Origin of the sequence: Neorhizobium petrolearium (assembly GCF_029854435.1) — a bacterium.
Taxonomy (GTDB): domain Bacteria; phylum Pseudomonadota; class Alphaproteobacteria; order Rhizobiales; family Rhizobiaceae; genus Neorhizobium; species Neorhizobium petrolearium.
The window spans coordinates 224,099-279,848 of sequence record NZ_CP123000.1 but is presented as its reverse complement, the minus strand read 5'-3'; the positions used below and the strand labels follow the sequence as shown (position 1 = coordinate 279,848).

Annotated in this window: 63 protein-coding genes and 2 tRNA genes (2 of these 65 cut by a window edge); 18 read left to right on the top strand and 47 right to left on the bottom strand. The window is 60.2% G+C overall.

What is annotated here, in order from left to right:
- A protein-coding gene (locus QEO92_RS01485; RefSeq protein ID WP_227701921.1) for an O-linked N-acetylglucosamine transferase, SPINDLY family protein crosses the window boundary here: on the top strand, positions 1-291 show its 3' portion. It extends 1,650 nt beyond the left edge of the window; the window shows 291 of its 1,941 coding nt (coding positions 1,651-1,941); its start codon lies off the left edge, out of view; its stop codon occupies positions 289-291.
- 57 nt (positions 292-348) lie between these two features.
- Here the strand turns inward: QEO92_RS01485 and fliP are convergent, their stop codons facing one another.
- Positions 349-1,086: a flagellar type III secretion system pore protein FliP gene (gene fliP, locus QEO92_RS01480; RefSeq protein WP_210048731.1), complete on the bottom strand. Its 738-nt coding sequence runs from the start codon at positions 1,084-1,086 to the stop codon at positions 349-351.
- 377 nt (positions 1,087-1,463) lie between these two features.
- Between fliP and QEO92_RS01475 the strand changes: the two genes are divergently transcribed.
- The 5 genes from QEO92_RS01475 (at position 1,464) to QEO92_RS01455 (ending at position 6,407) form a co-directional block, all read left to right on the top strand.
- Positions 1,464-2,705 (top strand): glycosyltransferase family 2 protein, encoded by a 1,242-nt coding sequence (locus QEO92_RS01475; protein WP_037158742.1) that lies wholly within the window; start codon positions 1,464-1,466, stop codon positions 2,703-2,705.
- A gap of 87 nt (positions 2,706-2,792) precedes the next feature.
- The gene (rfbF, locus tag QEO92_RS01470) at positions 2,793-3,566 is read left to right on the top strand and encodes a glucose-1-phosphate cytidylyltransferase (protein WP_227701920.1); all 774 of its coding nucleotides are present in this window, start codon (positions 2,793-2,795) and stop codon (positions 3,564-3,566) included.
- Positions 3,548-4,630, top strand: a complete 1,083-nt coding sequence (rfbG, locus tag QEO92_RS01465) for a CDP-glucose 4,6-dehydratase (protein WP_227701919.1) — start codon at positions 3,548-3,550, stop codon at positions 4,628-4,630. The genes rfbF and rfbG overlap by 19 nt, the downstream gene beginning before the upstream one ends.
- Positions 4,627-5,187, top strand: coding sequence for a dTDP-4-dehydrorhamnose 3,5-epimerase family protein (locus QEO92_RS01460; protein WP_407720692.1), 561 nt, complete (start codon positions 4,627-4,629; stop codon positions 5,185-5,187). Before rfbG ends, QEO92_RS01460 begins: the two co-directional genes overlap by 4 nt.
- Positions 5,184-6,407: a class I SAM-dependent methyltransferase gene (locus tag QEO92_RS01455; protein WP_227701917.1), complete on the top strand. Its 1,224-nt coding sequence runs from the start codon at positions 5,184-5,186 to the stop codon at positions 6,405-6,407. Before QEO92_RS01460 ends, QEO92_RS01455 begins: the two co-directional genes overlap by 4 nt.
- Before the next feature lie 85 nt (positions 6,408-6,492).
- On the opposite strand, the gene QEO92_RS01450 is transcribed toward QEO92_RS01455, so the two are convergent.
- The 16 genes from QEO92_RS01450 to QEO92_RS01375 all read right to left on the bottom strand — a co-directional run bounded on the left by QEO92_RS01450 (position 6,493) and on the right by QEO92_RS01375 (position 18,252).
- Positions 6,493-7,167 (bottom strand): GNAT family N-acetyltransferase, encoded by a 675-nt coding sequence (locus QEO92_RS01450; RefSeq protein ID WP_227701916.1) that lies wholly within the window; start codon positions 7,165-7,167, stop codon positions 6,493-6,495.
- Between the two features lie 38 nt (positions 7,168-7,205).
- A complete protein-coding gene (locus QEO92_RS01445; RefSeq protein WP_227701915.1) occupies positions 7,206-7,967 on the bottom strand; it encodes a cephalosporin hydroxylase family protein in 762 nt (253 codons plus the stop codon).
- 33 nt (positions 7,968-8,000) lie between these two features.
- Positions 8,001-9,161, bottom strand: coding sequence for a DegT/DnrJ/EryC1/StrS family aminotransferase (locus tag QEO92_RS01440; protein WP_227701914.1), 1,161 nt, complete (start codon positions 9,159-9,161; stop codon positions 8,001-8,003).
- 148 nt (positions 9,162-9,309) lie between these two features.
- A complete protein-coding gene (locus QEO92_RS01435) occupies positions 9,310-9,822 on the bottom strand; it encodes a flagellar basal body-associated FliL family protein (RefSeq protein ID WP_037158759.1) in 513 nt (170 codons plus the stop codon).
- 41 nt (positions 9,823-9,863) lie between these two features.
- The gene (gene flgH, locus QEO92_RS01430; protein WP_037158762.1) at positions 9,864-10,583 is read right to left on the bottom strand and encodes a flagellar basal body L-ring protein FlgH; all 720 of its coding nucleotides are present in this window, start codon (positions 10,581-10,583) and stop codon (positions 9,864-9,866) included.
- Entirely contained in the window at positions 10,580-11,137 is a 558-nt protein-coding gene (locus QEO92_RS01425; RefSeq protein WP_052183160.1) for a MotE family protein, read from the bottom strand. The genes flgH and QEO92_RS01425 overlap by 4 nt, the downstream gene beginning before the upstream one ends.
- Complete coding sequence (locus tag QEO92_RS01420; protein ID WP_037158765.1) at positions 11,134-12,261, bottom strand: flagellar basal body P-ring protein FlgI; 1,128 nt, start codon at positions 12,259-12,261, stop codon at positions 11,134-11,136. The genes QEO92_RS01425 and QEO92_RS01420 overlap by 4 nt, the downstream gene beginning before the upstream one ends.
- A complete protein-coding gene (flgA, locus tag QEO92_RS01415) occupies positions 12,258-12,740 on the bottom strand; it encodes a flagellar basal body P-ring formation chaperone FlgA (protein WP_227701913.1) in 483 nt (160 codons plus the stop codon). Before flgA ends, QEO92_RS01420 begins: the two co-directional genes overlap by 4 nt.
- Before the next feature lie 18 nt (positions 12,741-12,758).
- Entirely contained in the window at positions 12,759-13,547 is a 789-nt protein-coding gene (gene flgG, locus QEO92_RS01410) for a flagellar basal-body rod protein FlgG (RefSeq protein WP_037158771.1), read from the bottom strand.
- Positions 13,548-13,565: 18 nt separating this feature from the next.
- A complete protein-coding gene (fliE, locus tag QEO92_RS01405; RefSeq protein WP_037158774.1) occupies positions 13,566-13,901 on the bottom strand; it encodes a flagellar hook-basal body complex protein FliE in 336 nt (111 codons plus the stop codon).
- Positions 13,898-14,317 (bottom strand): flagellar basal body rod protein FlgC, encoded by a 420-nt coding sequence (gene flgC, locus QEO92_RS01400; protein WP_037158777.1) that lies wholly within the window; start codon positions 14,315-14,317, stop codon positions 13,898-13,900. Before flgC ends, fliE begins: the two co-directional genes overlap by 4 nt.
- A 4-nt stretch (positions 14,318-14,321) precedes the next feature.
- Positions 14,322-14,708: a flagellar basal body rod protein FlgB gene (gene flgB, locus QEO92_RS01395; RefSeq protein ID WP_227701912.1), complete on the bottom strand. Its 387-nt coding sequence runs from the start codon at positions 14,706-14,708 to the stop codon at positions 14,322-14,324.
- 53 nt (positions 14,709-14,761) lie between these two features.
- Positions 14,762-15,316, bottom strand: coding sequence for a flagellar protein (locus tag QEO92_RS01390; RefSeq protein ID WP_152601295.1), 555 nt, complete (start codon positions 15,314-15,316; stop codon positions 14,762-14,764).
- 1 nt (position 15,317) lies between these two features.
- On the bottom strand, positions 15,318-16,715 hold the full coding sequence (fliI, locus tag QEO92_RS01385) for a flagellar protein export ATPase FliI (protein WP_152601296.1): 1,398 nt from the start codon (positions 16,713-16,715) through the stop codon (positions 15,318-15,320).
- Between the two features lie 21 nt (positions 16,716-16,736).
- Positions 16,737-17,474 (bottom strand): flagellar basal-body rod protein FlgF, encoded by a 738-nt coding sequence (gene flgF, locus QEO92_RS01380; RefSeq protein ID WP_037158783.1) that lies wholly within the window; start codon positions 17,472-17,474, stop codon positions 16,737-16,739.
- A 1-nt stretch (position 17,475) separates the two neighbouring features.
- Positions 17,476-18,252 (bottom strand): DUF1217 domain-containing protein, encoded by a 777-nt coding sequence (locus QEO92_RS01375; protein ID WP_227701911.1) that lies wholly within the window; start codon positions 18,250-18,252, stop codon positions 17,476-17,478.
- 202 nt (positions 18,253-18,454) lie between these two features.
- Here QEO92_RS01375 and motA point away from each other — a divergent pair, with 202 nt between their 5' ends.
- The 6 genes from motA to QEO92_RS01345 all read left to right on the top strand — a co-directional run bounded on the left by motA (position 18,455) and on the right by QEO92_RS01345 (position 23,722).
- The gene (motA, locus tag QEO92_RS01370) at positions 18,455-19,324 is read left to right on the top strand and encodes a flagellar motor stator protein MotA (RefSeq protein ID WP_037158790.1); all 870 of its coding nucleotides are present in this window, start codon (positions 18,455-18,457) and stop codon (positions 19,322-19,324) included.
- Positions 19,324-20,277: a FliM/FliN family flagellar motor switch protein gene (locus tag QEO92_RS01365; RefSeq protein ID WP_037159960.1), complete on the top strand. Its 954-nt coding sequence runs from the start codon at positions 19,324-19,326 to the stop codon at positions 20,275-20,277. The genes motA and QEO92_RS01365 overlap by 1 nt, the downstream gene beginning before the upstream one ends.
- 64 nt (positions 20,278-20,341) lie before the next feature.
- On the top strand, positions 20,342-20,914 hold the full coding sequence (fliN, locus tag QEO92_RS01360) for a flagellar motor switch protein FliN (RefSeq protein ID WP_227701909.1): 573 nt from the start codon (positions 20,342-20,344) through the stop codon (positions 20,912-20,914).
- A gap of 28 nt (positions 20,915-20,942) precedes the next feature.
- Entirely contained in the window at positions 20,943-21,995 is a 1,053-nt protein-coding gene (gene fliG, locus QEO92_RS01355; RefSeq protein WP_227701908.1) for a flagellar motor switch protein FliG, read from the top strand.
- A 207-nt stretch (positions 21,996-22,202) separates the two neighbouring features.
- Entirely contained in the window at positions 22,203-23,282 is a 1,080-nt protein-coding gene (gene flhB, locus QEO92_RS01350; RefSeq protein WP_037158799.1) for a flagellar biosynthesis protein FlhB, read from the top strand.
- 5 nt (positions 23,283-23,287) lie between these two features.
- Positions 23,288-23,722 carry a hypothetical protein gene (locus tag QEO92_RS01345; RefSeq protein ID WP_037158801.1) on the top strand — a complete coding sequence of 145 codons (435 nt, stop codon included), beginning with the start codon at positions 23,288-23,290 and terminating at the stop codon, positions 23,720-23,722.
- 62 nt (positions 23,723-23,784) lie between these two features.
- On the opposite strand, the gene visR is transcribed toward QEO92_RS01345, so the two are convergent.
- From visR to QEO92_RS01220, 25 genes are all read right to left on the bottom strand, one after another.
- On the bottom strand, positions 23,785-24,531 hold the full coding sequence (visR, locus tag QEO92_RS01340) for a transcriptional regulator VisR (protein WP_037158804.1): 747 nt from the start codon (positions 24,529-24,531) through the stop codon (positions 23,785-23,787).
- Between the two features lie 13 nt (positions 24,532-24,544).
- On the bottom strand, positions 24,545-25,282 hold the full coding sequence (gene visN / locus QEO92_RS01335) for a transcriptional regulator VisN (protein ID WP_227701907.1): 738 nt from the start codon (positions 25,280-25,282) through the stop codon (positions 24,545-24,547).
- Positions 25,283-25,677: 395 nt separating this feature from the next.
- Positions 25,678-27,348 (bottom strand): flagellar basal-body MS-ring/collar protein FliF, encoded by a 1,671-nt coding sequence (gene fliF, locus QEO92_RS01330; RefSeq protein ID WP_037158810.1) that lies wholly within the window; start codon positions 27,346-27,348, stop codon positions 25,678-25,680.
- A gap of 157 nt (positions 27,349-27,505) precedes the next feature.
- A complete protein-coding gene (cheT, locus tag QEO92_RS01325; protein WP_227701906.1) occupies positions 27,506-27,895 on the bottom strand; it encodes a chemotaxis protein CheT in 390 nt (129 codons plus the stop codon).
- A gap of 13 nt (positions 27,896-27,908) precedes the next feature.
- A complete protein-coding gene (gene cheD / locus QEO92_RS01320) occupies positions 27,909-28,466 on the bottom strand; it encodes a chemoreceptor glutamine deamidase CheD (protein ID WP_037158813.1) in 558 nt (185 codons plus the stop codon).
- Positions 28,463-28,852 carry a response regulator gene (locus QEO92_RS01315; protein WP_037158816.1) on the bottom strand — a complete coding sequence of 130 codons (390 nt, stop codon included), beginning with the start codon at positions 28,850-28,852 and terminating at the stop codon, positions 28,463-28,465. Before QEO92_RS01315 ends, cheD begins: the two co-directional genes overlap by 4 nt.
- Positions 28,852-29,892, bottom strand: coding sequence for a protein-glutamate O-methylesterase CheB (gene cheB, locus QEO92_RS01310; protein WP_210048552.1), 1,041 nt, complete (start codon positions 29,890-29,892; stop codon positions 28,852-28,854). Before cheB ends, QEO92_RS01315 begins: the two co-directional genes overlap by 1 nt.
- Positions 29,889-30,797 carry a protein-glutamate O-methyltransferase gene (cheR, locus tag QEO92_RS01305; protein WP_227701905.1) on the bottom strand — a complete coding sequence of 303 codons (909 nt, stop codon included), beginning with the start codon at positions 30,795-30,797 and terminating at the stop codon, positions 29,889-29,891. The genes cheB and cheR overlap by 4 nt, the downstream gene beginning before the upstream one ends.
- Entirely contained in the window at positions 30,794-31,261 is a 468-nt protein-coding gene (locus tag QEO92_RS01300; protein ID WP_227701904.1) for a chemotaxis protein CheW, read from the bottom strand. The genes cheR and QEO92_RS01300 overlap by 4 nt, the downstream gene beginning before the upstream one ends.
- Positions 31,262-31,277: 16 nt before the next feature.
- Positions 31,278-33,581 (bottom strand): chemotaxis protein CheA, encoded by a 2,304-nt coding sequence (locus tag QEO92_RS01295; RefSeq protein ID WP_227701903.1) that lies wholly within the window; start codon positions 33,579-33,581, stop codon positions 31,278-31,280.
- Positions 33,582-33,597: 16 nt separating this feature from the next.
- Positions 33,598-33,963 carry a chemotaxis response regulator CheY1 gene (cheY1, locus tag QEO92_RS01290; RefSeq protein WP_037158833.1) on the bottom strand — a complete coding sequence of 122 codons (366 nt, stop codon included), beginning with the start codon at positions 33,961-33,963 and terminating at the stop codon, positions 33,598-33,600.
- Positions 33,964-33,965: 2 nt separating this feature from the next.
- Complete coding sequence (locus QEO92_RS01285; protein WP_227701902.1) at positions 33,966-34,259, bottom strand: STAS domain-containing protein; 294 nt, start codon at positions 34,257-34,259, stop codon at positions 33,966-33,968.
- On the bottom strand, positions 34,259-35,875 hold the full coding sequence (locus tag QEO92_RS01280) for a globin-coupled sensor protein (RefSeq protein ID WP_227701901.1): 1,617 nt from the start codon (positions 35,873-35,875) through the stop codon (positions 34,259-34,261). The genes QEO92_RS01285 and QEO92_RS01280 overlap by 1 nt, the downstream gene beginning before the upstream one ends.
- Before the next feature lie 425 nt (positions 35,876-36,300).
- Positions 36,301-36,867, bottom strand: coding sequence for a DNA-3-methyladenine glycosylase (locus QEO92_RS01275; protein WP_227701900.1), 567 nt, complete (start codon positions 36,865-36,867; stop codon positions 36,301-36,303).
- A gap of 150 nt (positions 36,868-37,017) precedes the next feature.
- Positions 37,018-37,093, bottom strand: a tRNA-Phe gene (locus QEO92_RS01270).
- 183 nt (positions 37,094-37,276) lie between these two features.
- Positions 37,277-37,492, bottom strand: a complete 216-nt coding sequence (gene yacG, locus QEO92_RS01265) for a DNA gyrase inhibitor YacG (RefSeq protein WP_210048531.1) — start codon at positions 37,490-37,492, stop codon at positions 37,277-37,279.
- Positions 37,493-37,567: 75 nt separating this feature from the next.
- On the bottom strand, positions 37,568-38,188 hold the full coding sequence (locus tag QEO92_RS01260) for a Maf-like protein (protein WP_037158844.1): 621 nt from the start codon (positions 38,186-38,188) through the stop codon (positions 37,568-37,570).
- A gap of 26 nt (positions 38,189-38,214) precedes the next feature.
- Complete coding sequence (gene infA / locus QEO92_RS01255; RefSeq protein ID WP_004435948.1) at positions 38,215-38,433, bottom strand: translation initiation factor IF-1; 219 nt, start codon at positions 38,431-38,433, stop codon at positions 38,215-38,217.
- A gap of 128 nt (positions 38,434-38,561) precedes the next feature.
- On the bottom strand, positions 38,562-39,041 hold the full coding sequence (locus QEO92_RS01250; protein WP_227701899.1) for an arsenate-mycothiol transferase ArsC: 480 nt from the start codon (positions 39,039-39,041) through the stop codon (positions 38,562-38,564).
- Positions 39,042-39,043: 2 nt separating this feature from the next.
- Positions 39,044-39,517 (bottom strand): UPF0262 family protein, encoded by a 474-nt coding sequence (locus QEO92_RS01245; protein WP_227701898.1) that lies wholly within the window; start codon positions 39,515-39,517, stop codon positions 39,044-39,046.
- A gap of 3 nt (positions 39,518-39,520) precedes the next feature.
- A complete protein-coding gene (gene hisD / locus QEO92_RS01240) occupies positions 39,521-40,834 on the bottom strand; it encodes a histidinol dehydrogenase (RefSeq protein ID WP_227701897.1) in 1,314 nt (437 codons plus the stop codon).
- Positions 40,835-40,889: 55 nt separating this feature from the next.
- Positions 40,890-41,321 (bottom strand): DUF2948 family protein, encoded by a 432-nt coding sequence (locus QEO92_RS01235; protein WP_037158855.1) that lies wholly within the window; start codon positions 41,319-41,321, stop codon positions 40,890-40,892.
- A 90-nt stretch (positions 41,322-41,411) separates the two neighbouring features.
- Positions 41,412-42,254, bottom strand: a complete 843-nt coding sequence (locus tag QEO92_RS01230) for an oxidoreductase (protein WP_037158858.1) — start codon at positions 42,252-42,254, stop codon at positions 41,412-41,414.
- Between the two features lie 142 nt (positions 42,255-42,396).
- Entirely contained in the window at positions 42,397-43,689 is a 1,293-nt protein-coding gene (murA, locus tag QEO92_RS01225; protein ID WP_227701896.1) for a UDP-N-acetylglucosamine 1-carboxyvinyltransferase, read from the bottom strand.
- Positions 43,690-43,797: 108 nt separating this feature from the next.
- Complete coding sequence (locus QEO92_RS01220) at positions 43,798-44,028, bottom strand: hypothetical protein (RefSeq protein WP_227701895.1); 231 nt, start codon at positions 44,026-44,028, stop codon at positions 43,798-43,800.
- A 154-nt stretch (positions 44,029-44,182) separates the two neighbouring features.
- Between QEO92_RS01220 and QEO92_RS01215 the strand changes: the two genes are divergently transcribed.
- The 3 genes from QEO92_RS01215 to QEO92_RS01205 all read left to right on the top strand — a co-directional run bounded on the left by QEO92_RS01215 (position 44,183) and on the right by QEO92_RS01205 (position 46,525).
- Positions 44,183-44,257 (top strand) — tRNA-Thr (locus QEO92_RS01215).
- A 196-nt stretch (positions 44,258-44,453) separates the two neighbouring features.
- A complete protein-coding gene (locus QEO92_RS01210; RefSeq protein WP_227701894.1) occupies positions 44,454-45,854 on the top strand; it encodes a sensor histidine kinase in 1,401 nt (466 codons plus the stop codon).
- Positions 45,851-46,525, top strand: a complete 675-nt coding sequence (locus QEO92_RS01205) for a LuxR C-terminal-related transcriptional regulator (RefSeq protein ID WP_227705065.1) — start codon at positions 45,851-45,853, stop codon at positions 46,523-46,525. The genes QEO92_RS01210 and QEO92_RS01205 overlap by 4 nt, the downstream gene beginning before the upstream one ends.
- Here the strand turns inward: QEO92_RS01205 and QEO92_RS01200 are convergent.
- On the bottom strand, positions 46,499-47,215 hold the full coding sequence (locus QEO92_RS01200) for a hypothetical protein (RefSeq protein ID WP_227701893.1): 717 nt from the start codon (positions 47,213-47,215) through the stop codon (positions 46,499-46,501). The genes QEO92_RS01205 and QEO92_RS01200 overlap by 27 nt on opposite strands.
- A 513-nt stretch (positions 47,216-47,728) precedes the next feature.
- Between QEO92_RS01200 and QEO92_RS01195 the strand changes: the two genes are divergently transcribed.
- Positions 47,729-48,490, top strand: a complete 762-nt coding sequence (locus QEO92_RS01195) for a DUF1236 domain-containing protein (RefSeq protein WP_227701892.1) — start codon at positions 47,729-47,731, stop codon at positions 48,488-48,490.
- A 179-nt stretch (positions 48,491-48,669) separates the two neighbouring features.
- The gene (locus QEO92_RS01190; protein WP_227701891.1) at positions 48,670-49,068 is read left to right on the top strand and encodes a DUF1236 domain-containing protein; all 399 of its coding nucleotides are present in this window, start codon (positions 48,670-48,672) and stop codon (positions 49,066-49,068) included.
- A gap of 121 nt (positions 49,069-49,189) precedes the next feature.
- Here the strand turns inward: QEO92_RS01190 and QEO92_RS01185 are convergent, their stop codons facing one another.
- From QEO92_RS01185 to mscL, 4 genes are all read right to left on the bottom strand, one after another.
- The gene (locus QEO92_RS01185) at positions 49,190-49,957 is read right to left on the bottom strand and encodes a polysaccharide deacetylase family protein (protein ID WP_227701890.1); all 768 of its coding nucleotides are present in this window, start codon (positions 49,955-49,957) and stop codon (positions 49,190-49,192) included.
- An 81-nt stretch (positions 49,958-50,038) separates the two neighbouring features.
- Entirely contained in the window at positions 50,039-51,073 is a 1,035-nt protein-coding gene (galE, locus tag QEO92_RS01180; protein ID WP_227701889.1) for a UDP-glucose 4-epimerase GalE, read from the bottom strand.
- A 146-nt stretch (positions 51,074-51,219) separates the two neighbouring features.
- Positions 51,220-52,389, bottom strand: a complete 1,170-nt coding sequence (locus tag QEO92_RS01175; protein ID WP_037158883.1) for a pyridoxal phosphate-dependent aminotransferase — start codon at positions 52,387-52,389, stop codon at positions 51,220-51,222.
- Positions 52,390-52,504: 115 nt separating this feature from the next.
- Positions 52,505-52,930 (bottom strand): large conductance mechanosensitive channel protein MscL, encoded by a 426-nt coding sequence (mscL, locus tag QEO92_RS01170; RefSeq protein WP_037158886.1) that lies wholly within the window; start codon positions 52,928-52,930, stop codon positions 52,505-52,507.
- 197 nt (positions 52,931-53,127) lie between these two features.
- On the opposite strand from mscL, the gene QEO92_RS01165 reads away from it, so the two are divergent.
- A protein-coding gene (locus QEO92_RS01165) for a PAS domain-containing hybrid sensor histidine kinase/response regulator (RefSeq protein ID WP_227701888.1) crosses the window boundary here: on the top strand, positions 53,128-55,750 show its 5' portion. It continues 893 nt past the right edge of the window; 2,623 of the gene's 3,516 nt are visible here — the first part of the coding sequence; the start codon lies at positions 53,128-53,130; its stop codon lies off the right edge, out of view.

Here is a 55,750-nt window from a genome sequence, read left to right as displayed (position 1 = left end):
AGCCTGTTGAATGCCCTGGGCCTGCCGGAAATGATCGCCGACGACGCCGACGACTATGTCCGCCGCGCAGTTCATTATTACAACAACAGGGAAGAACTCGCACAGATCAGAAAGCGGCTGGAAACCAACCGTTTCACCCATCCGCTTTTCGATGCCGAGCGCTTCTGCCGCCACCTCGAAACGGCATACACGATGATGGCGGATCGCGCGAAGGCAAAGTTGCCGCCCGATCACTTCGACGTACCCGTATTGCCACCGCGGAACGGCCCGTTCATCTCACGCGAAGCCTGACGCAAGCTCGAAACGGCCGGGAACCACCCGGCCGTTTCCTTTCGAACTACCTCGCGTTCAGTTGAATGAGCGAATCAGGCTGCCGACCAGCAGGTTCCAGCCGTCGATCAGCACAAAGAAAAGAATCTTGAAGGGCAGTGAGATCGATGTCGGCGGCAGCATCATCATCCCCATCGCCATGGTGATCGCCGCAACGATCATGTCGATCACCAGGAACGGCAAGATGATCAGAAAGCCGATTTCGAACCCGCGACGGATCTCCGACAGCATGAAAGCCGGGATCAATACTCGATAGTCGATCGCTTCAGGCGTTCCGACGGATTGACTACGCTCGCGGGCAATCTCGACAAAGAGTTCCAGATCCTTGTCACGGGTATTCGCAGACATGAAGGCACGGAAAGGTTCGGCAATCCGCTGCACGGCCTCAGCCTCCGTCACCTGGTTTTGCAGAAGCGGCTGAACGCCTTCATTCCAGGCGCGATCGAAGGTTGGTGACATGACATAAAAAGTCATGAACAGCGCCATCGAGACCAGCACCATGTTGGAAGGCGCCGTCGCAAGCCCCATGCCGGATCGAAGAATTGAAAAGGCGATCACGAAGCGTGGAAAGCTTGTGACCATGATCAGGATGCCCGGAGCGACCGACAGGACTGTCAGCAGGCCGAAAGTGCGAATGATCCACGCGGCAGCGGAGCCGTCGACCGGCAGATTGAGAAGGTCCGCAGGCGATTGCTGGGCAAGCGCAAGCCCGGGTGTCGCGATCAACGCGACGAATAGATAGATCAACCGAATCATGCGATCACGAAGGTCCTCGATGTCATCTTCGATAGCCACCCTCGCGGACGCAGGTCAACACTCAAAGGCCGGACGCGGAAGGTCGTGAACAGGAAGATGGTCCTGTCTGCGCTTCCCCTGCTGAGCGCACCGTCTCCATTCGCATTGGCCGAACATGCGCTTCAGTTTTGCGCAAGTCTCAACCGTTAGCGTCAGCTCAATAATCTCACAATGGCGCCGGGAGCCTGAATGCGAGCAACACGTGGTGCATCTGGACAAACGACTTTGCCGGGAGGGACGCCGGCACCGGAGGAACCTGCATCGCATCAACATGGCCGAGTTGCTCTCGACGAGTGCAAGCCGTGCCGCCTGGCAAACTCCTGTCGAAGGAAATATCAGTGAATTCGATCAAGCTCAGCATCTGCATTCCGACGTATAACCGAGCTCAGCATCTCCGCTCGTGTCTGGAACGCATCAAGGGGTTCGATTTCGAATTCCCTTACGAGATTGTTATCTCCGACAACGCGTCAACGGATAACACCGCCGAAATCGCCCGGGAATTCGCCTCGCAACTTCCGATCAACTATTATGTAAGAGCCGAAAATCATGGCGCGGTCGTCAACGTGAACGCCGTCTTTCGGCGAGCGCGCGGCGAGTATGCCGTCTACCTGGCCGACGATGATCGCCTCGTTCACGAGGGCCTCCTCAACGCCATGAAATTTCTCGATGAACACCCGAATGTGCTTGTCTGCCATGCTCCCTGGTATCTCTATGACGGCATTCTGGAGGCCGATACCGGGAAATTCTACGACATAAAGGAAGACGTCGTCTTCGAACGCCGGAGTTTTGGCCAAGTCTTCAACTTCATGGTCAAAGGGCATATTTTCCCGGAGATCGCCATCTTCCGCACCCAGGCATTAAGGACGACATGGGTGCCGCGCGATGTCTGCTTCTATGCTTTCCCCATGCTGGCGCATCTGCTCGACCAGGGGGACGTCGCGTTCCTGAAAGAGCCTTTCTACAAGCAGGTCGGCCGGTCCGAGCATGGCCGGGACAGGCGCCAGGGGGGCCACGACATTGCGATGTCCGGTTGGGACCAGTATCGCGGCGGGCTGGAATATTTCCTCTATTTCGGCATGAAACGAGGTCAGATTTCGCGCGACGCCGAGGACCGAGCGACGCAGGAACAGATGTGTCGAACGTTCACTTTGTTGCGCATGACGGTCGCGTTGCGATTGCTCATCAGCTTCAGAGAATTCGTCAAGGCCTACGAGGTATATACACGATTGTGCTTTGGCGGCTTCGATGATTTTCCGGAAGTCGTTGCGGCACGGGAAGGGTTGCTGATTGCAGCCGCTCTCGAAACGCTGGCCTGGCAGGTCAATGCCGCGGCGGAAATCGATCACCTCATCGTTCACGGCTTTCCAGACCCGCAAACCGTTAAAGAGCGTATCGCCAAGGTCAATTTCCCTGAACGAATCAAAGTCATCGACGAACCAGTCGAGCATACGCCGGATTTTGCAAACAAGACGGCAGTCCTCGTCGCACTGCCCAAACAGCGCGAGCAGTTCCTGGAGCTCGGCTATCCCCCGAATCTCGTTTTTGCCCAGGATGACCTCATACAGACCATCCTGCTGTAGGACTGCAAATCATCCCAATAGATGGGATAGGGACAATATGGGACTCCAAGACACGAGACCCGCCCCTGAGGGCTGAGAGAGAAAGAAGTGAAAGCTGTTATTCTGGCCGGCGGGCTCGGGACCCGCATCTCCGAGGAAACCCATCTGAGGCCGAAGCCGATGATCGAGATCGGCGGCCGACCGATCCTCTGGCATATCATGAAGCTCTATTCCGCCCACGGCGTGAACGAGTTCATCATCTGCTGCGGATACAAGGGCTATGTCATCAAGGAGTATTTCGCGAACTACTTCCTGCATATGTCGGATATCACCTTCGACATGGCCTATAACGAGATGCAGGTTCACCGCCGCACGGCCGAGCCGTGGAAGGTCACGCTGATCGATACCGGCGAAGCCACGATGACCGGCGGCCGCCTAAGACGCGTCGCAGATTATCTGCGCTACGAGGATTGCTTCTGCTTCACCTATGGCGACGGGTTGAGCGATGTGAACATTACCGAAGTGATCAAGTTCCATCGCGCCCATGGCAGGCTGGCAACGGTAACGGCCGTTCATCCGCCTGGCCGCTACGGTGCCCTGGAGCGTGACGGCAGCCAGGTCACCGGCTTCGTGGAAAAGCCGCGTGGTGACGGCGGCATGATCAACGGCGGCTTTTTCGTCCTGTCTCCCAAGTCCATCGATCTCATCGACGCCGACAGCACGCCGTGGGAAGCCGCGCCGATGACATCTCTCGCCGCCATGAGCGAGCTGATGGCCTACGAGCACGAGGGCTTCTGGCAGCCGATGGACACGTTGCGCGAAAAGAACCTGCTCGAGGAACTCTGGGCATCGGGACAAGCACCGTGGAAGATCTGGCCGTGACAGCTTGTGTTCGGCCAAACTCCGATTTCTGGGCGGGCAAGCGTGTTCTGCTGACCGGACATACCGGCTTCAAGGGAACCTGGCTCTCCATCTGGCTTGCGCGACTCGGCGCAAGCGTCACCGGCATTTCGCTGCCGCCGGAAACCGAGCCGAACCTGTTTACGCTCGCACGGCCGGAACTTGCGGCAAGCCATTTCCAGGATATCCGCGACGCGGCAAGGCTGGCCGAACTCGTCCGGATGGCCTCGCCCGAGATCGTGCTGCATCTTGCCGCGCAGGCCCTGGTGCGGCCGAGTTATCAGGACCCGCTCGGCACGTTCGCGACGAATGTGCTCGGCACGGCGAACCTGCTTGAAGCCGTTCGTTCGGTCCCGTCGGCGCGCGTCGTCGTGGCAATCACGACGGACAAGGTCTACCGGAACCTCGAACATGCCTTCCCTTATCGGGAAACGGACCAGATCGGCGGTCATGATCCCTACAGCGCCAGCAAGGCGGCGGCAGAGATCACCATTTCAAGCTATCGCGACTCCTTTCTGCGCGAGCAAGGCGTCGCTGTCGCCAGCGCCCGAGCCGGCAACGTGATCGGCGGCGGTGACTGGTCCATGGACCGGCTGCTGCCGGATGCGGCGCGGGCATGGCAGTCCGGCAAGGCCCTGCATGTCCGGCGGCCGGAGGCGAAACGCCCGTGGCAGCACGTGCTGGAGCCGCTTTCAGCCTATCTCGTGCTCGCGGAACGACTCTACGACGATCCGACCCTTGCTCAGGCATATAACTTCGGACCGGTGAGCCACGAGGCGGCATCCGTGCGTCAGGTGATCGAGATCGCCCGAGCCTCCTACGGCTCAGGAGACGTCCAATATGGCGATGGCACCGAGGGACCGCACGAGGCGCGCTGGCTTGCGCTGGAAACGGCCAAGGCGCGGCACATGTTGAATATCGAGCCGCGTTGGCTGCTTAAGGAAGCCGTCGACCGGACCATGACATGGTATCGCGCACAGCACGGCGGCGCCGATGCACGTGCGCTCTGCGAAGCCGAAATCACCGACTACGAGGCATGTCCTTGAGCCGCTTCGCAACTACCGATCTGCCGCTTGCCGGCCTGAAGCTCATCGAACGCCAGAACCTTGGCGATTCACGTGGCTTCCTGTCGCGCATGTTCTGTGCCGAGGAGCTCGCTGCGGCAGGCTGGGCCAAGCCGGTCGCGCAGATCAACCTGACGATGACCGCGCGCAAAGGCACGGTGCGCGGCATGCATTTTCAGCATCCGCCACATTCCGAAATGAAGCTGGTCAACTGCATCCGCGGCGCTGTCTGGGATGTCGCCGTCGATCTGAGGGCCGATTCGTCAACCTACCTCAAATGGCATGCGGAAGAGCTTTCCGCAGACAATCGCCGGTCGCTGCTGATACCCGAGGGCTTTGCGCACGGTTTTCAGACGCTTACCGGTGATTGCGAACTCCTCTATCTGCATTCGGTGCCCTACGTGCCAGGCGCAGAAGGAGCACTGAATTCGCAGGATGCGGCGCTTGGCATCAACTGGCCGCTGGAGATCACCGAAATGTCCGAGCGGGATCGTCGCCATCCATACCTGACAGAAGAATTTACGGGACTGACGCCATGAAATGCCGGCATTGCGGCAGCGCTCTCCGCTGCGACTTCCTCGACCTCGGCTTCGCGCCGCCATCCAACGCCTATCTCACCGCTGCGGACCTCTCCAAGCCGGAAGTCTATTTCCCGCTGAGGCTGAAGGTCTGCGAGGAATGCTGGCTCGTACAGACAGAGGATTACGCCTCCGCAGAATCGCTTTTCAGTGCCGAATATGCCTACTTCTCCAGCGCATCGAGGAGCTGGCTCGCCCATGCGGCCCGCTATGTCGAGACGATTACCACACGGCTTGGCCTTGGTCAGCAAAGCATGGTCATCGAAGTCGCCTCGAACGACGGTTACCTTCTGAAGAATTTCGTCGCCGCCAACATTCCCTGCCTCGGGATCGAGCCGACAGCAAGCACGGCCGAGGCTGCGGAGGCATTGGGTATCCCGGTGCTCCGGGAATTCTTCGGTGAAGCCCTCGGCAAGACGCTCGCCGATGAAGGCAGGAGCGCCGACCTCATTCTCGGCAACAATGTCTATGCCCATGTTCCCGACATCAATGATTTCACACGGGGCCTGAAGGCGGCGCTCAAGCCCGGCGGTACGATCACACTGGAATTCCCGCATCTCATGAGGCTGATCGAGCAGAATCAGTTCGACACCGTCTATCACGAGCATTTCTCCTATCTTTCCCTCTTCACCGTTGGAAAGATCTTCGAAAGTGCAGGCTTGCGGGTCTTCGATGTCGAGGAACTTCCGACCCATGGCGGAAGCCTGCGCATCTTCGGCTGCCATGCGGATGATCCGAGGCAGACGACCGACGCGATCGGTTCGCTACTCACCGAGGAGGAACGCCGCAGCCTGCGGACAGCCGCGACTTATGCTCAATTCCAGGTCAAGGCGGAGCAGGTCAAGAACGACGCGCTTGCCTTCCTGCTGCAGGCGAGACGCGAGGGAAAAACAGTGGCAGCCTATGGAGCTGCGGCCAAGGGCAACACGCTCCTGAACTTCGCGGGCGTCAAGCCCGATCTCCTGTCCTTCGTCTGCGATGCCGCTGCCGCCAAACAGGACAAGTTCATGCCCGGGAGCCATATTCCCATCCTGCACCCGGACGTCATTTTCGAGCGCCGGCCGGATTATGTAATGATCCTGCCCTGGAACATCGCAGCAGAAGTCCGTCAGCAGCTCGCCTCTTTGTCCGAGCAAGGAACGAAGTTCGTGACTGCGGTTCCGCATTTGGAAATCAGATAATGTGAGCTGCGATCGCGGTCGAAGGTCCCTCAAGAGGCCATGCGGTGCATTTTGCTATTCCATGCGGAAGAGAATTGGCTGCGGCTTAGCCGGCCGCGTAAACCCAGGGATAAAGTCGACGGAAGCGTTCTGCCGATATCTCCATCCGCAGGTAGTCGAAACCGGCCGCCGAGCCGTGGTCGGCCTGCGTGGTGTAGCGGGTCATATCCGGCTCATCGATGCGCCGGAGCGGCGTGCGCTCGACCTCTTCGAATCCCAGACGGTCATAGAGTCTGATCGCCCCCGTATTGAGCGAGAGCACGCACAGTTGCGTAACCGGCACCCGGAGCGTTTCGAATATCCAGGCGATGAGCGCCACGCTGCTATAGAACATCATGCGCCGTTCGCCGGAACGGCGCCCGCGCATGACGTTGTCGATCTCGGCCTTTTCGTCTGAGACGTTGCTGATCCCGATATGACCGATGCGTTCGCCGCCGGTGCTCCTGACGATAAACAGGATACGGTCGGGAGCAGCGAGAACGACATTCCGGAGCCATGTGGCCGTTCTATCAGGCCTTGCCTCGAACTGCGTCAGGAATGACGTTCTGGCGGCGTTGCGCCAATCCGTCAGATCCTCGACCAGGCCGGTCTCGCTTGCCAGCGCTTTGTCCAGACATTGCAACTCTCCGAGCTGCCGGTCCGTCTCGTCGTGGATAGCAATGGCAAGCCGTGTGCTCGGATCGGCGTTGTCCTTGAACAGAAGCATATCGGAAAGCACCATCCGACGATGTCCTTCTGGCCAGAGAGGCCTCTTTCGCCTTACTTCGTGCTCTTGCGGACGCAATAGCCACCCGGCGAAGAGGACAGGACAAGTTTGCCGTTCAGCACCGGATCGACTTCGAAGAGGTCGTTTTCGGCCATGTAGTCCTTGAGTGCCTGCAACGGCTCATCACCCTGCAGCCAGACCTTCGAGCGCTTCGTGAAGGCCTGTTCGGGCGTCAGATGACCAATAAGCGTATCGGCCACGACCAGATAACATCCCTCCGTCACCAGCGGGCCGTAAGCGCGGCACTCAGCGAGAACATGATTACGCGAATGGTCGCTATCCAGAACCACCATCACGCGCGCGCCGGCAGGAATTTCGGCTTTCACCGCCTCGAGGATATCCGCATCCACCGAACCGCCCTGGATCATCGTGATGTGGCGGGAAAGCGGATGGGATTCGATCGCTTCGCGATTATGCGCGCGAATGTCTATATCGACGCCGATCACCTTTCCGTCGGTTTTGCCCATCGCCGCGAAGAGCGACGCCATGAAGATCAGTGAACCGCCGCGGGCAATGCCGGTCTCGATGATCACATCCGGCTTGGTGTTCCAGATCACTTCCTGGGTCGCCATGATATCCGCCGGCGTCTGGATGATCGGCAGTCCCATCCAGGACCACAGATAGAAGTAATCGTGTTTGTCGAGCGTGATGAGAGTATCCAGCGACTGCCGGAAAGCGGCCTCGTCCTTGCCCAAAGCCAGAGACATCTGCCTCTTGTGCTCTTCAAATTCGAGGCGATCATCCTTGGTGGTCATTTGATTCCAAAGCCCTGTCTTTAGGTGGATTATTCATTTCTTTCCGGCAACTGACCGGGATTGGCGGTCGTGGACCGCGAGGAGATCAAGAAGCGTGTTCGCCACTCGGTTGAGGTCGTCTTCCGTCATGTCATGGTAGCTGGGAAGATTGATGGCACGCTGCGGAATACTCCAGGCGTTCACATTATAGACATTCCCTTCGTGCCGCTGTTCCTCGAACATCGGCAAGCTCGACAGAGGGTGAAAGAAGACGCGCGCGTCGATATCCGCGGCGTGGAAGGCCTTCTGCAGATCCTCGCTGGTTATTCCCCATGTCTCGGAGAATACGACCGTCGGCATCCAGGCGCCGTTGACGGTCCCTTCGTGTTCCGGATTGAGCGCGATGCCGGAAATGCCGGAGAGCTTCGCCTTGTATATCTTCAGGATGTCACGCTTGCGCGCGGTCAGTTCCTCTATGCGTTCGAGCTGCCCGCAGCCTATGGCGGCCTGAACATTCGACATCTTGTACTTGAAGCCGATCATATCCGGCCAGAACTGCCTGGTCTGGCCTCGTGCCCTGCCGTGATTGCTGAGGGTGAGGACACGTTCGTAAAGATCGGCATCATTGGTGACGAACATGCCGCCCTCGCCGGTCGTCACCGTTTTCGTGCCATGGAAGGAAAAGGTACCGAAGCGGCCCATCGAACCGGCCCGCCTGCCGTTTATGGCCGAGCCCAACGCCTCCGCCGCATCCTCGATGACCGCGACACCATGTCTTTCCCCGATCGCGAGCAGCGCCTCCATATCACACAGATTGCCGTAGATATGGGTTGCAACGATCGCCTTCGTCCGGGGTGTGATATGCCGTTCGACCTGAACCGGATCCAGACACCAGGTGTCGGGGAGAATATCGACAAACACAGGCGTGGCGCCGAGATGTACGATCGGCGCTGCGGTTGCGATCCAGTTCGTATCGGCCAAGATCACCTCGTCGCCCGGGCCGACATCCAGCGCCGCAAGGCCCATATGCATGGCGCCGGTGCAGCTCGATGTCGCGATCGCGTAGCGCACGCCTAGATGTTCGCAAAAAGTCCGCTCGAACCGGTTAATGTAGTCGTAGCACTTCGCACCCCAGCCGGTTGCGACCGCATCCACCGCATAGCGCATTTCCAGCTCGGTGATGGAAGGCTTTGTGTAGAAGATTCTGGCGGTCATCTTGCGGCACGGTTCCGGAGTTTCAGGGCTGAACTAAGCAGCACACACTTGCACGGGGCTTGTGGTGTTCATATGACTTTCCGTCCCAGCGACCGAATACGGCTGACATGCCCAGTTGCGCTTTCCCGGACTGACGAAACGGCAACCATCATTCGATCACGAACGTTCGGAACATCACCTTGGCAACCTTACCCTGCGAGCGCAGGTCGATGCGCTCCTGGATATCGTCCTTGAGGTACTGAAAGCCGCGCGGCCCCTCGATCTGCTGCAGCGAAACGGTACGCATATAGGCAAGGATATCCTGATGGATATTCTCCGCGAGGGGCAGTTCCGGCGGCCCCTTGAAAGCAAGCGCCACTTCAAGCCGTATCCAGTTTTCCGACGGATAGGCGAGATTGGTCGTGATCGGCTCCAGAAGAACGACGCCATTCTCCGGCGTGGAGATATGCGGAAGCCCTTCGTCCTTCTTGCCTTCGCCATGCTCGCCGCCTGCAGCAGCGGCCTCCTGCTGAGGCTCGGGGGCCGGTTCCTTCGGCGCGATCATTCCGCCGACAACCCAGCCGCCGCCGGCGCCAACCAGCGTCAGGATCGCGACACCCGCAAGCACCATCACGGTATTCTTCTTGCTGCCGGCTTCGGCTGCCTGTGTTTCTTCCGCCATGGTCTTCAAACCTTCAAATCAAGAGACCCCATCCGCACTCATCAGAAGGGCGAGAACAGATCGACGACCTGCTGCCCCACCGGAGGTTGCTGGACCTCCATCAGGCGACCGCGGCCACCGTAAGAGATGCGGGCTTCGGCGATTTTCTCATAAGAGATCATGTTGTTGGAATCGACATCCTGGGGGCGAACGATACCGGCGACGTTCAGAATGCGGATTTCGTGATTGACACGGACCTCCTGAGAGCCGCTGATCAGCAGATTGCCGTTCTCAAGGATGCCGGTGACGACCGCAGCCACGAGCAGCTTCAGCCGTTCGGAACGTTCCGTCGAGCCCTTGCCGTGTGAATCCGTATTGGAATCGGAACCGAGATCACCGGTCGCCTCCGCCTCCGGCGTCCAGCCGAAAAGGTTGCTTACGCCCAGTTGCCAGGAGAGGCCGGTGGAATTCTCACGGGTGCGCTCCGTCTCGTTGTCGAAGGAGGCACGGTCGTTGATCTGGATATCGACGGTCAGGATATCGCCGACGTTCAGCGCGCGGGCATCCTTGAAGAGCGCTGCCTGGCTGTCACTCCAAAGCGAATAACCGCTTGCAAGGTGACGCGGCTGCTTCGGATAGGAGGACATCTGCGGCGTCTGTGCATATTGCAGGCCGCTGCCGATCGGGCTCATCGCCGGCGCATTGCCGATCTCCTTGATGGTCTGGCTGTTGCAGCCTGCAAGAAGGAGACAAGCCATGATGGCGGGAATGCGTTTCGTCATGAGGGCGCTTTCGGAGTATTGGGAGGTGTTTTCGACGTATTTGGATCGGAAGCGCTGGAAATGATCGTCGAGATCATGCCGGCCTTTTGCGGGTCCATCTCGCTCAGGAACAGGGCGGACTGGCGCGCCGGAAGCTGCATGATGATCGCCGCGGCGATCTCCATCCGCATCTCCTCGAGCTGCGGCGCGGCGGCGTCCGGTTTCATCGTCTTGAAGATGTCGACCAGACCGGCCTCGGCGCGTGCCAGGAAATCGTTGCGGCGCTTCAGCCAGTCCTGATATTCAGCCGTGCGGTCTTCAAGCGTCCTGATACGCTCGTCGACATCCGACTGCAGCTTCTCAAGCTCCTGCTTCTGCAGGAGGTAGCGCTGGTCGCGCGCCGCATCTGCAATATTGGTGCAGAATTTCTGGATCTCGTCGCCGGTCGAGGTTTCGGAAATCATCGCCGGCTGTTGTGCTCCCACCTGAGAGACCAGCGTCAGGACAGCCGCGGCGGCAAGAACGCGGCGAGCCAGCGTTTTTGATATGGAAACGGTGAACAGGGTCTCGGTCATTGCAGGACGAGCTCCGCTTGAAGGGCGCCAGCGGACTTGATGCCCTGCAGGATGGCGATGATGCCGTCCGGCTTGACGCCGATGCTGTTGAGGCCCGCGACAAGCGTGCGCAGATCCGGTCCGTTCAGGATCGCGACCTGACCACCGTCCTTCATGGCCATGATATCCGTTTGAGGCTGTACCGCCGTCTGACCACGGGAAAACGGCTCCGGCTGGATCACCTGCGGCGTCTCGGTGACCTGCACAGTCAGCGTGCCGTAGCTCACTGCGACGCGCGATATCTTCACGTCCGAACCGATGACGATCGTACCGGTGCGCTCGTTGACGACGACCTTGGCCGGGGTATCGGTTTCGACCACCAGATTTTCAATCTCGGCCATCAGCCGGGTGAGGTCGGCGGTCTTCGGCTTGGCGATGATTACCTCCTGGCTATCGCGCGGGTCGGCAATCGGTCCGCCATAACGGCGGGCCGCAAAAGCATTGACGGCATCGGACACCCGCACCGCCGTCGAGAAGTCCGGATTGCGAAGCTGCAGAACCAGGTTGACGGAATCCTTGAACCTGGAAGGCAGCTCGCGTTCGATGATGGCGCCGTTCGGAACCCGGCCTGCGGTCGTGACACCTTCCGTCAGCGTCGCCGCCTGGCCCTGCGCCGAGAAACCCGACACGACCAGCGCACCCTGGGCCACCGCATAGATCTGCCCGTCCGCACCCGAAAGTGAAGTCATGACCAAGGTGCCGCCGCGCAGCGACGTCGCGTCACCGAGCGAACTGGCAGTTACGTCGATGCGGCTGCCCGGGCTCGCGAAAGGCGGCAAGTTGGCCGTGACCATGACAGCCGCGACGTTCTTGGCATTCGACTGGCTGCCCTGCATCGAAATGCCGAGGTTCTGAAGCATGGCCCGCATGGACTGGTCGGTGAAAGGCGACGAGCGCAAGCTGTCGCCGGTGCCTTGCAGGCCGACGACAAGACCATAGCCGATGAGCTGGTTGTCGCGGCCGGATTGCAGCGATGCGATGTCCTTGATGCGCGCGGCGATGGGTGCGTTCTGGCCCGCAGCCGGTACGGCGCCCAGAAGAGAGCCGACGAGGGCAAGAATGGCGAGGAAGCAGTTCTTTCTCATTTCGCCATCACCTGTATCGTACCGTCGGCCATAACGGTGCCGCTCACCGTGACGCCCGAATCGATGTTGCGAACGCGGATGACATCACCAATCGCAGCATTCTCGAGCGGCGTTCCGGAGGCGGAAATGTTCAAGTTGCCGATCGTAAACACCAGCCGGACAGATGAGCCGCGGGTCACAGCAAAGGCTTCGCGAAGCGCCGATGGCGGAATGGTGCGGCCGGGCAGCAGGGTCCGCTTCGCCACCATGCCGACGACTTCCCTGGACTCTCGCGCATATTCGCCGGAGAGATTCGGATTGGTGACATCGACCTCTTCGACGCTGCCCCTGCCGATCTCTTCGCCGGGATAAATGGTCCGGATCGGCACGACGGCCGTACCCATCTGGGCCAGGGCCGGTGTCCCCGCCCCGACAAGGAGTGCGGCCAGAATGGGCGCAGCCAACCCGGCGCCAAACGCATTTTTCCGGCGAAACCTCATGTCTGCCTGCCTCCTGTTTTATTTCAGGTTCTTGCTGACGATCTGCGCCATCTCATCTGCGGTAGTGATGACCTTGGAATTCATCTCGTAAGCACGCTGGGCGGAGATCAGATCAGTGATCTCCTTGACCGCGTCGACGTTGGAGCTTTCCAGATAACCCTGCTTCAGGTAACCGAAGCCCGGATCCTCGGGCACCGCAACGATCGGCTCGCCGGATGCGGCAGTCTGCGCGAACAGATTGTCGCCGAGCGGCTGGAGACCAGCCTCGTTGACAAAGTTGGCGACGGTGAGCTGACCGATTTCGGTAAAATCCGTGGAATTGCCGATGCGAACCATGACCTGGCCCGTGCGGGTGATCTGCGTTTCGCTCACATCCGCGGGGAAGGTAATGTTGGGAACGACCGCATAACCGTCGATCGTGACCAGTTGGCCCTCGGCATTCTTGTTGAAGGCGCCGGCGCGGCTGTAGAGCGTCGTGCCATCAGGAGCCTGGATCTGATACCAGCCGCGACCGACGATCGCGACGTCCAGATCGTTTTCGGTGTGCGCCAGTTCACCCTGTGTATGGATGTTGCGCACCGCAGACGTCTGCACACCGAGACCGATATTGGCGCCTTCCGGCACGATCGCCTGATTGGCGCGGTTCGGCACGCCCTGCGCACGCTCGCTTTGATAGAGCAGATCGGAGAACTCTGCGCGAGCACGCTTGTAGCCCGTCGTATTGATGTTGGCGATATTGTTCGCAATGACTTCGAGATTGGTCTGCTGGGCATCCATGCCCGTTGCGGCGACGGAAAGCGCTCTCATGTCTTCGTCCTCAAAGCGTTAAATCGGCATTTTCGTGATTTCGAGATAGGCGGAGACGATCTTGTCCCGCAGCGCCATGGCCGTCTGCAGCGACTGCTGGGCCTCCAGCACCGCATCCACGACCTCACGCGTATTCGCCTTGCCCTGGATCGCCTTGAAGGACATCGCTTCGGCACCCTTCAGGCTGTTCATCGTGTCGGTTGCCATATCGCCAAGGACTTGTGCGAAGTTCATGCCGGTGTTCTGACCAGGCGTGAGCGCGGTCGATCCGAGCACGGAACTCTTCTCGGAAGAGATATCCTCAATCCCGTTGGAGAGCGAAAGGGAGCTTACGTTCTGAATCTTATCGATCATTGTCCGGCCTTCAGAAGGTCAATCGTCGCGGCGATCAGCTCACGCGTCTGCTTGATGGTCTGGAGATTGGCGTCATAGGAGCGGTTCGCTTCCCGCATATCAGCCATCTCGATGAGCATGTTGACGTTTGGCAGCTTGACCATGCCCTTCTCGTCGGCGGCCGGATGGTCAGGATCATATTCCTCGACGAATTTGGACTGGTCGACGCCCAACTTCTTGACCTCGACCACGTCTACGCCGCTCGCCCGGTCCAGTTCGGCACCGAAGGTGATGAGCTTGCGACGGTAGGGGTCCGCACCCGGCGTATCGCCGGTGGAGCGGGCATTGGCGATGTTTTCGGAAACGATGCGCAGGCGCGTGGCCTGGGCCTCCATTCCCGATCCAGCGATCTTCAGGGAGGCTGAAAGCGGATCCATTTGCTTACCTCTTTACTGTCAGCAGCATCATGCTGTGAAACGACTTCACCAGACCTGTGCTCAGTTCGTATTGACGCTTGATTTCGCCCGTCTTCGACAGCTCTTCCGCAAGCGAGACGGTATTGCCGGATTCCTGCACGCCGATTTCTTCGTTCAGTTCCGATTCCTTGAGCTCGACCTCTTCGCTGAGATTGTTCGAGGCGATATGGCCGGGATGGGTGCGGGCCATGGGAATATATGCCTTGTCCAGAACGGCCTCGAACGGCGTTACGTCCTTCGCCTTGTATTTGGGCGTGTTGGCATTGGCGATGTTGCCCGCAACAACTTCCTGACGCACCGAGAGCCAATCGGCCTGACGTGCTGCCATTTCGAACAGTTGAATCGGTTGCATAGGCTTCTCTCCATCTTTTATCCGAAGCCTAGGCCGGTAACCTTGCGTCGGACTTACGGACCGGCCGCGCTTGTGTCCTGATAGACGTCTCCTGTGGACGTGATGATCACCCAGCGGCCGTCGCGCTGCTCCAGCGCGGCAAGCTTGCTATTGTCGGGTAGGCTCGAACCGACCCTAACCATGTACATACCGGAACCGTCCTCGATCAGCGCTCGACCGTTGGCTACATGCAGCAGCCGGAAACCGCCCCTTCCGGGAAGCGGCTGTTCCTCTCGAAAGGTTCCGTTTTCACGAGTCTCACCCAGCGAGGACGTGGTGGCCGTGGTCAGCGCATCAGCCGGCCCGATCGGAACAGGCCAGTCATCCTTGGAGCTGTCGGTCATGGCAAGTGGCGAGACGCTGACCACCGGCCGCCCTATGCCCGGAGGCAGGTCACGCGTGCGGCCAAGCGATTCGGTCCGGATTCCGAATTTGTCCGCGTTCAGGAAAACGTACCAGGGAAAGAAGGCGGACGCTGCAGCAAGTGCGATACCCGTCGCGGCCAACATCCTGTCGCCCGTCCGCGACGACGATCCTGCTGTTTCTCTGTTCCTGTCACCGCTCATCATATCACCTTCTTGCTATGGCGGAGGGCGGATTGCCCTGCCCTGCCGCAGCCCTGAGCGCGGTTGCGAGATCCGTATAGGCGTCGAGAGCGGGCTTCTCTCCCGGTGTCTGCTTCAGGACCTCATAGATGACCGGGACCTGCTTGATCGCCATGTCCAGGTCAGGATCGCTGCCGGCCCGATAACCGCCGATCAGACGCAGGTCGCGCGTTTCCTCGTAGCGATGCACCAGCGACTTCAGCCGCGACACCAGCTTTTCCTGGTCGTCCGTCCAGGCCTTGCGGGCAAGACGCGAGATCGAGGCGAGCGGATTGATCGGCGGATAGCGCCCTTCCTCGGCAAGCGAGCGGTCGAGGACGATATGCCCGTCCAGAATGCCGCGCGTCGAATCGGCGATCGGATCGTTGTGGTTATCGCCGTCGACGAGGATCGAGATGATTGCCGTGATCGTGCCGGTGCCTTCGACGCCCGGACCGGCCCGTTCAAGCAGGCGCGGCAATTCGGTAAACACGGAAGCGGGATAGCCGCGGGCGATCGGCGGCTCGCCGGATGCGACCGCCACCTCGCGGATCGCATGGGCAAAGCGGGTGATGCTGTCGGCGATGAAGAGGACATTGTCCCCCTGGTCGCGGAAATGTTCTGCGATGGTGATTGCCACCAGCGGCGCCATCTTGCGCAGCATCGGACTCTCATCGCTGGTCGCGACGACCGCGATCGACTTCGCCATGTTGTCGCCCAGCGTATCCTCGATGAATTCGCGAACTTCGCGACCGCGTTCGCCAACCAGCGCGATCACCACCTTGTCGAAGGCGTCGGCCCTGGCGAGCATCGACAGAAGCGTCGACTTGCCGACGCCGGAGCCGGCAAAAATGCCAAGACGCTGGCCGAGGCAGAGTGGCGAAAATATATCGACCGCCCTCACCCCGGTCTTGAAGCCCTTTTCGACGCGGCTGCGCGACATGGACGGCGGCGCGGTATTGGCGATCGAACGCGGAGCAAGACCGCGCGCAAGCGGCCCCTTTCCGTCAATCGGCTCCCCGAGCGAATTGATCGTCCGGCCGCACCAGCTATTGTCCGGTGCAACGCGAAAGGCGCCCTTGCGGATAACCGTGTCGCCGATGCCGATCGGCTCTCCCGGTTCGATCGGGCAGACGAAGACCACGTCCGGCTCGACGCGCACCACCTCGCCCAGGTGAATGCCGGTCGCGCTGCGGTGCGCGACGAATTCCCCAAGCCGCACATGTTTCGAAAGGCCCGCAACCGTGTAATGTCCCGCCGCGATGGTCCTGACATGACCACCATGGGCGACGGAGAACACAGGATCTGCATAACGCGCGGAAAGGCCCGCAAGCTGTGCCAGCTTGCCGCCGTTGACCGCATTGAGGATAGCCGCTTCCATCATGGCGGGCCCATTTTCCTGTTGTTAGCTGTTGGAGCCGCCGAGCGTCCTGATGGCATCGTTCATCGAAGACTCGCTGTCGCGCATGAGTGCCGAAATGCTCTCGAAGGCCCGGTTGACCTGGATGAGTTCCGTCATCTCGCCGATACCGTTGACGTTGGACTGTTCGACATAGCCCTGGACCACCGAGTTCTCCATGCCTTCCAGAACCGGCTGCGGGGTATCTACGAAGATGATGCCTGAATTCTCGTAACGGTTGAAACCCTTGGAAAGGTCGGCCGTGAAGAGACCAACGGTGGCAACCGGCTGGTCGTTCTGCATGATGATGCCATCCGCACCCACCGTCGGCGGGCCGGCTTCGCGGTTGAGCTGGATCGGTGCGCCCCCCGCATCGAGAACCGGAAAACCCTGGCTGGAGCGAAGCTGCCCGGTCTCGTCCATGGTGAAGCGACCGTCGCGGGTCAGCACTTGGCCGGCCGGGGTGTCGATCGCGAACCAGGCATTGCCCTTGATGGCGAAATCCAGCGGATTGCCCGTTCTCTGGAGTTCACCGGTGCGGGTCGACAGATAATCGTTGCCCTGGGTGACGAAGGCAATCTTCGCGCTGATATCGTTCTGGGTTTTGCTCAAGACCTCGTCGAACTTGACTTCCGTCGAACGGAAACCAACGGTGTTCATGTTGGCCATGTTGTCGGCGATCGTGTTCAAGCGGCGCTCGAGCGCGATTTGTGAAGAAATGCCGACATAAAGTCCGGACTGCATATCATTTGCCTCCGAGTTTCAGGTTATTGATCGAGATCAGAAGGTCCGTTGAAATCCCGTTCGAGGGAGCATTGAATGGCGCCAGGGGGTCAGAGGTGTCGGACGGATTTTCGAGTTCCCACATGGCGGTGAAGCGCTCCAGGAATTTGCCGACCTTGGCCGGATCCTGAAAATCCTCGATGCTGACGGCATCTTCGATATACTCGGCCTGACGGTCGAGATCGGCGCCGATGATCTCGTCCGGGAGTTGCAATGTGGTGCGCAGGACTTCCGAGAGCGCGTCGTCGGCGAGGATTTCCATGCCCGACTTGATCGTCGGCGCCATGCGTTCAAAATAAAGGGCAAGGCGAACGCCCATGTTGTCCTCGCCCGCCTCCTCTTCCAGCGTCTGGCGCTGGAACTTGTCGACAACGCCTTTCTGCGCTTTGTCAAAGGATGTGGCTGTCGATCCGTAGGCGGCGAAATTCAGAGATTCGACCAGCGACGCATAACGACTGTCGGAGAGCTTGTTGGCAAAGGCGTTCTCATCGGCGGTGCCTTCCGTCAAGGCCTTGCGGATGAAGGCCTTGGCGTAGGCCATGTCCTCGAGGCCATGAGCCTTCAGCGCGTAGTTGTAGACGCGCGTGTCGGCCATGAAATCGTCGACCGTCTTGATGCTGCCTATCCTGGAAAGGTAATATTCCGTCTCACGCGCAACATCCGGCTTCTCTGCAACGCGGGCCAGCGACTTCGGCAGATCGCGGCTGATCATCGTGTAGCTGGTATAGGTCGTGATCACGATGGCTCTCTACCCCGGGTCCGCGGAGCGGCGGACGGCGCTGCGGAGCGGGCAATCCGATCCGATCATGGCGAGAACTATGCGCGAAGACTTGTGCGAAGCTGTTCCTGTCCCCTTCGAATTCGCGATTCCTCAACCAGCCTCACGCAAGCCAGAAGCCGTATCCCGAGACCATACGAAAACGATCGGGCACAGGTACGCGATGAATATTATTATCGGATTTGTCATCTCCGTTGGCTGTATTCTCGGTGGCTTCATGGCCATGGGCGGCCATGTCGACGTGCTTGTTCAGCCCTTCGAGCTCATGATCATCGGCGGCGCAGGCGTAGGCGCCTTCATCATGGGCAATCCGATGAAGGTGGTGAAGGATTCCGGCAAGGCGATGGGGGAAGCCTTCAAGAACGCCGTTCCCAAAGAGCGCGATTACCTCGACGTTCTCGGCGTACTCTATTCCTTGATGCGCGACCTGAGGACCAAGTCGCGCAACGAAATCGAAGCACATATCGACAATCCGGACGAATCTTCGATCTTCCAGACCGCCCCGACCGTGCTGAAAAACAAGGAACTCACCGCATTCATCTGCGACTATGTGCGGCTGATCATCATCGGCAACGCTCGCTCCCACGAGATCGAGGCCCTGATGGACGAGGAGCTCGACACGATGCTCCAGGACAAGATGAAGCCCTATCACGCGATCATCGCAATCGGAGATTCCTTCCCGGCCATCGGTATCATCGCGGCCGTCCTCGGCGTCATCAAAGCAATGAGCAAGATCAATGAATCGCCTGAAGTCCTCGGCGGCCTCATCGGCGCGGCGCTCGTCGGCACCATGCTCGGCATCTTCCTGTCCTACTGCGTCTGCAACCCGCTTTGCTCGCAGATCAAGATCGTCCGCAACAAGCAGCAGCGGCTCTACATCATCGTCAAGCAGACCCTGCTTGCCTACATGAACGGCTCCGTACCGCAGGTCGCGCTCGAATACGGACGCAAGACGATTTCCAACAAGGAACGACCCTCGATCGACTCGGTCGAGCAGGAAATGATGAATCCTGGTGGTGAAAAGGCGGCATGATGACGACCAATCAAACGACCCAGCCAACTGCGCCGGGGATGGACCTGGCGCTTCTCGCAAAGCTGACCGGCGGCCTCGGCGACAAGAAGACGATCGAAAGCATCAGCAGCGAATTCGCACAACTGTATATGGAGTTCCTGCCGGACGTCTTTCACAGCGAAACCGGCATACGGATCGGCGTCTCCTACGTGAGCTGCACGTCGGGCCTGATGAACGACCTGATTGCCGATCTCGGCGACGGTTTCGCCCTATCCGATGGGAGCCTTCGCAACTGGTCTCCGAATTTTGTACTCGCCTGCGGCAACAGTTTCGTCATCGCGCTGATGGAATTGATGCTGGGTGCCGCCGCCGACACGGTCACGCAGCCCATAGACCGCCCGCTCTCCGATATCGAACTCGATCTTGCCGTGATGGTTTTCGAACGGATCGCCAATGTGCTTCGTTCGGGCGTCAACGCGCCGGGCGGTTTCGAAGCCAGCCTGGAGCGCCCCCACAACGCAGAAGACAGACCGAAGCCTGAAGAAATTGACCGTCCCGAGTTCGGCGTGGCGATCCGCATGGCACTCGAACTTGGAGCAATTACCTCGGAATTCGCGCTCATCATCCCGCAGAGCGCATTTCTCAAGACAAAGGTTGTGGCACCGAAAGCCAGGGCGCAGGTGTCGAAGGCCAGGCAGGAGTGGGCGGATCGCATGAACGAGCAGGTTCGCCGCTCGCATGTGACCCTCGAGGCCCGCATCCGCCTGCAGAAGCTGACGCTTGGCACGATCGCGCGGCTCGCTGCCGGCGACGTGATCGCCTTCCAGGACAAGGGGGATGTCCGTGCCCAGGTCAGCGCCAACGGCAAAGATATGTATTCGTGCGAATTTGGACGATCCGGCGAGCGTTATACAGTCCGTGTAAAGGATAATATCAGTACCGACGATGAAATTTTAAGGCACCTGATAGGCTAGACCCGGTTCCGTCCGCGCCATGACAAGGCAGGCTGACGCAAGTTTCAACAGGAATAATGATCGCATGGCTACGAAGAAGACATCTTTCACCGACGACCCGCTGATGCCTGTCGGCAATGAGGCCGAACTGGATCAAGCAATCGATGATCTGCGCGGCGTCCTGAAATCTGACGCCGACGGCGAAGTGCCGGGCTTCGATGCCGATTTCAGCGCGTCCGGCACCAGCGATTTTTCAGCCGATGCTCCATCGTTTGGTGGCGGTTTCGAAACCCAGGCTGCAAGTTTCGGCGAAGATGCGGATTTCGGCAGCGGCGATTTCGGCGGCAACGAGTTCGGCAGCTCATCAACCGGTGCCACCTATCAGGAGCCGGGCAGTGCCCTTGATGCCAACCTCGACCTGATCATGGATATCCCGATCGACGTTGAAATCGTGCTCGGAACAAGCCGCATGCAGGTCTCCGGACTGATGAGCCTTGAAGAAGGCGCCACGATCGCACTCGACAAGAAGATCGGCGAGCCTGTGGAAATCGTGGTCAATGGCCGCCGCATCGGCAAGGGCGAAATCACCATCCTGGAGAATGATGACACCCGCTTTGGCGTGAGGCTGATGGAAGTGCTGAGCACGAGAAGAACCTGATCCCTGTTCGGGACAGAGAAGGAAGACCATGATGGACTTTGAGGATTTCGGCGGTAGCGCACTTTCTACGACACCGCTGTCCCAAGCCGAAAAAGCGGCTGCAATTCTTCTCGCCATGGGCAAGGGCGTCGCCGGCAAGCTTCTCAAATATTTCACCCAGAGCGAGTTGCAGAATATCATTGCTTCGGCACAGGCGCTCCGCGCGATCCCGCCCGATGAACTTCTTCAGGTCGTGAACGAGTTCGAGGACCTTTTCACCGAGGGAACCGGCCTCATGGACAATGCGGCAGCGATCGAGGGCATTCTCGAAGCTGGCCTGACCCCGGAAGAGGTGGATGGGCTGCTCGGCCGCCGCGCCGCCTTCGAGGCCTACCAGGCCAATATCTGGGACCGGCTGCAAGATGCCGAGCCTGCGTTCGTGGGCAAGTTCCTGTCGCGCGAACATCCGCAGACCATTGCCTACATCCTTTCGCAGATGCCCTCCAGTTTCGGTGCGAAAGTCCTGCTTCAGCTCCCCGAGAGCCGTCGTGCCGACATTATGAACCGTGCCGTCAACATGAAGGACGTCAGCCCCAAGGCGGCGCAGATCATCGAAAACCGGGTGATCGAGCTGATCGCCGCAATCGACGCGGAGCGCAACGCCAACGGCTCGAACAAGGTTGCCGAGCTCATGAACGAACTCGAGAAGAACCAGGTCGATACCCTGCTCAACTCGCTCGAAACGATCAGCAAGGAATCGGTCAACAAGGTCCGCCCGAAAATCTTCCTCTTCGAAGACCTCCTGTACATGCCGCAACGCAGCCGCGTCATGCTGCTCAACGATGTGGCGGCAGACATTCTCACCATGGCACTGCGCGGCTCGAACAACGAGATCAGGGAATGTGTCCTTTCGGCGATCAGCCCGCGCCAGCGCCGCATGATCGAAAGCGATCTCGCCGTCCAGGCTCCGAACCTCAATCCGCGCGAAGTGGCGATCGCCCGCCGCGCCGTCGCACAGGAAGCAATCCGGCTCGCCAACTCCGGCCAGATTCTTCTCAAGGAAGAAAAGAAGGACGAAGAAAAGCCGGCGGAAGCCGCCTGATACGGAATGATGCACGAGGAAGGGAAACGGGGTGGGGCGATCCTCACTCCGTTTTCGTTGCGGTTGGCGCTGCCATCAATCCCGCAACCCACAGTCTTTTTGTTGACTCGATTAGCGGGTAGCCGGCGATGCGATAACATCGCTGGCGGCGGCGGCCGATTCGTTTGAGCCACGTCCCCGCAACCCAAGATCGATTGGTCCCGCGCCGTGTCGGATGAAGACAAGGACAGCAAAACAGAAAACCCCACCGCCAAACGAATGACCGAGGCGGCGGAAAAGGGTAACATACCCTTTTCGCGGGAAGTGCCGCTCTTCGCCTCCATCCTTGCCTTTTATGTCTTCCTCGTCTTCTTCCTTCCGTCAGGGATAATGCGGGTCGGCGAAACGCTGAAGGACCTTTTCGAGCAACCGGATCAATGGCGGCTGGAGAACACGCCGGACGTCGTCTCGCTTGGTGTCCACCTTGCCTGGGCGATCGCGGCCTTGCTGGTTCCGGCCATGCTGCTCTTTATTGTATTCGGGCTGGCTTCGTCGTTTGCGCAGAACATGCCGTCGTTGGTGCTCGAACGTGTGCGGCCACAAATTTCCCGGCTTTCGCCGATGAAGGGCTTTAGCCGGATCTACAGCATTCCGGGGCTGGTGGAGTTCGGCAAGTCGCTCTTCAAGATCCTGATTGTCTCGATCATCATGTATTTCGCATTGCGGGGCGAGTTTTTCGCCTCGCTGGATGCGATGTTCTCCGATCCTCAGGTCATTCTCGTCAAGCTGGACACGATTATCAGAAAGATGGTGATCGTCGTCATCCTTTCCGCCGGCTTCCTGGCGGTCGTCGACGTCCTGTGGACCCGTCATCACTGGTACAACCAACTCAAGATGACCAAACAGGAGGTCAAGGACGAATATAAGCAGGCGCAGGGCGACCCGATCGTCAAGTCACGTCAGAAATCGGTGGCTCGCGACCGAGCACGCCGCCGCATGATCAACAATGTGCCTCGCGCCACGCTCGTCATCGCCAACCCGACTCACTATGCCGTTGCCTTGCGATACGTGCGCGAGGAGAACGATGCGCCCGTGGTCGTGGCCAAGGGGCAGGACCTGATTGCCCTCAAGATCCGTGAAATAGCCGAAGCCAACGGCATCCCTGTTTTCGAGGATCCGCCCCTGGCACGCTCCATGTTTGCGCAAGTCTCAGTGGATAGTGTCATTCCACCAGCCTTCTACAAGGCTGTGGCAGAACTTGTGCACCGGGTCTACGCATCCCGGTCTCTGAAAAAACGGGCACGCTGAGCGTCATGAAAAAATGCACCTATTCCATCGAACGGGAAAAAATCGTCGCACAAGCAATCAGTCCGGTGGCTTCCGAGCTTCGCCTGCTCGATGCAGGCGACCTCATCTCGCTTTTACGCCTGGAGTGCTACGGCAGCCTTGCCGATCTCGTATCGTCTGCTGCCGAACTTTATTTTCATCCCGGTACGGTGAGCTTTGGCGCTGGTGGCGATTACAAGCTCGAATGGGACGGTGCGCCGGAGGTCGTCCTTGATCTCGAAATCAAGCCGCGCGGCGTTTCGGTTTACGCGCGCCTGACGCTAGCCTACAGCAAGGCCGGCCTGGAGATCGACCACATCTCCTTCCAGGAGCCCATGGACAATCCGGACGACAACACCGCGTTCCTGGCGAGAAGCCTGCAGGAAGCCAAGTTTGCGAGAACCGGCGCATCCTCCATGTGAGGAACGTTCATGTGAGGAACGTTACGGGGCGGCATCCGGGCCGCGCTTCTGTTTCCGGAAAATCAGTGGATATAACCGAGCCGAATAGCCTTGGCGATCGCCTGGATACGATTGACCGAATCGAGCTTTATGGTCGCCGAACCCAGATAGGCATTGACGGTATGGACGGACAGGCCGAGCTTCTCGGCGATCTCCTCGCTGATCCGGCCGTCGCCAGCGAGCTGAAGGCAGGCAATCTCGCGTTCGCTCAATGACTCGGCCGGCACGCTGCGGCGCTCATCGAGCGCCAGCAGATCCATCATGACCTGGCAGCTTCTGACATGCTGATCAATGATGGCATCACTCGAGAACTCCATGGATGTGGCGACAAATGTCACATATCCGTTGCCGAGAGCTCCAAGTCGCACCGGAAACGCAATTCCCGAAAAGGGCACGACATCGGAAGGCAGCCGACGGGTCAGTGGGGAAAATTCCCCCGCGTCGGCAAAACTGGTATTCTCCGATCCATTCCAAATCAGCGGCAGCAGGGAAATTTCGATATGGTCGAGCAGGATTTCCCCATAACCGCTGATCAACTGGTTGCCGCTTTCGACCATGCCGGCCGCCCAGTTGTCCAATTCGCAGACGAGCTTGCGCTTGTTGGGCAGACCGGCGCCGGCGATGCGGAAAACCGCAAAATTGCGCGCCTTGAGATTCTTCTGCATGGCGGTGAGCTTGGGAAAGATATCCGACCGGCTCGAAGCGCGTTGGAGGCGCAGATACTGGATGCTTCCAGGTCCGTCTGCCGTGCCGCTGCGCGAATAACCCATTGAAAATCAGCCCCTACACCAGATTGTTCCGTACCGCGTAGGCAATCGCCTCGGAACGGGTTTTTGTTGCGGTCTTGCGCATCACGCTTGTGATGTAGTTGTTGATGGTGTTGCGCGATATGCCCAGGATCACGGCAATCTCGTCACTGGTCTTTCCCTCTGCGATCCAGAAAAGACACTCCAGTTCCCGCTCCGTCAACTCGAAATCCCGCTCGGTCCTGACGTCAGCACTCTCGGCAAAACTCGCGCCATAGGCGGCCAGCAGCCCCACTTCCCTCAGACGCTCCTGCGACAGTATGGTGCCTTCCAGGAAAAGCAGCATCAGCGAGAACCGCGTTCTGCCAACGCAGAACGTCAAAGAGCAGTATTGGCGGCTGATGTCGTCGGGCGGTGTCACATCGTCCGGTAAAAGCGCGAAACTCGGAGTCAGCAGGGAAAGGCATTTCTCAAGCTCGGTGGAGCGCGCGTAACCGCTGGCGAGTTCAGAGCCCAGACGCCGAACGAGATCGAAAGGCCAATTCGACGTGACGATAAAATCGAGGCCCTGTTCCTGGATCAAATCATAGCGGGCAAGAAGGAAGTGGGAAGCGCCGACATAATCCGCCAGCAGGCGCATCACCCCTTGAACATTGTTCGAACTCGTCACCACTGCGAGGCGGCGAGCCAGTTGCTCACGCGACAGGACCCTGGAGCCGGCAGCCTCTCTCAGGGAGAGCCCTTCCGTTGTCTTGTCTACCCCCGATAACTCCATCCGTTATCTACTCCCCGCCACGCCACGCATTTCCTGATGAATACGCGCATCGCGGCATTTCTGACTGACGCACAACCGTCCCAACGCCGAAACGATCCCGAATTTCCGGACGAATCACCCAAAGGGGCCTTGTTCATAGCCGCTTCTGCTTCTCGCCCGTAGCTGGATAGCGCGGCAGGTCCACCCTCCTCGGACCCTCAGAACTCACCGTGCGAATCATGGTCATTGTAGGAGAGACGTTATCAATTACCATCATCCGAAGGCAGGATTTCCCCAGCTACCCTCCTCCTCCACTGATTCGCGGTTCAGAAGAATTGGCCAAGTGTGTGGCACCACTGAAAAGAAAGGGGCCGGAATGTATCCGGCCCACACGATCATATTTTCGTGATAGGTTGTCAGGCAGCTTTTTCGATGGCCCATTTGCGAAGAATCTTTGCGGCGCGCTCTTCGGAAATCTCGACCATCCGGGCAAGACGTTTCTCCGGGCCTTCCTTGACGCGACGGTTGAAGCCTTCGCCTTCGCCGCTGCCCAGAATATCGTCCGAACTGTCGAAGCCGAAATCTGCGCCGAACCCTTCCATAAGCGACGGACTGCCGCCGGCCGGAGAGAAATCCGGCAATTCGAGCCCGGCGCCTTCGGTCGCAACTTCGCCCGCCACGCCGGTGCCGCTGACGGTGCGGATGAGCGGGCGCAGACCGAGCCAGACCACCAGGAAGGCAACGAGGACAAAGGCGAGCGAATTGATGATGCCACCCACGTTGCGTGTCAGCGTCTCCATGAAACCCGGGCCGCTGGCAGCCTCTTCCAGAAGCTGATTCTCAAGGAAGTCCATAGCAGTCAACGTTACGACGTCGCCGCGCTCTGAACTGATGCCGGCAGCCGAAGAGACGATCTTCTGCATTTCGGCGAGATAGGCATCGATCTTGGCCTGATCGACCGGTTCGCCGACCATCCTCTCGATGCGCCCCTTGTTGACCACGACTGCCACCGAGACCTTTTCGATCTGATAGCTGTTGCGCGTCGTGGCGACGGTCCTCTGATTGATCTCGTAGTTGGTCTGCTCTTCCCGCTTGTCGGACTGATCGGAAGATTGCGGTCCTGCTGGACCTCCCTGCTCAGGAGCCGCCTGCGGTACGTTCTGCTCAACGGTTGCGGCGTTGTCATTCTGCATCTGCTGCGACTTCGCCGCTTCCTTGGTGGTGCGGACCGAACGCTCGACCCGGGAATTCGGATCATAGATCGTTTCCTGGATCTGCTGGCTGTCCGTGTTGAGCGTGGCCGTCACGCTGGAGCGGAAATTGTCCATGCCTAGGAAAGGAGCAAGCGCCTTGTCGATACTGTTTTCAATTTCCTGCTGCACATTCTGGACGATGCCCAGCGACTTGTTCAGCTCGCCGCCGGTCTCGTCACCGGAAGCAAGCAGCTGACCAGTGGAATCAAGAATGGTCACGTCATCCACATCGAGGCCGGGGACCGCAGATGCGACGAGATGACGAATCGATGAAGCGGCCTTGCGGCCGGCCGTTGCACTCGCCCGGATCATCACCGAGGCGGTCGGCTTCTGCTCACCTCTGCGGAAGTTTCCGACATCCGGCATTACGATATGAACACGGGCGGCGGTAACGCCGTTGATCTGCTGGATCGAGCGAGAGATCTCCCCTTCAAGGGCACGAACGCGAGTCACCTCCTGCATGAAGGAGGTGAGGCCCAACGAACCAACGTTGTCGAAGAGTTCATAGCCGGCATTGGTGCTGTTGGGCAGGCCACGTTCGGCGAGCAGCAACCGGGCTTTGCTTGTGCTGCCGACCGGAACCTGGATGCTCGAGCCATCCGTGCCGACTTCGAACGCCATGTTCGCTTCAGCCAACGCCATGCTGACCTGATTCAGGTCGGCGGTGTCCAGGTTGACATACAGCGTCTCGTAGGCGGGCTTGTTCACAAAGATGGCCGCAGCAAGAACGATCGCAATCGAAACGACGCCGACGGCGCCTAAAGCAATAAGTCGAGTCTGGCCGAGATTGGCCAGATTTTTAAAGACTTGTGAAAATTGAGCTAACAGATTCATTCTGTTCCCACATCGCCAAACACGGATATAGAGCTTCTGCCCAGGCGCACCCTAGAAAGCGAAGCTTGTGCGAGCGTTTCGCAGGCAAGAAGCCTTTGACGATTACGGATGGGATTTGAAGAAGGCTTCCGAGCTTCGATAGCTGGAAGAAAATGCGTCAGAAGAAATCGAAATCTCCAGCCGCCTTGCTCAGCGGCTGAGAATGACCGTGACGCAGGCCGTTTGCCAGTGCCTTCTGCATGTCGGCAAGCTTGACGAGGCTGAGCGCGGTGGAAACATCGACTGTCCAGTTGTCCGGAATCGTGCCGGTGATCGTGTCGATGAATTCGGCGATGCCGCGGGTCTTCTGGACCGCAAGGTCGATGCCCTGGAGAACCTTCATGCTGTCCGGCGACTGCAGGATGTCCTGACCGCCGATCTCTATCAGCTGAGGTTCGACCCGCTCGATCAGATAGGCGATGTCATGGAGTTCCGACACCAGCCGCATCAGGATTTCGGGAAGGGATTCCTCAAGGGAAGCAATAGACGGCGTGGCGATATCGTTCATAGCTTCCTCGTGATCAAAAGAATTCGATAGAGCTTTCGACCGGCTTTGGCGGCATGCGTATGGGACGCTCTTCCATAGCCACGGTCCGTTGGGTTTCAGCACCCGTCAGCGGATATTGACGAGCCCGGCCGCTGACTGGCCAGAACTCGAGCTTGCGCCCGTGCTCCCCGCCCGTTGAGGACCCGACCACCGGGATACCTTCATCCTTGAGAAACTGCATGGCGAATGCGGCATTCTGTTCGCCGACATTCGAGAAACTGGCAATCGTCTTGGCACCGCCGAAAATCTTCGCTTCCAAGCGGTCCCGCCGCGCCCCTTGCTTCAGAAGGCCGTTGATCAAAAGTTCCATCAGATGCACGCCGTAGCGTGTCGCATCACCGCCCGATGCCGTGGAACCTCCCGAGCCCGGAAGCAGGAAGTGGTTCATGCCGCCCACACCGGCGACAGGATCGCGAAGACAGGCAGCCACGCATGAGCCCAGGATCGTTGACAGGACGACGTTCGGATCGTTTACGACCTTGTACTCTCCCTGAATAATATGGACACGCCTGGCTGCAGCCGCGTCATTCATTTCAATGCTCCAAACACCGCTTCGATGGCGGCCTTCATCTTTTCGATGGTGAACGGCTTGGCGAGAACGTTGTTCGCGCCGAGCTGAGCCGCTTTCTGAACCAGGGCACGGTCGCCCTGGGCCGTCAGGATGATGAAAGCGGCCTTCTTGGTGTTCGGATTGCTGCGAACGGCCTGCAGGAAGCCGATGCCGTCCATCTTCGGCATGTTGAAGTCCGAAATCACCAGATGATGGGGCTGTTCGGCCATGATCTTCATGCCCTGCTCGCCGTCGCCGGCCGCAGTGATCTGTTTGAAGCCGAGCTGTGTCAGAGCATCGCTGAGCAGCAGGCGGCTGGTCACCTGATCATCGACGATCAGAACTTTGATTTTTTCAGCGAGAGACATTATTCGGTACCTTCTTTTCGGGCGGCAGTTAACTTCAACACTTCTTCTCCAATGGAGCCCAGCGGCAGTTGCTGCTCGACGGCCCCCATTTCATGGGCGACCCTCGGCATGCCGTAGACCACACAGGTCTTTTCGTTCTGTCCGATGGTGCGCGCACCTGCGCTACGCATCTTCAGCAGACCGGCGGCTCCGTCGCGTCCCATGCCGGTCAGGATAACCCCGACCGCATTGCGGCCCGCCAGATCCGCGACTGAATCGAAAAGGACATCCACTGAGGGCCTATGGCCGTTCACGGGTTCCTTTTCGATCAGTCGGCAACAAGGCGCCGACGGATTGACTACCTGCAGATGCCGGTCACCACCGGGCGCGAGATAGATCCTGCCGATCTCCAGCCGCGCGCCATCGGTTGCTTCCTGCACCACAGGAGCGCAGATACGATTAAGCCTGTCGGCAAAACTTTTCGTAAACGTCGACGGCATATGTTGAGTAATCACCGTCGGCGGGCAATTTTTCGGGAACTTTTGCAGTACCGCGATGAGAGCCTCCACGCCCCCGGTCGATGATCCGATCGCCACGACCTTGCGGCCGACGCGATATTCGGCTGCAGGAGCAGCAACCGGAGCCGGAGCCGGTCCGTTCCTGCGGTGACCGGACCGGGCAGCAGCCTTCACCTTTTCGGCGAGATCCATGAAGGGACGCACGTCCCCGGGAGCCGGCTTGCCGACACAATCGAAGGCACCGATCTCCAGCGCCGCGAGCGTCGCGTTGGCTCCCTGATGGGTCATGGCGGAGACCATGATGACCGGCATCGGACGCAGGCGCATGATCTTTTCGAGGAAGTCCAGCCCGTTCATGTTGGGCATTTCGATGTCAAGCGTGACGACATCGGGGTTGAGCTGCTTGATCGCCGCACGCGCCTCCAGTGCGTCGCCGGCCTGCCCTACTACACTAACCTCCGGATCGGAATTCAGGACGGCCGTGATCAATCCCCGCATGGTGGGCGAATCGTCGACGACCAGGACTCGTGCCGGAGCGCTCATGCTTTCCTCCCCGCGTTCTGACCGACATAGCGATAAGTTGTTATACCGATGTTATCGAACAGGTTTTTCGCGTCGCCAGAGACGCGTTCGGAATGGCCGATATAAAGATGTCCGCCTTCGGCCAGCAGCGAGGCGAACCGCGACCAGATCTTCATCTGCGTCGGCTCATCGAAATAGATGACCACGTTGCGGCAGAAGATGACATCGAAATTACCCTTGAATGGCCACTGCGCCATCAGGTTCAATTCGTTGAAAGTGATGAGTTTCTTGACGCGCTCATCGATCTGGAACTTGCGGCGGCCGTTCACCTCGACTTCGCGGAACCATTGCTTGCGCATGGCCGGCGTCATGGTTTCGAGCGCATTCTCGTCGTATATGCCGGCCTTGGCTGCTGCGAGGATTTTCGGATCTATATCCGTCGCGAGAATACGGAAGTCGTAATCCGCGGCATTGGGCAAGAGTGAGAGCACTGTGAGCGCGATCGAATAGGGCTCCTGACCGTCCGAACAGGCGGCCGACCAGATACGCACGCGGCCGCCGCTCTTGGCGCGATTGATCAGCCCCGGCAGGACCTCGTCGCGCAGATGCTCGAAATGGTGGTTTTCCCGGAAGAAGCGGGTGAAATTGGTCGTCAGGTGCGAAAGCATCTCGCGGCGGGCGACGGCACCGTCCGGCGAAGCCACCAGTGCGCAATAGTCCCTGAAGCCGCGCAACCCGAGCGCCCGGATATGCTTCGACAGACGCGAATAGACAAGCGAAGCCTTGGAATCGTTGAGATAGATTCCGGCATCCGCATAGATCATCGCCGCAATATCGGACAGGTCGCGGCGCGTCAGCGGATATTCTCCGCTCGCGAGCACGTCGTCCGGCGACTGCCGGCTTTCTACGGCGCCCAAAGGCTTCATGCAGCTTCGCTTTCCTTTTCCGGGAAGAGGGCATCAAGCTCGATCATGCAGATCATCCGCTTTTCGATCGCGAGAATTCCTCGGGCATATTGTTTCTCAAGGTCGGAAGAGACTTCCGGCACCGGCTGGATATTCTCGTCGGTAATCGTAAGAATATCGGAAACGGCTTCGACGAGCAGACCAACAACGCGAGTCTTCACCTGTGCCACGATGATCACGTGGCGTGCGGTGGGCTCCGCGTCCTTCATGCCCAGCCGGGCCGACAGGTCGACAATCGGCAGAACCGCACCGCGCAGATTGATGACGCCCATCACGTAGGGCGGCGCATGCGGCATCGGTGTTGCCGGCGTCCAGCCGCGGATTTCGCGGACGGACATGATGTTCACGCAGAATTCCTGATCACCGATACGGAAGGCGATCAATTCCCGACTTCCCTGAGTAAGGTTCTTCACGGCATACGACATAACCAACTGACCCGTCTTAACCCGTGGCTGCGAGTGACATTTCAGGCTTCAGTGCTATTTCTGGTTTAAGAGATTGGCCGCGCGAGGCCGCGACGACCGCATCGACATCGAGGATGAGCGCGACGCGACCATCACCCAGGATGGTGGCTGCGGCGATACCTGGCACATGGGTGTAGTTCGCTTCGAGCGACTTGATGACCACCTGACGCTGGCCCTGGATCGCGTCCACCATCAGAGCGCGCTGACCGCCTCCTTCCGATTCCACCAATAGCGCGACACCGTCGACCGGGTTCGCCTGGATGGCGCGGAAGTTCAGGATGCGGCCGACATCGACCAGCGGGCAGAAGGAGTTGCGGATCGAAATGAGCCGCTGGTTCGCACCGAAGGAATGGATGGCGGACGCTTCCGGCTGCAGCGTCTCTACAATTGCGGTGAGCGGCACGACCAGGGTCTGACCGGCGACCGTCACGACCATGCCATCGAGAACCGCGAGCGTCAGCGGCAGGCTCATCGTGAACGTGGACCCGTGACCGGGCCGCGATGAGATCGAGATGCGGCCACCGAGCGCCTGGATCGACCGCTTCACCACATCCATGCCGACGCCACGGCCGGAGATGTCGGAGATCTTGTCGGCAGTCGAGAAGCCCGGCATGAAGATCAGATTGTCGATCTCATCATCCGAGAGATTGGCATCGGCGGCAATGAGATCGTTGTCGATCGCCTTCTGGCGAACACGTTCGCGATTGATGCCGGCGCCGTCGTCCTGAAGCTCGATCAGGATGCGGCCCGAACGATGTTTCGCCGACAGCTTGACAGTGCCTTCCGGATTCTTGCCGGCCGCTTCGCGCTTCTCGGGTGTCTCGATGCCATGGTCGACCGCGTTGCGGATCATGTGAGTCAGCGGCTCGGCAAGCTTGTCGATGACCGTCTTGTCGACTTCGGTATTTTCACCCTCGGTGACCAGGCGGATCTGCTTGCCGACCATGTCGGCCACTTCGCGGACGATACGCGACATGCGCTGGAAAACCGGCTTCACCGGCTGCGCGCGGATCGCCATGACCGAGTCCTGGATCTCGCGGGTGAGCTGCTGCAGCTCTTCGAGGCCCATGTTGATCGAGGACGTGCCGTTCGTGTCGTTTTCGATGACGCTTTGGGACAGCATCGCCTGGTTGATGACGAGCTCGCCCACCAGGTTGATCAGGCGGTCGACGCGATCGAGATCGACACGGATCGTCTGACCGGCTGCAGCGGCAGCCGCAGCAGCGTTGTTCTGGGTTGCAGCAGCGGCGGAAGAGGCAGCATCCTTCTTTTCGGCGACGCGAGCGGCCGCGTCGGCGGCCTTCATGATGCCTGTCGCCACCTTGGCAGCCGAGACAGCCGCAGCCGCGGTTTCTTCGACAGCAGACGGCTCCACGGCCTTGTCCTCTTCCTCGGCGGCAGAGCCGTCATCGAGGATCGACAGATCGAACGGAACCGGGATCATCGGCAGTTCTTCATCCGTCGATGCTTCCTCGGCAAGCTTCACTTCGAGATCGCAATCCCACTCGGCAAACTCGAAGACCGTGCGGATGTCGTCCTCGCCCTTGTTGGTCTTCAGCGAAATCTTCCAGCTGAAATAGGAGGCTTCCGGATCCATCTTGTCGAGAGCCGGCAGGTCGTCCATATCGCAGGCGATGCTCATCTCGCCGATACGGGACAGATCGCGCAGCAGGAGCGCCGCCTCATTGCCCTTGGAATAGAGTTCGCGGCGCGGCTTGAAGGTCACTTCGTAGATCGAGCCTTCGAACGCCGGCTCCTCATCGTCGAAACCATCGAAGGAGAAGGGGATCGGCTGGAAACCGCTCTCATCCGTAGGCTTGGGAGTTTCCTCCTGCGGGGCGGCGGACGCGGCCTTCGCAGCCGGCTTCGGTGCCTCGTGACCTGATGCGGATGGCAGCTCGCCGTTGGCCAGCGCTTCAAGCTCCTTGACCAGGCCACGGGTTCTCGACTCGTCGACGCTGCCACCGTCGCGCGAAGCGCTGACGAGGTCGGCGAGCACGTCCGCCGATTTCAGCATGACCTTCAGCACATCCTGGCCGGGCTCCAGCTTGCCGGAGCGCACACAGTCGAGGGTTGTCTCGAAAACGTGGGCGAAGGAAACCAGATCGTCCAGACCGAAGGCGCCAGCGCCCCCCTTGATGGAATGAACGGCACGGAAAACGGCGTTCACCGTTTCGGGGTCGCGGTCCCCGTCGTTCAGCTTGAGAAGACCCGACTCCAGTTCAGCGAGTTGCTCTTCGCATTCCTGAAAGAAGATCTCTTTGATTTCGTTCATATCCATCGGAGAAATTCCCGGCTCAGGCAGTTACACGCTCGATCGCATCAATCAGTTTGGCAGGATCGAAGGGCTTGACGATCCAACCCGTCGCACCGGCCTGCCGGGCCCTATTCTTCTTTTCCTGATCGCTTTCCGTCGTGAGGACGAGGATCGGAACGGCGCGATATTTTTCGTTGCGGCGGACGCCTTCGATGAAGCCAAAGCCATCGAGACGCGGCATGTTGATATCGGTGACGATGACATCCGGATTGGCGTCTTCGAGAACTTCGAGCCCTTCGACGCCGTCTTCCGCCTGAATGGTCTCGAAACCCGCATTGTTCAGGGTCACCAGCAGCATGTTCCGGATCGTCCGTGAATCATCCACGGTCAGCACTTTCTTCTTCATTGCTAGATCTCCTTAACAATCAAATTATCGGTCTCGATGCCGATGAGTTGCATCGTCTTCTGAAATGCATCCGAAGCCTTTTCGACAAGGAAGGATTTTTTGTCCTCCTTCCAGGCCGTGACACCGGCGACGAGAACCTGCGCGCACTGCACGCCGACCCGCTCAACGCCCGAAGCATCGATGACGAGATCGCTGCCGCGCATGGACATCAGCTTTCCGTGCAGAACCGAAGCCTCGTTGAGGTCCAGCACTGCCGACAGCTTCAAACTTCCGGGTCCAGCCTTCTTTGCTGCCATCAGCTTATTCCTTGCCGTTTCTGAATGAGGTATTCGTTATAGGCTGCCGGTTCTGCAACTGCCGGCACCGAGACGGGCGCTGACTGGCTGCGTGGCGGTGCCGGGTGACGCTTTTCCGGATAACGGCTCTGCCGCTCGATCCGGAACTGGCGGACCGTGCGGCCGAGTTCCAGAATCACGGTATGAAGTTCATCGGCTCCCTCGCCGGCCCGGCTTGCCAGGCTCGCGTTCGAAGCCACGCGCTCGCTTACAGAGCCGATCTCGGCGGTCAGCCGATCAAGGCCATGAGCGTGGTCGCCGGTATCGCGGGCTATGCCGGCGATCGCGTCATTGATTTCAGAGACCTGCCGGACGATGCCGCCGATCGCGTCCTGTGTGCGATGGACCATCTCGACACCCGCATCCACCTGCGATTTCGTGCCGGTGACCAGCGTCTTGATCTCGCGGGCAGCTTCTGCGGAACGCTGGGCAAGTGCTCGCACTTCCTGCGCGACGACGGCGAAGCCGCGGCCTGTCTCGCCGGCGCGGGCGGCCTCGATGCCGGCATTCAGGGCCAGAAGATTGGTCTGGAAGGCAATGTCGTCGATAACGCCGATGATCTGGCCGATCTTCTCGGCCGAAGATTCGATATCGGCCATGGCGCTGATCGCGCGGCCGACAACCTCGCCGCTTGCCTCGACCGAACGGCGAGTCTCGGCAGCAGCCTTTTCGGCCTCAGTCGTTCCGGCGGCGGTTTCCTTGACCTTCGTGGCGATGTCGACAAGCGCCCGCATCGCGTCCTGAAGGCGCTCTGATTGCTCCCCGGAGGTGGTTGCAAAGGAACGCGCGTCTTCGGAAAGTGAGTGCGTCAGCGCGCCGGCCTTCTCGCGATGGGCATCGGCGGTCTCGACCGAGGAACGCATGCCTGCGATTGCCCGGTTCAGAAGATCGGCGAGGTCGCGATAAGCCTCCGGCACGTCTGCCGGGAGACAAGCCGTCAGGTCGCGATCGGCAAGCGCCGCTATGACATCCGAGAACGTCTCGACGGCCTCGGCATGATCGGCTTCACGCTGCTCGGCGAGCGCCCGCTGATGCCGCTGGCGCAATTCGTTGAAACGCAGCGAAACGGCGATCTCGGCATCAACCATCACGAGGCGCACGATCGCGCCAACCAGGTCGAGCAGTTCCTGCTCGCGCTTGCGACCGCCCGGCAGCAGCGGTTTCGGAGCAAGGTCGGCGATCGCACCCGCGATCAGGTGTTCCAGCATCACCGCATGGCCGGCAATATGCCAGCGCGGATCGAGACCCATGCGGCTCTCGGTATCGGAAAGCAGTTTCACCCGCTCGGCATAGAGCGCATCGAAACGGGCATCCGTCAGCACGCCCCAATGGGAGGCTTGCAGGTCATGCAGCCGCTCGATCTGCTGCTCGCTCTCGAAATTGCGGGCGGCTTCGGGAGAGGATTGAAAGCGATGGAAGAGGTCACGCAGGCCGGTCTTCAAATGCCGGTCGAGCTGCGGCCGGCAGCGGCGCAGAAGATCGCGCAGTTCGCCGTCAAGGCCGGCGAATGCCAGTCTCTCGCCCAGGCTGCCCGCCTGGCCCCGTCGCGCCTGATCCGATGGCGTTTCCTGCACCAAAACCGTCCCCAAAATTCATCTAACCAATCCTCAAAGATTGGCAGCATGCGGCTCCTGTCCGCCAGGCACCGGAGATGAATAGGAGATGCTCGCCAGAGCGGATCAATATCCGTCGGCACGGGCAACACGGTCACCACAGGCTATCCTGGATTTTCATGAGCGGATACCGGACTGTCACCGGTACGGCTTTGCGGCTTCATGCCTGGTGGGAGACCCCGGTCATCCCATTTCGCCGTGCATTCCAATATGTATGGTTAATTCCTTGCCCGAAGGTTAATAGAAGGTGCAGGAACACCGGTTTTAGTTTGGATAAGACACAGGTTACGCAGTTGGGTGGGAGCGAGCTTAATCCGGCCGATCCGCCCTGCGGTTTTGCCCCAGCGCCCTCAGCGGCTCGGCCCGGAAGCTGCAAATGACCTTGTGGCCTATACGGCAAGACCGCCTTTTCCGGCGAATTTCCTGCTGACATGCAGTGAACCGGAAAGCCCGAAACGCCACGGCAGATCGACCGCCTGCGAAATGCCGATCCGCCGGCCGGTGACGACCAGTGGCGGCGTTTGCGGACGTGTCAACTCGAACGGCGGATGGCGCAAGGGCAAGCCGTTGTGCTCGATGGTTACACCGAGAGCCTGACAGACGCGGCCCGGACCGGAGCATAGAAGCAGCGGATCGGAACGACCGCGACGTCTTTCCATTTCATCGATGCCTCTGACGGGCTGCAACGCCCTGATCAGCACGGCGCTGCCTGGCCGACAGACAAAATTCAGGCACCAGTGAATGCCGTAGGAGCGATAGACATAGGCATGCCCCGGCGGTCCGAACATGACCGCATTCCTGGGCGTAGGTCCCCGAAAGCTGTGGGAAGCAGGATCATCCGGCTCATAAGCCTCGGTCTCGACGATGACGCCGCCAACGTCCTCGACATCAAACTCGACGCCGATCAGATCGCGTGCGACCTCGACCGCGCTTCTGTCGAAAAACTGCTGGTCCATACGGATATCCCGAGCCGACTGACAAAATTGCCGGCAAATCCATAAAGGCCGCATTGGGATTTGTCTCCCCGCCTGCCTTGCCGGCGGCCGTGCCACATCGACCCAAAACCTGGCGCTACCGATCATTATTCAGCAATTTAAAGGGATTAATGGTGCCCGGAGGCGGATTTGAACCACCGACACGCGGATTTTCAATCCGCTGCTCTACCAACTGAGCTATCCGGGCATCGAGGCTTCATCAAAGCCTTCCGGCGGAGGCCGGCGGGGGGCATGCCCCCGGAAGCGAGCGGGGTTATAACATCTTGTTCGGCCATGTCCAGCGCTACGGTCCACTTTTTTGACAGGTTTGCGAAAATCGCAAATTCCCGAACAAAAACAGCAAGGCAAGCGGCCCGATAGCCCGGCTCCCTTATTCGCGCTCGTCCGAGCGGTCCGCCCTGGTTTCATCTTCCGCCACAGGAATGGCGTAAGAGCCGTTCAGCCAGCGCGACAGGTCAAGCGTCCGGCAACGGTCGGAGCAGAAAGGATAATGTTCGCGCGAGGACGGCTTGCCGCATTCCGGGCAGGGTCTCGCCTTCCTGAGCGGCTCAACCTTGCCGCCGGTCTTGATCGGTTCGGATGCCATTGTGTTGCAACACTCCTGTATCTTGCGCGGAACCGCCAGCGCAAAAGCCGGCCTCCGACACATCCGCCGAAGGCCTCAGCCCTCCGGCCAGGTCGCCGCTACGTCGAAACCTTCCCCCGCAAGCAGCGCCGTGACTTCGTAAAGCGGCAGTCCGACGACATTCGTATAGGAGCCGACAAGCTTCTGTACAAAGGCGCCGGCAATGCCCTGGATCGCATAGGCTCCCGCCTTGCCGCGCCACTCGCCCGAGGCGATATAGTTCTCGATTTCGCGGGTGGAAAGGCGCTTGAAGCGCACTTTGGTCTGCACGACCTTCTGGCGGAACTGGCCGCCCGGGGTCACCAGGCAGATGCCGGTATAGACCCAATGGCCGCGCCCCGAGAGCAGATGCAGGGCGGAAGACGCCTCTTCCGTGTATTCGGTCTTCTCCAGAATGCGGCGCCCGACCGCCACCACCGTATCGGCCGAGAGAATGTAGCTATGCCGCCAGGCCGGATCGCCCTTGACGGCAGCGAAGGCCGCTTCGGCCTTCTCCGTCGAGAGCCTGCGGGCAAGCGAACGCGGATGCTCGGATTTCTTCGGCGCCTCATCGATATCCATCGGCATCAGCCGCACAGGCTTGATACCGGCCTGATTGAGAAGATCGAGACGGCGCGGAGAACCGGAGGCCAGTATCAGCTTTTGTTCCAGCGCCATGAGAGACCACCGCGGAGTAAGAACAATTATTTGAAGCGGTAGGTGATGCGGCCCTTGGTGAGGTCGTAGGGCGTCATTTCGACAAGCACCTTGTCGCCGGCAAGAACACGGATACGGTTCTTGCGCATACGGCCGGCGGTGTGGGCAATGATCTCGTGTTCATTTTCAAGCTTCACGCGGAATGTCGCGTTGGGCAGAAGCTCGGTCACGACGCCCGGGAATTCGAGGACTTCTTCTTTGGCCATCTATAGGTTTTCTTCCTGCTGTTGAATTCGGGCTGCGGCAAAATGTGCGCTCACCCGGAAATGTGCGCGGAACCTACACAATCATGTCCGCTTTGTGAACCTCGCTTGAAAGCGATTCTCAATGTCTTTCAGGCCGTCTCGGCCGGATGCCGGCTCATTCCCGAAAGGCGTTCATCGATCAGCCGCCAGAGATGATCGCGAACCTCCCGATAGGCGTGAAGCTTTTGCTCGCGCGTACCCGTCGCAGCGGTCGGATCCATGGTCGGCCAATAGACGACGTCAACGGCGTTGGCGCGGGTGAGTTCCAGTGCGGCATGATGGGCTTCGGGCGTCAGGGTGACGATCAGATCGAAGAAATCATCCTCGAGTTCCTCCAGCGTCCGAGGCTGATGCCGGCCGAGCGACAGCCCGACCTCTTGCAGCACCACATCCACGAAAGGATCCCGCTCGCCGGAGCGCACCCCCGCCGATTTGACATAGATATCGGGTGGCAGCAGCCGTTTTGCAATGGCTTCGGCCATCGGCGAGCGGATGACGTTCCAGCCGCACAGGAAGAGGATGGCACCCGGTCGTTTGACACTTGTCTCGGGCAAGGTGGCGCTTTCCATGATCAGCCACGCCAATAGAGCACGCAGACCAGGGTGAAAAGCCGTCGCGCCGTATCGAAATCGACACGGATCTTGCCATTCAGCCGATCCATGAGCGTCTGGGAACCCTCGTTGTGGATGCCGCGACGGCCCATGTCGATCGCCTCGATCCTGCTCGGGGAGGAGGAACGGATCGCTTCGTAATAGCTCTCGCAGATCATGAAATAGTCCTTGATGATCCGCCGAAAGGGGGTGAGCGAGAGGATATGGGTGGCGACTTCCTCGCCCTTTTCCGTGGTGATGCCGAGCACGAGCTTGGAATCGACCAGAGAGAGCCTGAGCTTGTAGGGACCGCCGGCATGGCCTACCGGCTCGAAGGAATTTTCCTCGACGAGATCGAAGATGGCGACCGCCCGCTCATGTTCCACATCCGGCGTCGAGCGCCCGATCGAGTCGTCCAGAACGACATCCGAGAGCCGGAAGTCCGCTCGCCCCATCCGTCAGCCCCCATCATTGAGAGGCATGGCGTTCAGGCGGATCGAGACGGATCTGGCATGGGCGTCGAGCCCTTCGGAACGGGCAAGCGTGATTGCGGCTGGCGCGAGTTGACCAAGCTGATCCGGCCCTAAACGCAGGATCGAGGTTCGCTTGACGAAATCGAGCACCGAGAGGCCCGAGGAAAAGCGCGCTGAACGCGCCGTCGGCAACACGTGGTTGGATCCGCCGACATAATCGCCGATCACTTCGGGCGTATGGCGGCCGATGAAGATCGCGCCGGCATTGCGGATGCCCGGCATCAACGCGTCGGGATCGGCGACGGCGAGTTCCAGATGCTCGGCAGCAATACGATTTGCGAGCGGCAGGGCGGCTTTCAGATCCGGCACGAGGATGATCGCGCCGAAATCCCGCCAGCTTGCAGCAGCGGTTTCCGAACGCGACAGGGTTTTGAGCTGCCGCTCGACGGCCGCTTCCACCGCCTTGGCGAGGCCGGCATCGTCGGTAATGAGAATCGACTGGGCACCGGGATCGTGCTCCGCCTGGGCAAGCAGATCGGCAGCCAGCCAGGCCGGATCGTTTTCGCCGTCGGCGATGACGAGAACCTCGGAAGGACCCGCGATCATGTCGATGCCGACCGTGCCGAAGACCTGGCGCTTGGCCGCCGCGACATAGGCATTGCCGGGACCGACGATCTTGGCAACCGGCGCAATGGTCTCGGTACCATAGGCAAGTGCGGCTACCGCCTGGGCGCCGCCGATCCGGTAGATCTCCGTGACGCCGGCGATGCGGGCCGCTGCCAGTACGGCCGGATTGATCTTCCCGCCGCTCGCCGGCACGACCATCACGAGGCGCGGCACGCCTGCGACCCTGGCCGGCACGGCATTCATCAGCACAGAGCTCGGATAGCTCGCCGTGCCGCCCGGCACATAAAGGCCGACCGCCTCGATCGCCGTCCAGCGGGAGCCGAGGCCGACACCGATCGCATCCTCGTAGATATCGTCCTTCGGCATCTGTCGGGCATGGTGTCTTTCGATACGCTCGGCAGCGAACTTCAGCGCGTCGAAAACCCTGGGATCGGTCTCGGCGACGGCAGCGTCGATATCCGCATCGCTCACGCGGATGCCGGCCTTGGCGAGATCAATGCCGTCGAAACGGGCGGAATAGTCGATCAGCGCCGCATCACCGCGGGCACGCACGTCATCGATGATGGCACGCACCACCGCGTTCACATCTTCCGAAACCTCGCGTTTGGTCGAGAGAAAAGCAGAAAACCTCGCCTCAAAATCCTGCGATGCCTGCTCCAGCCAGATTGCCAAGCGGATATTCCTTCCAACTCAAGATGATGTTCTATCTCAATCAGGGCGGTCCCGATCAGGGATGGCGGGGCCTCACCGCCGTTTCCCACGCGCCGCCGATATCCGCAAGAGCAACTTCGATGCATTCGACATCAAGCGCAATCGTGGCCGTGCCGGAAAGCACCAGTTCCACCGTGCCTTCCGGCCCCTCGCCCTTGCGTGTGAAGGTGATCGCGAGCAGCGAGAGCACATCGTCCGTCCTGTTGCGGTCGATGCCGGTGGAACGCACCGCTTCAACGCGTTTGAACACCAGGGCGGCGCGGTGCCGCTCGAAACCCTTGCGCTTCTCGCCGGCCTTCTCCCAGACGAAACGGTTGGCGGCGAGGGAAAAGTTCCTTTCCGGCGGCGACCAGCGGACGTCACCTACCTTGAAGACGGCGTCCTGCATATGGGCGGAAATGATGCCTAAATCGTCCGTGTCGAGGGCAAGCAGCTTCAGCTCGGTCATCGCTTTCAAATATCCACTCAAAGGTTGCGTTTTCACGCGAAAGTTTCTTGTCTGGAGATAGGATGTGAAAGCGAAAGAAGCAACTGGCCGCTATTGCGGGAAATCCGCGCCGAGGCTGATATCCTTGAGAGCCTCGATCTGGGACCGGCGCTCGCCGAGCTTCCGCGTGATATTGTCATAGGCAAAAGCGCCCAACACGAGATGCCGCGGCGCATTCTCCGTCTGCGTGACACGGATCATCGCCTCGCCTGCTCTGACAGGATCGCCCGGCTGCCTGCCGCTATATCCGGATGTCGTGGCCATTCGCGCACCCGCGGTTTCGGCATAGTCGGCGATCCTGCTCGGCGTCTGCCTCAATGAACGGCCTGCCCAATCGGTACGGAAAGGGCCGGGTTCGACGCAGGTCACCTTGATACCGAGCGGAGCCGTTTCCAAGGCGAGCGCATCGGAGAAACCCTCGACCGCATGCTTGGTGGCCGCGTAATAACCGGAGCCCGGCAATCCCATGAAGCCGGCGAGCGAGGTGATGTTGAGGATGTGGCCCTTGCGGCGTGCACGCATGCCCGGAAGCACGGCGCGCGTCATGGCAAAGAGGCCGAAGACATTGGCATCGAACATGGCGCGGATCTCGTCTTCCTCGCCCTCCTCGATCGCCGCCTGGTAACCGTAGCCGGCATTGTTCACCAGCACGTCGATGCGGCCGAACTTTTCCTCCGCAGCCTTCACGGCGGCGATGATCTGGCCGGTATCGGTGACGTCGAGATCGAGCGCCAGCGCATTGTCCCTGCCATCGGCCAGATCGGCGACGCGGCTTTTGTCGCGAGCAGTCACGACCGTCGGCCAACCGCGATCGAGGGTGAGCTTGGCAAGCTCGTGGCCGAAGCCGGTCGAGCAGCCGGTAATGAACCATACGGGAGCGGAAACATCAGCCATGGGAAATCTCCATAAGATGCTGGATCAGAAATATGAGGCGGGGAAGAACACAGGATACCTCCGACACATAGGGATGCAAAAAAGGACGGCAAGGGCAGTACCCTTGCCGTCCTTCATCACGTTTTCGATTCCTGGAACCCGGTCAGTCGCTGACGCGTTCGACCACAGCGCCACAGCGGGTGAGTTTTTCCTCCAGCCGCTCGAAGCCCCGATCGAGATGATAGACACGATTGACCGTGGTTTCTCCTTCCGCAGCAAGGCCGGCAATCACCAGCGAAACGGAAGCGCGCAGGTCGGTCGCCATGACAGGCGCGCCCTTCAGACGGGGGACACCTTCCACCCTCGCCGTCTGGCCGGAAAGCGAGATTTTCGCGCCCAGGCGTGCAAGCTCCTGCACATGCATGAAACGGTTTTCGAAAATCGTCTCGGTGATGTTGGAAACGCCCGATGACCGCGTCATCAGCGCCATGAACTGCGCCTGCAGGTCGGTCGGGAAACCCGGGAACGGCTCGGTCGTCACGTCGACCGGCTGAATGCCGTTGCCGTTGCGCACGACCCGAAGGCCGCTCTCCGTCTCGGTGATTTGGGCACCCGCCATGCGCAGCGTGTCCAATGCGTTTTCAAGCAGGGCGGCCTGCGTGCCTTCGAGGATCACGTCGCCGCCGGTCATGGCGACCGCCATGGCGTAGGTGCCGGTCTCGATACGGTCGGGCAGGACGCGGTGGCGGGCGCCGGACAGCGAGGTGACGCCTTCGACGGTGATAGTCCTGGTGCCGGCGCCGGAGATTTTCGCACCCATGGCGTTGAGGCATTTCGCCAGGTCGGCGATTTCCGGTTCGCGGGCCGCATTCTCGATGACCGTCGTGCCCTTCGCGAGCGTCGCGGCCATCATCATGACATGCGTGGCGCCGACCGAAACCTTCGGGAAAACGTAGCGGGCGCCGACGAGGCCGCCCTTCGGCGCCGTGACGTTGACGTAGCCGCCGTCGATCTCGATCTCCGCGCCGAGCGCCTGCAGGGCTTCGAGGAAGAGGTCGACCGGCCGCGTACCGATGGCGCAGCCGCCCGGCAGCGAGACGCGGGCCCTGCCCTCGCGGGCGACGAGCGGGCCGATCACCCAGAAACTGGCGCGCATCTTGGAGACCAGCTCATAGGGGGCGGTCGTATCGACAATGGTGCGACAGGTGAAATGGATGGTGCGGGAGTAGCCGTCTTCCTGCCGTTCGCGCCGTCCGTTGACGGCGATATCGACGCCGTGATTGCCCAAAATGCGCATCAGGAGCTCGACATCGGCAAGATGCGGCACATTTTCGAGCGTCAGCGTATCGCTCGTCAAAAGGGACGCGATCATCAAAGGCAGCGCGGCGTTCTTTGCCCCGGAAATCGGAATGGTGCCCCTGAGCTCGTTGCCGCCGGAGATTCTGATGCGATCCATAAGTTGTCACTCTTCCTTCTTAGAGCGCGAAAGGACGCGTCCTTAAACGAGATCCGCCGCCGCTTCAATGTCTGCTGAAATTGCCAAAGCCCGTCCGCCCAGCATAGATCAGGATGATTCGTCCGTTTTTGCGGCAGGCAATCCATGGGTGGGATCAGCCTCGCCGGCCCGGCGTGCGCGCGCCTGTGACTTGCGGCGCATCAAATTTTCCCGAAGCTTGGCGGCTGCGCGCGCTTTCCGCTTGGCAACCCGCTCATCTGCCGCCGCACGCGCGCGGTCGCCGCGGGTTTCCTTCGTCTCTCCGGCCTGCGAATCGGGTAATTCTTCGTCATTCGCCATGGTTCTCCATAACCAAAAAGCCGGTTCAACAAAAGCGAAAGCGATGTTTTCCCTCCATGCCGACGAAAGAACTTGGAATTTGCGGCTTGCGCTCCCGGTGAAGCTATGGCAATAGGCCCCTCGCCGACGACGCGATGATTTTGCGGCGGCTGTAGCTGCTATAGCTCAGGGGTAGAGCACTCCCTTGGTAAGGGAGAGGCCGAGAGTTCAAATCTCTCTAGCAGCACCATTTTTCTTCCGGAAAACATAACCTCTGCCGATTGTCGTACCGGCATGCGGACGACTTGTTTTCGATCGGGTGTCTCGTCGCAGCCACGCCACGGAATATTCTTACCGGCTCATGCAACGAGTTGGCACCCTCATGCGTTGCCGGGCATCCGCTCGCACTGTGCGAGCTTTGGGAACAACTAATTGACGCCTGTTTGATGCCACTCCGCGGAATTCTCGATCGCTGGAACAATCAATCGCTTGCCCGGCAATTCCTGATCGCCGGCGGGCTGGTTTCGCTTGCAGCCATGATGCTCGTCGGGGCGTATGTGACGACGCTCATCGAAGCTGCGGTCACCCGCAATTCCGCGGCATCGACTGCGCTCTACGTCGACAGCATTATCGCGCCGCTGCTCCCCGACATGAAGACCAGCCAGCGGCTCGACGACGTTACGACCCGAGCGCTCGACGAGACCTTCGGCCAGGGTGCGCTCGGCGGCAAGGTCGTCTCATTCAGGCTCTGGCGGAAGGATGGAACCGTCCTCTACGCCACTCCCGACAAGAGCATTGTGGGCAAACGGCTCGATCCAGGCGAGGACCTCCTGACGGCGTTCTCCGGACAGATGGTCGCGCAGTTCGGCTTTGCGGATCCGCAAGACGCGTCCGAACGATCGAGGGACGATCCGCTCCTCGAAATCTACAACCCCATCCTGCAACCCTGGTCGGGCGAGGTTGTCGCGGTCTCGGAATTCTATGAAGTCGCAGACGAATTCCAGCAGAGCCTCCACCAGGCGCAGCTTAGAAGCTGGCTTGCGGTTTTCGGTGTCACGCTTGCTTTTTTCCTGCTTCTGTCGGCAATCGTCTTCCGCGGCAGCCGCATCATCGACCATCAGCAGCAGGCGCTGACCCAGCGTGTTACCGAACTCTCCGAACTGCTCTCGCAGAACAAGGCGCTGCATGCCAAGGCCCAGCGTGCCTCGCTGCGCGCGACGGCGCTTAACGAAAGCTATCTGCGCCGGCTCGGCGCCGACCTGCATGACGGCCCGGCCCAGCTCGTCGCCTATGCCGCCCTGCGCGTGGACAGCCGGCTCCTTACGGATCCCCGCACGCCGCACCAGGCGCGCGAGAAGGAAGTCTCCACGATCAAAGCCCGATTGGACGAGGCGATGGACGAGATCCGCAGCATATGCAGCGGGCTCGTGCTGCCGCAGATCGAAACCGCCGAACTCCCGGATGTCCTGAAGCGCGCCGTCGACGCCCATCGTCAGCGAACGGGACTCGATGTCGCGTTGTCGATGACCAACGGTTCCAAATCTCTCCCTCCTTCCGCCAAGATCTGCATCTACCGCTTCGTACAGGAAGCCCTCAACAACGGTTTCCGGCATGGTGGCGGCGTAGACCAGAGCGTCCGCCAGACTTTCGACAATGGCAATGTCGTGATTGAAGTGGCCGACCACGGACCGGGTTTCGATCCCGCTTCGGTTGGTCCGGACGGCCTGGGGCTTGCCGGGCTCAGGGAACGGATCGAGAGCCTTGGCGGCACATTCAATATTTTCACATCGAAAAGCGGAACCACGGTCAGGATGTCTCTGAACGTGCAGGAAATGGAGCAGGCCTGATGACAGCAGTCAAAATCGCGGTCGTTGATGATCACCCCTTGTTCCGGGAGGGCGTTACGCGCAGCTTCAGCGAGATCGAGGATTTCGAGATTGTCGGGGAGGGCGGATCGCGGGACGATGCGATCCGCATCGCGCGGGAATTCTGCCCGGATGTCATGCTGATCGACATCTCGATGCCTGGAAGCGGTCTCGAAACCATAACCGATGCACTCGAATACTGTCCCACTCTGAAGATCGTCATGTTGACCGTCTCGGAAGCAAGCGACGACATCACCAAGGCGCTCAAGCTCGGCGCGAAAGGCTATGTTCTCAAGGGGATCGGTTCGAGAGGACTTGCAGAAGTCGTCAGGACCATTGCCGCCGGGGGGAGTTATGTCTCGCCGGCCCTTTCGGCCCAGTTGATCGCCGGACTTTCAGCATCCGCTGAAGCCGTCGAACAGCCCGATCCGATGGCAGAACTCACCGATCGGGAACAGGAGGTGCTGAACCTCGTCGCATCGGGCCTCAGCAACAAACGTGTGGCACGGGAACTCGATCTTCACGAAAAGACGGTCAAGCACCACATGACCCGCATCTTCTCGAAGCTGAAGGTCTCCAACCGTACGGAAGCGGCGCTGGCCCTTCGCGACGCCACCGTCCAACGCTCAACGACCGAACGACCGCAATCGTGACGTGTCGGAAGGAGTGGCCTGCCGATTGACGATCGTGCGCGACCGCGAGTCGCGCATCTCGTAGCGCCCCTGGGAGATCCGTTCCGTCGCGCCGTTACCGTGGCGTACGGTAATCGAATTTCCCCGAACGTCGACTTTGACATCCGATTTGGAACGGGCCGCCGGTGTCGCCGGCTGCGTTGGCGAACGCTGCCCCGCTGTCTGGCTGTCGGCAGCAGGTTTATCGGCCTTGTCCGAAGCGCTCTTGCCTGTAGAAGGGCTCTTGCCTGTACTTGTACCGGCGCCAGTGCCAGTGCCGGAACCGCTGCCGGTGCTGCCGTCATTTTGTGACTTGCCAGAAGTGCCAGAAGCGGAGTTGCCGGCATCCGTGCTGCTGTCGTTCGCGCCGTCGCCCGCATCACCGTCGTCGGCAGCGCCTTCGCCGACGCTGCCGGCATCATTCCCTTCATTGCCTTTGCCGGAGCTGTTTCCGCTCCCGCCGCTGCCAGCGCCCCCATTATCACCATTGCCCGCGCTGTCATTATCACCGCCGTCGCCGTTGCCACTGTCGCTGTCACTGTCCTTTGCTGCGGCGGACGAGGCAGCGAGGCAAGGCACGCCATTCGCGTCAACGGCCAGCTTGAAGGGCATGGCTGCTGCAAAGATCGCAGCGAGCGCCCCACTTAAAACAAACAATCTACGCGTAGACATGTTCGACTCCCGGTTTCATCGTTCCCTGCATTCGCGGCATCGGCCCTCCTCAAGGAAACCGAACATCTCTCCCGATGGTTCCGCCTCGGTCAAAGGACCCGCCGACCGCGCACGGCGATCGGCGGGCAAGGTTCTGCGCTGAAAGGGACCGATGATCGCGCAGGAATCCGGCTTCCATAAGTCATTGGCCGCGAACGTTTCGGTGGCAGCAATGAAGTCCTCTGCCGCGGACATCAAAACCTCCGTGCCTGGCCCTGTGTCTGTGACGGAACCTCCTGAAAAAGCTTCAGGATCAACCGCATTCTACGAGCACGGTTCCGCGATTTCAGCCCCCTTGGACCTTTGCGTCAACCTATCGGACCAAAGACCTAAACCACATCGGGACTGAAGTCCGACCTTAGGGCCGACTGAAGCCCAAAAGGCGGAACGCACAGTCCCAGACCTCGTTGGAAAAAGGCATTGCGGCTCATGCAGAGCCTCGCAGGCGACATGAAAACAATAGAGGAAACACCCATGAAACCGTTGGTAAAGCATACGCTCGCAATGGCGCTCCTTGCTGGGTCCACGCTCTCTGCGGTGCCGGCAATCGCACAAACTGAATCTCCCTCCGCAGGACAGAGCGGCGGAGGTTCCGGTGCCCCCATCCTGCCCCGCCGAGGGACTTCCGGCGACAAGGGCTCGTCCGGCACGATGACGCCGGGCGCTCCAAGCCAGGCGCAACCATCGCAGGGCATGCAAGGCTCCGCGCAGCAGCAGCCTAAGCCGGGTACGGACAACGGTTCGACAAATGCCCAAAGCCAGGGTACGGATCAGCGCCCGAACACGCAGGGCAGCGATACCGCACAACAGCCGACAGACCAGCCTGGCGAGACGGATGGCTCGACAACGGCTAGGAGCGGCTCCGGTTCGGAAACCCGCACGCCTGCAACGAGCGATAGCGCTGGCCAGAACGACGGCGCGGAACAGCAGGACCCGGATCGAGCTGCCACCGATCGCCCGTCAAGCGAAACCACCGGCAGCATCGACATCTCGACCGAACAGAAAACCGAGATCCGTAATGTCCTCGTTGAGAACAGGGTCGAACCTGCTGATATCGACGTCGATGTGAGTGTCGGGGTGGCCGTGCCGCAGACCGTGGAACTCCATCCGCTGCCGCCGCGCATCGTGGAAATCGTCCCGGCTTACCGCGGCTACGAATATTTCGTTCTCGCCGATGGCCGGATCATCATCGTGGAACCCGCAACCCATGAGGTTGTCTACATCCTGACCGGCTGACGCCCGGGATTCACGGGAGAAGGACCATGAATGACGGAGAACCGGCAGCGATCCACACAAGTAGCGTGAGCCTGCCAAGAATCGAGACACCCGACCCCGTCACGAAACAACCGGTCTCGACCAAACCCGGAGACTGAGCGCGAACCGCGGTCGTCTCCCCAAACTCAAAGGAGAATACCATGAACACCAAGATCATCATTCTTTCCGCCGCGGTACTGGCTATCCTCGCCCCTGCCGCATCCGCCCAACAGGGCACCGTCAATGGTGCGGCGGGCGGCGCCGTCACCGGCGCGATCGTGGGCGGCCCGGTTGGCGCTGCTGTTGGCGGGGTCGTAGGGGCGATTGCCGGCACGGCCATCGATCCGCCGCCGCCGCGTGTCGTCACCTATGTCGAACAGGCACCGATTCCGGCAGATCCGGTCGTCATCCAGGAGAAGATCGTGGTCGGCAAGCCCATCCCGCAGACCGTTGTCCTCACTCCGGTCCCGGATGCGCCGCAGTATGCGTACGCGGTCATCAACCAGGAGCGCGTGATCGTCGATCCGCAGACGCGCACGGTCGTCCAGGTAATCCGCTGATCCGGATCACGGACAGCCGAAATCAGGGAGGGCTGGGAACAGCCCTCCCCTTTTGCTTATCCCGGATCAGTTCAGCAATCCGGCATCTGCAACACGTGACGATCCCGCCATCCTGGGCCCATCACTGCGTCGTATCGTCGTCGCTGATGTCGTCCACGTCCGAAAGGCGCACGAACTCCACACCTTTCCGCTTGAGTGCAAGAAGCGCACGGGCCACGCCCTCACCCGCCGCATGAGTCGGCTGGTTGATATGGGCGATCACGACATCGCCATCCTTTGCCGCAGCGATACGCTTTTCCGCGGAAGCGGCGCCAAGCAGCGATCCGTCATCGCCGTTCACCGAATAGCCGGCAATCCTGTATCCCATGCCGCGGATCTGACGGATCGCGGAGAGATCGTATTTCGCGGTCGAACCACGGAACCATTTGGGCGCAGGCAAGCCGGCGGCCAGCATGGCTTCGGCGCCGCCGAGCACTTCCCGCCGGACGGCCTCCGGCGAGCCGGCAGCGGCGATGCCGTAGATCAAAGCGGGCGTATCGACTGCCGGTACGTGGTTCTGGCCGTGGTTCGCCAGTTCGAAGAGATCGAGGTTCTGCAGGAAGATGCCGACCGCCTGCGGGTTTCTCTTGAGCCAGCGAGCCGTGACGAAAATCGTCGCCGGAATTCTTTCCCGAACGAGCACCGAAAGAATCCGCTCGTCCGCCTGTCCCATGCAGGCATCGAAGGTCAAGGCGACCCTCGCACGGTTCAAATTGCCCGAACGCGCCAGATGCAGATGCGGCTCCACCAGTCTGGGAGCGTGCAGGGCGTTCCTGTGCCGGGGGATGTCTTCGGCGCAGGCGGCAAAAGGAAGGAGCGCACAAAGGACGGAAAGGAGGAGGCGTCGCATGGAATACCTGTGTGGGGACGCGCTCCGCTTATCCCCAATACCTCGATAACGCCATGCGACCGATTGGCCGGTGCCGAAGCCTCAGAACCGGGCCGAGGCAAGACGATGCTGCAGCGACCGCAAATCGCCGGCCTTGCGCGCGGCCAACCCCTTTTCCCAGGCAATGGCCGTCTCAACGATGAGATCGAGATCGTCATGGCGTGGCTTCCAGTCGAGCAACCGGCGCGCCAGCGTCGAATTGGCGACAACGCTTGCAGCATCGCCCGGCCGGCGAGGCCCGTAGCGGATCTCAAACTTGCGGCCGCCTGCACGCACGACCGCTTCCAGCACTTCGAGAACGGAATAACCCCGGCCGTAGCCGCAATTGGCGATCAGCGGCTCCCCGCCGCGGCGCAGGTAGCTCAGCGCCTTCAGGTGCGCGTCCACCAGATCGGAGACGTGGATATAGTCGCGAATGCCGGTCCCGTCCGGCGTGGGATAGTCGGTTCCGTAGATATCGACGCCACGCCGCTTGCCGAGTTCCGCCTCGCAGGCGATCTTGATGAGATGTGTTGCGCCTTCCGTCGACAGGCCCGCCCGCCCCAGCGGGTCTGCCCCGGCAACGTTGAAGTAGCGCAGCGCCACGAAACGGAAGTCATGCGCGGCGGCGGCATCCCGAAGCATCATCTCCGACATCAGCTTGGACTGACCGTAGGGGTTCTTCGGATTGAGCGGCGCGCTTTCCAGCACCGGCGTGTCGTCCCTCTGGTCGCCATAGACGGCTGCGGTCGAAGAGAAGACGAAGTGGCGGATACCGGCCTCAACTGCGGCCGCCGCAAGCAGACGCGTGTTGCCGGTATTGTTTTCATAATAGTCCAGCGGATGGGCTACCGACTGCGGCACAACGATCGAACCTGCGAAATGCAGGATGGCGCCGATGTCGTTCTCGGCAAAGATCTGCCTGAGGATGGCGCGATCGCCGACATCGCCGAGATAGAACCGCGCGTCAGCCGGCACCGCCCAGCGGAATCCCGTCGAAAGCCGGTCGAGGACGACGACGTCCTCCCCGGCGTCGAGCAAAGCCCAAACCATATGGCTGCCGATATAACCTGCACCGCCCGTTACCAGAACCGCCATGCTCTTCTTCCCTGCCTTTTATCTTTGGCAGGAGCAAACCATGACCGATCTTCAACAATGCTTACCCGGCGATAGGCCTGCCGGGTTTATCTTCGATCAGGGCAAATCCACCCTTGAGCAATTCGCTCGAATTTTAACGAACTGTCTCAGAGGCGCTTGATGTAATCGGAAAGGCGCGCAGCGGCCTCCTCGATCTGCCTCGGATCGCGCAGGAAGCAGGCGCGCAGGAAAAGCTCCCCGCCCTTGCCGAAGGCCGAGCCCGGCGCCAGCGCCACGCCGATCTTGTCGACGATGTCGAGCGCCGCCTTGCGGCTGTCGGTAATGCCGTCCACCTTCACGAAGGCATAGAGCGCGCCATCGGGCTTCAGGGTCTCGACCCGGTTGGTGGCGATCAGCGCATCGCAGAGGATATCGCGCGCCTTGGTCGCCCGGTCGATATTCGCCTGGACGAACTCGTCGCCCTCATTGAGCGCCACGACCGCGCCGCGTTGCAGGAACTGCGCGACGCCGGAATTGGAATACTGCACCAGGTTCTCGATGACCTGGCCCATTTCCGGCGGGGCCACCAGCCAGCCGACGCGCCAGCCGGTCATCGACCAGTTCTTGGAAAAGGAATTGGCGAAGATGATCCGGTCACCCTCTTCCATGATGTCGAGGAAAGACGGAGCACGGGCCGCGCCGCCATAATAGTAGCGGGCATAGATCTCGTCGGCGATGATCCAGAGCCCATGCCTGCGGGCGAGCGCCAGGATGTTTTTCAGATCTTCGAGCGTCGCGGTCCAGCCGGTCGGGTTGGCGGGCGTGTTGATGAAGAGGCCCCTGGTCTTCGGCGTGATCCTCGCTTCCAGCTTGGCAAGATCGAGCGACCAGCGGCCGCCGGCGAAGTCGAGCGGCAAGCCGACCGAATGTGCGCCGGAAATATCGATCGCCGAGATGATGTTCGGCCAGGTCGGCGAGAGGTAGATCACTTCGTCGCCCGGCGACGCGATAGCCTGGACTGCAAGCATGATCGCATGCATTCCGGAACCGGTCACATAGAAATGCTCGATCGGCAGCGAGACGGAGAAATGCCGGGCATAATAGTCCGAGAGCGCCTGGCGAAGCTCGGGAATGCCCCGCTGCCAGGTATAGAAGGTCTCGCCGGCCATCAGCGCTTCGGTTGCCGCCCGGTTGATGAAGTCCGGGCTCGGCAGATCCCCTTCGCCGGCCCAGAGCGGAATCAGACCTTCGCGGCCGCGAGCGTGATTGATGATCTCGACGATCCCGCTTTCAGGCGCGGAGACGGCGCGAGGACTGAGACTGGCAATGATCGACATCGGATTTCCTTGACCTGTTTCCCCTTCTCTAACTCAGGGAGGCCAGAAAATCCCATGATAATCCGTGAGCCGGCAATCGATTCCGATGATGATTCCTGAAAATGTGATCAAAAGATCACTTTGTTTTCAGGATATCGCGAATCTCCGTCAGAAGCTGGACGTCGGCGGGCGGCGGGGCGGGCGCGGCTTCTGCCGGCTTCTTCTCTTCTATCACGCGCAGTCTGTTCACGCCCTTGACCATGAGGAAGATGATCCAGGCGAGGATCAGGAAGTTGATCAGCACCGTTATGAAGCTGCCATAGGCAAAGACGGCGCCCTGTTCGCGCGCAGCTGCGAGGTTCGGAGCCGTCACCGCGCTCGACAGCGGCAGGAAATAATTGGAGAAGTCGAAACCGCCGCCCGTGATGGCCCCCACGATCGGCATCACGACGTCGTTCACCAGCGAATTGACGATGCCGGTGAAGGCGCCACCGATGATGATGCCGATGGCGAGATCCATCACATTGCCCTTGGCGATGAAGGAACGGAATTCGCTGATCATTGACATGGTTCTATAGCCCCGCTTTCCAGGTTGCGACGATGTACAACATAGCGCAAACGCCCGACCTGAAAAGATGCGGATGTCCAAGGGCTTAATCATGGGCGTCTATTGGACTTTTTGCCGATGGCGCCGCTGATTTCCAAGCGCATGCTTTTCCCCTAATGTTCAGGCCACCGCAATTTCCGCGGGGAGGAGCCATGCTTCCAGGCTGGGTCATTTTTGTTTCGGCTTTCGCCTATGTCCTACTGCTTTTCGCAGTGGCCAGTTTTGGGGACCGGCGAAGCCGTCTCTTCGGCGTGCCGAAAAACGGCCGGCCGGTTGTCTATGCGCTCAGCCTTGCGATCTACTGCACCTCCTGGACCTATTTCGGCGGCGTGGGGCTTGCCTCGCAAAGAGGGCTGGAATTCACCGGCATCTATATCGGCCCAATCCTGGCCTTCACGCTCGGCATGCCGGTGCTGAAACGCATCATCGAGCTCGCCAAAGCCGAGAAACTCACATCGGTCGCGGATTTCATCGCCGCCCGCTACGGCAAGAATTCCACCGTTGCGATGATCGTCGCGGTGATCGCGCTCGTCGGCGCCATTCCCTATATCGCGCTTCAGCTCAAGGCGGTGTCGAGTTCGGTCGCCGTCATGGTCAACCCATCGGATTACGGGCTAGGCAGCGGCAATCTCTATTTCGTCGATCTCGCGCTGATCGTGACAATCCTCATGGCCTGTTTTGCGGTCATGTTCGGCACCCGGCACACGGATGCGACGGAGCATCAGGACGGGTTGATCCTGGCGGTCGCAATGGAATCGGTCGTCAAGCTGCTCGCCTTTGCGACGGTCGGCGTCTCCGTCCTCTTCATCCTGTTCGACGGGCCCGCCGATCTCTTCACCAAGGCGTCGGAAAACCTTCTGGTCAGTTCGTCGCTTTCCTATCAGACGCCGCTCAGCCGGTGGCTCGTCCTGATCGCGCTCTCCGCCTTCGCGATCATCCTGCTGCCGCGGCAGTTCCATGTCACGGTGGTCGAGAACCGAACAGCCCGAGAGCGACGGGTCGCCGGTACCCTGCTGCCCCTCTATCTCATCGCGATCAATCTCTTTGTACTGCCCGCGGCAATGGCGGGACTGATTACCTTCGGCGGCATCGGCGATGCTGATCTCTATCTGCTCACCCTGCCTCTGGCCGGCGAACTCAAGGTCATTTCCCTCATCGCCTTCATCGGCGGCTTTTCGGCAGCTACCGCCATGGTGATCGTCGAATCGGTGGCGCTCTCGATCATGGTGTCGAACGACATCATAATCCCGATCTTCCTCCGGCAGAAGCTGATGGCAGCGCGCTCCGGCCAGCGCTCGGATTTCACCCGCACGCTCCTCAACATCCGCCGTTTGGCGATCTTCGCGGTGTTGATCCTCGGTTATGGATATTACCGCATGGCGGACAGCCAGTCGGGCCTCTCCTCGATCGGTCTGCTGGCCTTCGCGGCGATCGCCCAGGTCGCGCCTGCGCTTTTCGGCGGGCTGATCTGGCGGCGGGCGAACGCCCGGGGAGCAATCCTCGGCATGTCATTCGGCTTCCTTGCCTGGGCTTATCTGCTCTTCCTGCCCAGCCTCGGCGGCCCGGACAATTCCCACGTGGCCTCGGCCGTCCTCAACTTCCTGTTCCCGGGCACCGGCATCTTCTCCGGACCCGAGACCGACCCGCTGGTCAATGCCACAATCTTCAGCCTGACACTCAATACGCTTGCCTTCGTGCTTGGATCGATGTCGCGCAACCCGCGGCCGGTCGAGCGCATCCAGGCCGGCATCTTCGTCAAGCGGCACGTGCGCTCGCAATTCGCCACGCGCGGCTGGAAGACCCGCGTCAGCGTCGGAGACCTCAAAGCTGCGATCGCCCGCTATCTCGGCGAGGAGCGCATGCGGCGATCCTTCACCAATTACGAGCAAACAGCCGGACGGACGTTCAGCGACGACCAGCCCGCTGATATGGCGATGATCCATTTCTCCGAGCAATTGCTTGGCAGCGCGATCGGCTCCTCCTCCGCGCGGCTCGTGCTGTCGCTCATCCTGCAAAAGGCCGAGGACACCAATGCCGACACCGCCTGGCTGCTCGACCAGGCGAGCGAAGCGCTGCAATATAACCAGGACATGCTGCAGACCGCCCTTTCGCAGATGGACCAGGGCATCGCCGTCTTCGACAGTTCCGAACGGCTCACCATATGGAACCGGCGCTTCCGCAATCTGCTCGATCTGCCCGAACAGGTAGGCCAGGTGGGGTTCCCCCTCGCCGACATCGTCGCCATCCTCTCGGACCGCGGCGACATTCCAGCCTCCGATCAGACGGAGGTGATTCGTCAGTTCCAGACGCTCGATGCACCTTTCTCCCTCGTTCTCAATGGTGGGGGCCGGATCATCGAAGTGCGCTCCAATGCCATGCCTGACAAGGGTATCGTTGCAACATTTACCGATATCTCCGAACGTGTCGCCGCCGACAGGGCGTTGAAACAGGCGAACGAGACGCTGGAACAGCGCGTCGGCGAGCGCACGGCCGAGTTGATGCGGGTAAATCATGAACTCGCCGAGGCCCGGGCTTCTGCCGACGAAGCCAATATCGGCAAAACCCGCTTCTTCGCCGCCGCCGGTCACGATATCCTTCAGCCGCTCAATGCCGCCCGGCTTTATTCCTCCGCACTGGTCGAGCGGCTCGGCGCTTCCGACTCAAATGGCGTGCTGGTCCACAACATCGATTCCGCCCTGGAATCGGTCGAGTCGATCCTCGGAGCAGTGCTCGACATTTCCCGGCTGGATACGGGGGCGATGAAGCCGCGCTTCA

Coding starts and splice junctions, on each gene's coding strand:
- QEO92_RS01445 (WP_227701915.1), bottom strand. CDS start 7,967: ATGACCACCAAGGATGATCGCCTCGAATTTGAAGAGCACAAGAGGCAG.
- QEO92_RS01210 (WP_227701894.1), top strand. CDS start 44,454: ATGCCACTCCGCGGAATTCTCGATCGCTGGAACAATCAATCGCTTGCC.
- cheD (WP_037158813.1), bottom strand. CDS start 28,466: ATGAATGACGCGGCTGCAGCCAGGCGTGTCCATATTATTCAGGGAGAG.
- QEO92_RS01195 (WP_227701892.1), top strand. CDS start 47,729: ATGAAACCGTTGGTAAAGCATACGCTCGCAATGGCGCTCCTTGCTGGG.
- QEO92_RS01235 (WP_037158855.1), bottom strand. CDS start 41,321: ATGACCGAGCTGAAGCTGCTTGCCCTCGACACGGACGATTTAGGCATC.
- QEO92_RS01190 (WP_227701891.1), top strand. CDS start 48,670: ATGAACACCAAGATCATCATTCTTTCCGCCGCGGTACTGGCTATCCTC.
- fliI (WP_152601296.1), bottom strand. CDS start 16,715: ATGATGGAAGCGGCTATCCTCAATGCGGTCAACGGCGGCAAGCTGGCA.
- QEO92_RS01185 (WP_227701890.1), bottom strand. CDS start 49,957: ATGCGACGCCTCCTCCTTTCCGTCCTTTGTGCGCTCCTTCCTTTTGCC.
- QEO92_RS01425 (WP_052183160.1), bottom strand. CDS start 11,137: ATGACCGAGACCCTGTTCACCGTTTCCATATCAAAAACGCTGGCTCGC.
- QEO92_RS01220 (WP_227701895.1), bottom strand. CDS start 44,028: ATGGCGAATGACGAAGAATTACCCGATTCGCAGGCCGGAGAGACGAAG.
- QEO92_RS01365 (WP_037159960.1), top strand. CDS start 19,324: ATGACGACCAATCAAACGACCCAGCCAACTGCGCCGGGGATGGACCTG.
- QEO92_RS01250 (WP_227701899.1), bottom strand. CDS start 39,041: ATGGAAAGCGCCACCTTGCCCGAGACAAGTGTCAAACGACCGGGTGCC.
- flgB (WP_227701912.1), bottom strand. CDS start 14,708: ATGCAACCGATTCAACTGTTCGAAATGGCAGCACGTCAGGCCGATTGG.
- cheB (WP_210048552.1), bottom strand. CDS start 29,892: ATGAGCGCTCCGGCACGAGTCCTGGTCGTCGACGATTCGCCCACCATG.
- QEO92_RS01175 (WP_037158883.1), bottom strand. CDS start 52,389: ATGTCGATCATTGCCAGTCTCAGTCCTCGCGCCGTCTCCGCGCCTGAA.
- QEO92_RS01200 (WP_227701893.1), bottom strand. CDS start 47,215: ATGTCTACGCGTAGATTGTTTGTTTTAAGTGGGGCGCTCGCTGCGATC.
- fliG (WP_227701908.1), top strand. CDS start 20,943: ATGATGGACTTTGAGGATTTCGGCGGTAGCGCACTTTCTACGACACCG.
- QEO92_RS01440 (WP_227701914.1), bottom strand. CDS start 9,161: ATGACCGCCAGAATCTTCTACACAAAGCCTTCCATCACCGAGCTGGAA.
- QEO92_RS01420 (WP_037158765.1), bottom strand. CDS start 12,261: ATGAGAAAGAACTGCTTCCTCGCCATTCTTGCCCTCGTCGGCTCTCTT.
- QEO92_RS01230 (WP_037158858.1), bottom strand. CDS start 42,254: ATGGCTGATGTTTCCGCTCCCGTATGGTTCATTACCGGCTGCTCGACC.
- galE (WP_227701889.1), bottom strand. CDS start 51,073: ATGGCGGTTCTGGTAACGGGCGGTGCAGGTTATATCGGCAGCCATATG.
- QEO92_RS01245 (WP_227701898.1), bottom strand. CDS start 39,517: ATGGGGCGAGCGGACTTCCGGCTCTCGGATGTCGTTCTGGACGACTCG.
- QEO92_RS01260 (WP_037158844.1), bottom strand. CDS start 38,188: ATGGCGCTGGAACAAAAGCTGATACTGGCCTCCGGTTCTCCGCGCCGT.
- motA (WP_037158790.1), top strand. CDS start 18,455: ATGAATATTATTATCGGATTTGTCATCTCCGTTGGCTGTATTCTCGGT.
- QEO92_RS01295 (WP_227701903.1), bottom strand. CDS start 33,581: ATGGATATGAACGAAATCAAAGAGATCTTCTTTCAGGAATGCGAAGAG.
- flgF (WP_037158783.1), bottom strand. CDS start 17,474: ATGCAGTCCGGACTTTATGTCGGCATTTCTTCACAAATCGCGCTCGAG.
- flgC (WP_037158777.1), bottom strand. CDS start 14,317: ATGGATCCGCTTTCAGCCTCCCTGAAGATCGCTGGATCGGGAATGGAG.
- cheT (WP_227701906.1), bottom strand. CDS start 27,895: ATGAACGATATCGCCACGCCGTCTATTGCTTCCCTTGAGGAATCCCTT.
- QEO92_RS01285 (WP_227701902.1), bottom strand. CDS start 34,259: ATGGCAGCAAAGAAGGCTGGACCCGGAAGTTTGAAGCTGTCGGCAGTG.
- QEO92_RS01345 (WP_037158801.1), top strand. CDS start 23,288: ATGAAAAAATGCACCTATTCCATCGAACGGGAAAAAATCGTCGCACAA.
- QEO92_RS01275 (WP_227701900.1), bottom strand. CDS start 36,867: ATGGACCAGCAGTTTTTCGACAGAAGCGCGGTCGAGGTCGCACGCGAT.
- fliF (WP_037158810.1), bottom strand. CDS start 27,348: ATGAATCTGTTAGCTCAATTTTCACAAGTCTTTAAAAATCTGGCCAAT.
- QEO92_RS01300 (WP_227701904.1), bottom strand. CDS start 31,261: ATGTCGTATGCCGTGAAGAACCTTACTCAGGGAAGTCGGGAATTGATC.
- fliP (WP_210048731.1), bottom strand. CDS start 1,086: ATGATTCGGTTGATCTATCTATTCGTCGCGTTGATCGCGACACCCGGG.
- cheY1 (WP_037158833.1), bottom strand. CDS start 33,963: ATGAAGAAGAAAGTGCTGACCGTGGATGATTCACGGACGATCCGGAAC.
- fliN (WP_227701909.1), top strand. CDS start 20,342: ATGGCTACGAAGAAGACATCTTTCACCGACGACCCGCTGATGCCTGTC.
- murA (WP_227701896.1), bottom strand. CDS start 43,689: ATGGATCGCATCAGAATCTCCGGCGGCAACGAGCTCAGGGGCACCATT.
- infA (WP_004435948.1), bottom strand. CDS start 38,433: ATGGCCAAAGAAGAAGTCCTCGAATTCCCGGGCGTCGTGACCGAGCTT.
- fliE (WP_037158774.1), bottom strand. CDS start 13,901: ATGATCGATAAGATTCAGAACGTAAGCTCCCTTTCGCTCTCCAACGGG.
- cheR (WP_227701905.1), bottom strand. CDS start 30,797: ATGAAGCCTTTGGGCGCCGTAGAAAGCCGGCAGTCGCCGGACGACGTG.
- QEO92_RS01455 (WP_227701917.1), top strand. CDS start 5,184: ATGAAATGCCGGCATTGCGGCAGCGCTCTCCGCTGCGACTTCCTCGAC.
- mscL (WP_037158886.1), bottom strand. CDS start 52,930: ATGATCAGCGAATTCCGTTCCTTCATCGCCAAGGGCAATGTGATGGAT.
- visR (WP_037158804.1), bottom strand. CDS start 24,531: ATGGGTTATTCGCGCAGCGGCACGGCAGACGGACCTGGAAGCATCCAG.
- QEO92_RS01435 (WP_037158759.1), bottom strand. CDS start 9,822: ATGGCGGAAGAAACACAGGCAGCCGAAGCCGGCAGCAAGAAGAATACC.
- QEO92_RS01315 (WP_037158816.1), bottom strand. CDS start 28,852: ATGTCTCTCGCTGAAAAAATCAAAGTTCTGATCGTCGATGATCAGGTG.
- flgG (WP_037158771.1), bottom strand. CDS start 13,547: ATGAGAGCGCTTTCCGTCGCCGCAACGGGCATGGATGCCCAGCAGACC.
- yacG (WP_210048531.1), bottom strand. CDS start 37,492: ATGGCATCCGAACCGATCAAGACCGGCGGCAAGGTTGAGCCGCTCAGG.
- visN (WP_227701907.1), bottom strand. CDS start 25,282: ATGGAGTTATCGGGGGTAGACAAGACAACGGAAGGGCTCTCCCTGAGA.
- QEO92_RS01390 (WP_152601295.1), bottom strand. CDS start 15,316: ATGATGAGCGGTGACAGGAACAGAGAAACAGCAGGATCGTCGTCGCGG.
- flgA (WP_227701913.1), bottom strand. CDS start 12,740: ATGAGGTTTCGCCGGAAAAATGCGTTTGGCGCCGGGTTGGCTGCGCCC.
- flgH (WP_037158762.1), bottom strand. CDS start 10,583: ATGACGAAACGCATTCCCGCCATCATGGCTTGTCTCCTTCTTGCAGGC.
- QEO92_RS01450 (WP_227701916.1), bottom strand. CDS start 7,167: ATGGTGCTTTCCGATATGCTTCTGTTCAAGGACAACGCCGATCCGAGC.